A 57671-nucleotide genomic window follows, 5' to 3' on the forward strand; every position below is an offset into this window, starting at 1 on the left:
TTTTATACTGAATTTTATTCACATTTTTGTACCACCTTAAAATGGGTCTTGAAAGCCTTTTTTAAACCCTTTATAATAACAAAAAATTCGCTAAAATTAATGAATGTAACCGCTGACTCTGTTTGGAATGAATGTCTGTCCTTTATAAAAGACAACATAAAACCGCAAGCGTATAAAACTTGGTTCGAACCAATAAAGCCAGTTAAACTTTCAGGAGAAGCGTTAACGATTCAGGTTCCGAGTAAGTTTTTTTATGAATGGTTAGAAGAGCATTACATTAAATTGTTGCGTGTTGCATTGGTAAGACAATTAGGCAATGACGCTAAATTGATTTACGATGTAAAAATGGAAAACAATTATAGCAGTAATAGACCGCAAATTGTTAAAATTCCGAGTTCTAACAGAGATCCATTAAAACCACAAAGAGTTACAGTTCCTTTAGAATCTAATAAAAGAGAATTAAGAAATCCGTTTGTAATTCCAGGATTACAAAAAGTAAAGATAGAGTCTCAATTAAACCCAAATTATAGTTTTGCAAATTTTATAGAAGGAGATTCTAATAGATTGGCACGTTCTGCTGGTATGGCTGTAGCTAATAAACCAGGTGGAACCTCTTTTAACCCATTGTTAATATATGGTGGAGTAGGTTTAGGGAAAACACATTTAGCACATGCTATTGGTGTTGATATTAAAGATAAATATCCAGATAAAACAGTATTATATATTTCTTCAGAAAAGTTTACACAACAATTTATAGACTCTGTAAAATCAAATACAAGAAACGATTTTATTCATTTCTATCAAATGATTGATGTGTTACTTATTGATGATGTACAATTTTTATCAGGAAAAGCAGGAACACAAGATGTTTTTTTCCATATTTTTAACCATTTACATCAAAATGGAAAACAGGTAATTTTAACTTCGGATAAAGCGCCTGTAGATATGCAAGATATAGAACAACGTTTATTATCTCGTTTTAAATGGGGGTTATCTGCAGAGTTACAAGCACCAGATTACGAAACTAGAATTTCTATTTTACAAAATAAATTGTATAGAGATGGTGTAGAAATGCCAGAAGATATTGTAGAATATATAGCAAAAAATATAAAATCTAACGTTAGAGAATTAGAAGGTGTTGTTATTTCTATGATTGCACAAGCTTCTTTTAACAGAAAAGAATTTTCTGTAGAATTAGCAAAACAGATTGTAGATAAGTTTGTAAAAAATACCAAGAAAGAAGTTTCTATAGATTATATTCAGAAAGAAGTTTCTAAATATTTTGATATGGATGTAGCTACTTTGCAATCTAAAACCCGTAAACGTCATATTGTACAAGCACGTCAATTAGCGATGTTTTTTGCAAAAAGATTAACAAAAACTTCATTGGCAAGTATTGGTAATCAAATTGGGCAAAGAGATCATGCAACCGTATTACATGCTTGTAAAACGGTAGACAACTTAACAGAAACGGATAAGCAGTTTAAAAAATACGTAGAAGATTTAACTAAAAAGTTGACTTTCTAAAAAGACAATTTTCTAGTAACTTATTGATATTTAACTTTACGCTCTTAAATTTTTTAAGAGCGTAATTGTTTCTTACTTTTATCAAAAATTATTTTTATGCAAAAAATATTAATGGTTTGCTTAGGTAACATTTGTCGTTCTCCTTTAGCACAAGGAATTTTAGAGTCTAAAGTAAACTCTAAAAAAGTAATGGTAGATTCTGCAGGTACAGCAGCGTATCATGTTGGCAACCTTGCAGATAAACGTTCTATAGAAGTTGCTAAAAAATATGGCATTGACATTACAAATCAAAGAGCCAGAAAATTTGTTGTAAAAGATTTTGATGAATTCGATATTATTTTTGCGATGGATGATAGCAATTATCAAAACATACTTTCTTTAGCCAGAAATAAGGAAGATGAGCAGAGGGTCAGAATGATTTTAAATGAAATAGAACCTAATAAAAACCTGAGTGTACCAGACCCATATTATGGCGGTAATCAAGGTTTTGAAAACGTATATAAAATGCTAGATGAAGCTTGCAATGTAATTGTTAGTAATTTATCTTAAAAACTTTCTGTATTTTTAGCACTAAAGAAGTGAATATTTCATTTTTTTATTTGTAGAAATCCCTTAAAAATCCATTTATAAAATAGAAACAATGATTGGTAAACTTTATTTAATCCCCACAACTTTAGGCGATACTGAACCTTTAGAAGTAATGCCATTATCCGTTAAAAAAGTAGTTGAACAAATTGATTATTATATTGTTGAAAATGAAAAATCAGCAAGAAGGTTTATCAAGAAAATTTCACCAAAAAAATCGCAACCTTCACTTCAGTTAATGTTGTTAGATAAATATGCCGAAGAATTAGAAACCTCTAGATATTTAGATGTCTGTAAAGAAGGAATCAATGTTGGTTTACTCTCTGAAGCAGGAGTGCCTGCAATTGCAGATCCTGGCGCAAGTATTGTAAAATTAGCACACGAAAATAATATACGTGTAATTCCTTTGGTAGGACCATCATCTATTTTAATGGCAATGATGAGTTCTGGAATGAATGGACAAAATTTTGCTTTTAATGGGTATTTGCCTATCGATAAATCGGATAGAAAGAAGGCTTTAAAAGATTTAGAAAAGCTTTCTATAGATAAAAATCAATCACAGATTTTTATAGAAACACCTTATCGAAATGAAAAAATGTTGGCAGATTTAAAAGCAATTTTATCACCAACTACTAGTTTGTGTATTGCAGCAGATATTACATTACCATCAGAATATATTAAAACCATGATGGTAAAAGATTGGAAACACCAACAACCAGATTTACATAAAAAACCTGCTATTTTTATAATTCAAAAGTAGTTACTGTTTTATTTATAATTTCTGTAAAAATAGAAAATAACAAAAGGCTTTATGTATCATACATAAAGCCTTTTGTTATTTTAATTATATTTGGAAACACTATTGCTTATTAAAGAACTCTAAGCTATCGCGTTTTGGTCTGCTTCTATATTAGAAACATCATAACCACCAAATTTTCTTAAGTAAGACTTAATTGTAGCTCCGTAAGCATCAGAAAAACCTTCAACTCCATTACTTCGTAAGAATTTTTTTACATTACCTGCACCGCTTAAATGAGCTGCAGCTAAGATACCAGATTCGGTAATTTTAACACCGTTTATGATTTTACCAACAGAGCGTCTAATATCTTTTCTTAAAATCCATTTATTTACTTTACACAAAGCGATGAATGCTTTTTCTTGTAATTCTGGATTTTTTAAAAAGGCTTGAGTGTTGTAGATTTTTAATCTGTGTAAAGTAGTTCTACCAAATTGATATTTTCCTAAATATCCTAATGTGTTAACTACTGTGTACTTTCCTTGAGACTCTTTAAAAGCCAATGCTTCTTTAAAACCTACAAAATCTTTTTGTAAATAGGGTATGTTATAATCTACAAATTTTGGAAAGGTAATTTTGTTGTTAGTACCTATTTTTTTATCAATAGATGTTGCATTGATAAATCCTAAAAATACGATACTTAAAAATAAAAACTTTTTGATAAATGTATATTTTCTGTTTTGCGGGTGCAAAGGTATAATCAAAAAACAATTATCCTGATAATCAATATGTTAAAGTTTACTAAAAATACAGATAATGAAATTTAATACCTTTTTTGGTGTTAATTTCAATAGTCGGAGCGGGTATTTTTATGAAGTTAACAACAGAAAAGACAGATTTTAAGAATTCCGAATTTGTCTTAATTTTTGTTAAATCTAAGTCTAAACTTAGGTAGAATTGTCTGTAAGGATTGTGTAGTGTTGTGTTTGCAGCATTTGAGTTTCCAAAAAGCATGCCTTCTGCTCCGTAACCAAAAGCAACATTTAACCATTTCGGAAACGTACTTTTCTTGTTAAAAGACCAAATATTGGCAGAAAGCCAATACGTTTGTCCATTATAATCTTTTAAGGCTTGCTGTAAATAGTTTTCACCTAACGTATTTGGTCGTTGTTTTGCAAATTCTGTTTGATGAAAAGAGTATTTTACGGTAATACGTTGCTCTCCCCAAAGTAATTCTTGTCCTACTAATAAACCCGTTCCTGTGGCATTCGCTAAAATATCTCCTGGTGATGCTCCCCATTCTTCAGAAAAACCATCTAAAATTTCTACAGCAGTTAAAAAAGCAAAACCAGAGGTTGCCCCGTAAATTAATTGATTCTTTTTAGAAACTCCGGCCCAATCTAATGCTTCCATACCAATTTTACCAACATAGTAAGAAGTCATCATATGACCAACTTTATCCATTTGCTTCCAATCGTTATTATCGTTTTTTAAATGAAAACCAGAACGCGGATACTCTTTATACCAAAGTTGGTTTAAAGCAATTAAGGCACCACCCGTCATTACACTTTCTGTAATTATAATGGCATTTCTTCTTTTGGTATTTAAGGTGTCAGATTTTTTATAAAATGATGCGTTTTGTGCACACAAAGAAAATGTAGAAAACAATAGTATAAAACGGAAAATTATTTTTTTGCTTTTCAAACCTAATTATTTAAGAACTATCTATTAATTCTTTGTTTGTTCATCCAGCTATGGTATTTAGCGGCATTTCTATTATGTTGCGCCAGTGATTTAGCAAAAGTATGATACCCGATTTTATCTACACTTGCACACATATAAAAGTAATTGTGTTTTTGGGCATTTAAAACGCCATCGATGGCAGATATATCTGGCATTGAAATAAGGGTAGGAGGTAATCCTTTATATTTATAAGTGTTGTAAGGAGAGTTTATTTCTAAATCTGCAGTTAATACTCTTTTTACTACATAATCTTGCCCTTTAACCTCTTTAACACAATATATAATTGTAGGATCTGCTTGTAACGGCCAACCTTCTTTTAATCTATTTAAGTATAACCCTGCAACAATGGGTCTTTCTACTTTTTTAGCGGTTTCTTTTTGAACTATAGATGCCAAAGTAATTACTTCTTCTTTTGTTAAATCTAAAGCTTTTGCTTTTTGCAATCTACTTGTATTCCAAAAACGATTGTATTCTTTAAAAATCTTATCTCTAAAATTTTCGGCAGAAGTAGTCCAATAAATTTGATAACTATTCGGAATAAAAATTTGCAAGACAGATTTCTCCGTTAAGTTATTTTTTGATAAAAAATCGTTGTCTTTAAAAGAAGTTAATAGCGTAATTGAATCTGCTTCTAATTGTTCTGCAATTCTACCAGCTAATTTTTCTAATGTATCTTGGTTGTTAAAAGAGAGTTTTACCGGAGTTTGGTTGCCACTTCTTAATAAATTAACCAAATCATTATTAGACATGCCTTCTTTTAAAACATATCTACCAGGTTTAGGTTTCGAGAAATTTTTCTTAGCAGCTACTAAAAGAAAAGTATTAATGTTATTAGAATAATTAGAGATATTTTCTTTAACATCCATCAAACTATCTGAAGAGTATACAAATAGAACTGCGTCTTTGGTAATTGCTTTTCCAAATATTTTTTGATAGTAATTGTATCCTATCATTCCACCAATAAAAAGAACGGTCGCTATAACTGCGTATATAAATTTTTTACTCAATGTGTTTTTTTGATTTTTTAGAGTTGCGAAATTACTCTTTTATCAGCTGAAATAAAACTTCATCTTTAAATTTTCCTTCGGATATAATCCAATCTTTCTTAACGCCTACTTTTTTAAAATTATGTTTGGCAAAAAGCGACATACTTTTAGAATTCTCAGAAGTGATGTTTGCATATAATTGATGCACATTTAAGTACGTAAAAGTATAAGTAATTAAAATGGATAAAGCTTCGTAAGCAAATCCTTGTTTTTGAAAGTCTGGATGAATTAAAATTCCAATTCCTGCTCTTTTGTGCATTGGGTTATAATCGAATAAATCTATCATTCCAACCTGTTTTCTTGTAGCCGTTTCTTCAATTATTAAACGTAATTGTTTTGCCTCGTAAATATCTAAATGAGCATTTTCTAAATATTGTTTTAGAATAAATTTAGAAAAAGGAGTTTGTGTATGGCTAATTTCCCAAAAAGATTCATTGTTTTCTATTTGATATAGAAACTCTAAATCTTCGGGTTCTAAAGCGCGTAAGTTTATTTTTTTACCGTTTAAAGTCTTCATTTTTTCTAAAATTGGTTTTCTTAAAAGAAAATTTAATAAGCAAATAGATTATAAAATGCAAAATACGGAATTAAAAAATCTTAAACAGCTTAGAGTCGCACAGAAAGACTTTTTAATACTCGTTTAACAATCATGATATTCTTTACCAAATACTACTTTTTTTCTTGTTACTTTTTCTATTTTTAAAGCGTATGTATCAAAGAGATTACAAGCTCCATAAAAAATAGGGGAGTTTTGTTTTTTTGTATTTGTTATTATTTCTAGATACGCACCACCACTTCCTTTTGCTGGTAAAATATTTTGTATACAGAATGAATTTATTTCAGCAATATCAAATATTTGTGCCGTGTTGTTGCTAGAAAAGCCTATTTTTTTATTTTTATCATCAACCCAAATAATGGTGTTGTTTTTAAATTGAATATTTATTTTTTCTGGTCTGTTTTTTATGTTCTTATTTTTCTTGTAATCACCACGCATTGTTATATTTCCTTGTAATAATAAGAAGTTAGAAATAACCATAACTTCTTCGTAACCTTCATTGCGTAATAATTCTGGGTATTCTCTTTTATTTTCTATGGATAAAGAAGTATAACCACCATTAAATAGCCAATCACTGTCATACGTATAACAAATTGACAAGTGCATACCTTTTAAATTGAAATTTATATTTTTTTGATCTGTTCTTTCGTATCCGTTATTCATTTTACTGCTAGCTAAATCTGTGTTTAAAATTCTCTTTAGCTGTATATAACTTTCATCCGTCGCTGTGCTATTAAAACATTGTGTGTAAAAGTGTAGAACTGGAACATCAGTTCTAGCATTATCAAAATAAGCACTAAAATCTTTTAAGATTATATTTCCAATACGCAGAGGAGCATTAAATTTTAGTAATTTTTGTCCGTATGGCGATTTTTCAAATAATGTATTTTTATTTTTTTCTAATTCATCATAAGTAGTATCCCAAGAAATGAATTGTTTGGGAGTAGATTGAATTTCAAAACCAAGGTGGTAGTCGTTATAATTAGACGTTAAGATTCTAAAAGTTGGTTGATAGTGTTTTCTCCAGATTTCTTTTTTTAAAACGGTTGTTTTTGCAATGTTTTCAAAGAAAATAGGGTCATTAAAATGAAACTTAGTAGATAATTCCTTATACATTTTACTGAATCCAGTATAGGGAACAGGTATAAAATTTTGATGGTGATCAAAAAGGAAAAGATAGGCCAATTTATTACTTCTAATAGTAATATAGGCATATTGTAAATCTTTTAAATGTACGGTACAACTATGTATTCCGCTTGTATCTGTGCAAATAATTTGATTGTTTTTTATTTTAACATTTCCCTCATTACTTTCTTTCGGAAATATTATAGAATGCTTTTTTTTGGGATTAAAAAGATTTTTAAAAATACTCATAAACGGTTTTTGTAATGAATGCTAGTATCAAAAAAATACGATCTTTTGATTTTTTTAACAGTAACTTTATCAATAGCTATCATTTTAAAGAAACAATTATTTCTTTTTTTTATCATTTTCACGAACTATAATAAAATAGATAACATAAAGCCATCCAAAAGCACCGTGTAATAATGCATAAAGAATAGATTTATTTCTATCCCAAGAAACAACAATTGCAATTACACTACCTAATCCAATTCCGTTTTTAAAAAAAGTTTGTTTAATTCCAGAAGCACCATTTGCATGACTAAAACATTCGAAAGAAAATAATAACAAGAAAATTAAAGTCAGTTTTACTTTAGTCATTATTATATCATCAATAATTAAAAAGAAATACTCCCTTTAAAAACAAAAGTAGCAGGTCCTTTTAAAAAGACATTTGTATAAACACCATTTTCTTCAGAAAAAGAAACTTCTAGATTTCCACCTTCTACAGGTAAAGAAATTAAATTACTAGTTGTTTTACCTGTTTTATGCATGGCAATGGCAACGGCTGTAACTCCGGTTCCGCAAGCTAACGTTTCATTTTCCACACCTTTTTCATACGTTCTTACTCTAAAAGTAGTATCGTTTATTTGCTGAACAAAATTTACATTACTTCCTGGGGCGTTGTAAGAATATCTAATTTTTTTTCCTTTTTCAAAAACAGGAAATTGATCTAAATCAGCCACTAATTCTACATGATGTTGTGTACCTGTATAAGCAAAAACCGAGTTTTCTTTAACGGTAACTTCATCAACATCTATCATTTTTAAAGAAACAATTCCGTTGTTAATTTCCGCTAAATGAGGTCCATCAACAGCAATAAAACTAGTTTTTAAATTAATAATGTCTAAATACTTAGCAAAAGCAACAGCACATCTACCTCCGTTACCACAGAAAGTCATACTTCCATCAGCATTAAAATAAATCATTTTAAAATCGTAGTCTGCGTCATTTTCAATTAAAATAACACCGTCGGCTCCAACGCCAAAATGTCTATCACAAAGTTTAGATATCATTGCGATATTTTCTTTCGGAAAAGCTTTAGTTCTGTTATCAATCATAACAAAATCGTTTCCGGTTCCCTGGTATTTGTAAAAGTCTAAATTCATTAGAACAAATATAGGTAATTATTGAATAATTTTTGACTGTTAAAAAGCGGTTAAAGTCAGTTAAATTGAAGTTAAACAGATTTTTTGAAAATGTTATAATTGTATATTTGAGGTATTAAATATAAATATTATGAAAAAATTTTTAAGTTTATTAGGAATGGCAATTTTAGGAGGCGCTATCACTTTAGGCGGTTATAAAATGCTTTTTAATGATGATGTGGTTGTAGAAAGAACAATTTCTCAACCCATAAAAACGGTTACTGCAAGCTTTAACCCTGCATTAGACAAGGTAAATTCTATTGCAAATTCTGTAGATTTAACGGTTGCAGCAGAAAATACGGTACATGCTGTAGTACACGTTAAAAATACAGCAATTAGGACTCAGGCAAACCCAATGGATATTTTCTTTGGAAATAGCAACGGAAGTAGAAAGTTTGAGCAAGTTGGTACCGGTAGTGGCGTTATTATTTCTCAGGATGGGTATATTGTTACCAACAATCATGTAATTGATGGCGCATCAGAAATTGAAATTACATTAAATAGCAGACAAAAATATAAAGCAAAGTTAATTGGTACGGATAAGGAAAATGATATTGCATTGTTAAAAATTGATGCAGATATAGACTTACCATATATTCCGTTTTCAAATTCAGACAATATAAAAATAGGAGAATGGGTGTTGGCAGTTGGTAATCCTTATAACTTAACATCTACTGTAACGGCAGGTATTGTAAGTGCAAAGGGTAGAGATTTAGAAGGAAATACTGCCATTGATTCTTTTATACAAACAGATGCAGCTGTAAATCCAGGAAATAGTGGAGGAGCGTTGGTAAATACACGTGGAGAATTGGTTGGTATTAATACTGCCATTACTTCTAAAACAGGTTCTTTTATTGGGTATTCTTTTGCGGTACCTTCTAATATTGCTAAAAAGGTAATAGACGATCTGTTAGAATTTGGTTCTGTACAAGAAGCTATTTTAGGTGTTAATATCGATCAGAATGACGAAGATATTGAAGGTGTAAAAATTGCAGGTGTTAGTGATGATGGTGGTGCACAAAAAGGTGGTTTAAAATCTGGTGATGTTATTAAGAAGGTAAACGATGTTAAAATTTCTAAATTTTCTGAATTAAGAGGTCAGTTAACCGCAAAAAGACCAGGAGACTTTGTAAACATTACCATAGATAGAGACGGAGAGGAGTTGGTTAAAAATGTAAAGCTTAGTAAAAAGGATGCTTATGTTTCTAGAAAGTTAGGTGTTGTTTTAAAAGATGTATCTAAAAAAGACATTAAGAAATATGATATTCCAGGAGGTGCAAGAATTGTAACCAACCAAAATAAAAATCTTATTTATTACGGCGTAAAAGAAGGGTATATTATTACGAAGATTAATAAAAAGCCAATTTTAAATGCAAGTGATGCTGTTAAGGCAATAGATGCAACTTTTGGAAATGGAAGTCCTATTTATGTAGAAGTTATTAATTTAGATGGAGAAAGAGAGCGTTACGCTTTTAGGTAAGCCTTAAAAGACACTATTAATAGATCTTACAATTAGTTATATTATAAGTAAAGATTATAAATAACATAAATATGTAAACACTTCCAAAACTTGTTTTTGGAAGTGTTTTTTACTTGTATACAACAATAAGCTGTTTTGTATTTTGATAAAATTCTATCTAGCTGAGTCAGTTTTACTATTAAAGTGCGTAAAATTTGTATCGAGAATAAGAATTTTAAGCTATTAAAGTCTTATTATCAATACATTCTTTTGTATCTCAAAATCATTCAAATTAACACTTTAAAAGCAAAAGAAATTAAAGTGTGTAGCGGTTTACAAAGTAAAAACGGTAAGCAAGACTCCTAAAAGAATAGCCGTAAATTTTTGTAAGTTAAATTTGTGGTTTTCAGAACCTTCAAAAAGAATAATGGTAGAAATGTGTAAAAATACCCCAATAATCAATGCCGTTATTTCTTTGGTATAGATTGTAAAGAAAGGAATTTTATCACCTAACAATAAACCTAAAGGACTCATTAAAGCAAAGACAATTAAAAAAATATAAGTTATTTTTTTAGAATATTTTGTCTGTATTAAAAAGGTAGTTAATACAATTGCAATCGGAATTTTATGCACAATAATTGCCCATAATAAATTATCGCCCGTATTGTGTATTGGTAAACCTTCAGAAAAAGCGTGCAAACATAAACTTACAAATAACAAGGTCGGAAACTCTTTTCCATCAGAATGAATATGAATATGACCATGTTCTGCTCCTTTAGAAAAAGACTCTAAAACAGACTGAATTATAATTCCGACTAAAATAAAGATTCCTATTTTTTTATACTCTGTAGTTTCTGTATATACCTCTGGTAATAAATGTAAAATAGTAACAGACAATAAATAAGCGCCACTAAAGGCTAATAATAAACGCACAATTTTATTAGTTGGCTTTATTATAAAAACTAAGATAGAACCTATAAAAACAGATGCTATTAAAAGAATGTAACTCATTTTGCAATAATAATTAAGCGATCAGAAGTTTTAGCTTCGTAAGTATTTAAATTATAATTCCCAAAAACATTTGTAATGGTAAAACCAACCTTGTTTAAGTAAGAAGTCATTTTAGCAAGATCTAAATATTTAACACGTTCTGTATAAGAATGGATTTCTCCATCAGCAAAAAAAGAAATATGCTTTAAAATAAAACCCTCTTTAATTTCTCTTTTAATGTTAAAAGTAATGTTATCAACCGTTTTGGTTTCAGAAGTAACTAAATTTAGTTTAACTTTTTCTGCATTTAAAAAATCAAACACAAAAACACCATCCTTATTTAAACCTTGTTTAATGTTATTTAGAATTAAAATATCTTCCTTATCATCTTCAAAATAACCAAAACTTGTAAATAGGTTAAATACAGCGTCATACTTGTGGTTAAAAGGTTTACGCATGTCATGCACCTTAAAATGTAACGTATCGTTTTCAAACTTTTTAGCAGCTATAATACTGTTTTCTGCCAAATCGCCACCGCTAATCGTATAGCCTAAAGAATTTAAAAATACAGAATGACGTCCTTTACCACAAGGTAAATCTAAAATATGCGTTGTTTTGGGCAAGCTTAAAAAAGAAGTAATATTCTTCATAAACAACTGCGCTTCTCCGTCATTTCTTTCTTTATATAAAGTGTGGTAATAAGAAGTATTAAACCAATCTGTAAACCAATCTTTTGTTTTCATTTTTATAAAATTTGCAATAACAATAGAATTACTTTGGTTGCTATTAACTTTAATTTTTGCATGCCCATTATGGACTTTCAGTCTGTAAAAGTAACCAAATCTTACGTTCTGTAAAATGTATTTCTTAATTAGTATAAATCCTATTTATAAATAGTATTTTTGCAGTCAATTTTATGAGTATGAACAAAGATTTTAAAATGACAGCAACAACACTTTTCGGTTTAGAAGGTGTTTTAGCAAAAGAGTTAAGAGACCTAGGAGCACAAGATGTTAAAGAAGGTGTTAGAATGGTTTCTTTTAGGGGAGATACAGGTTTTATGTACAAAGCAAATATTGCTTTAAGAACCGCTGTAAGAATTTTAAAACCAATTAAAGTTTGTAAAATTTACGATGAAGAAGATTTGTATGAAGCGATTCAGAAAATTAAATGGGAAAACTATTTAGAAACCGAAGGTACTTTTGCAATAGGTGCTGTAGTAAACTCTAAGAATTTTACATCTAACTCGCATTATATCTCTTTAAAATCTAAAGATGCAATTGCAGATTATTTTAGACATAAATATAGTAAAAGACCAAATGTAGATTTAGATTATCCAGATTTAAAGATTCACATTCACATACAAAAAGAGTGGTTAACCGTTTCTTTAGATTCATCTGGAGATTCTTTACACAAAAGAGGGTATAGAACAGCTACTAATATTGCGCCAATAAACGAAGTTTTGGCAGCTGGTATGGTTTTATTATCTGGTTATACGGGTGAGGAAAACTTTATAGACCCAATGTGTGGTTCTGGTACCATTTTAATAGAAGCAGCAATGATTGCCAATAATATTCCGGCAAACATCAACAGAAAATTATTTGCTTTCGAAAATTGGAAAGATTATGATGAAGACCTGTATTTTACAATTCAAGAATCATTATTAAAGAAAATTCGTTCTTCTCACTTTAAAATTATGGGCTTCGATAAAGCGCCATCTGCAGTAGAAAAAGCAAATGCAAATATTATAAATGCAAATTTAGACGAATTTATTGGCGTGCATCACGTTAACTTTTTCAACTCTAAAAAAGAAGTTTTTGGTAACACCACTATTTTATTTAATCCGCCTTATGGCGAGCGTTTAAATATAGATGTAGAAGAATTTTATACTAAAATAGGCGATACCTTAAAAAACAACTATCCAGGTTCTACAGCTTGGTTAATTACATCAGATACAGACGCTTTAAAGTGTGTGGGTTTAAGAACTTCTAAAAGAATTGCTCTTAAAAACGGAGATTTAAACTGTAGGTTTGTAAAGTACGAATTGTACGAAGGAACCCGTAAGTTTAAAGAACGTAAAGAAGAAACGGATACAGAAGCAGAAGAAACCAATGATTAAGGCATTGCGAGGAACGAAGCAATTTGTTAATTATTAAAAGATTTTTTTTAAAAAAGATTGATGCATCTTTATTAGAAGCTGTTTCCTGCTTTCCGTTATATCTTTTTGCGAAAAACAAAAAGGATGCCACTTCAATCAGGGCTAGACTTGTTTGTGTGCTTCAATAATAATTAGGCTATTCTTACTTAAATATAAAAACACCTTACACAAACTGACTTATATTCAGTTTGTGTAAGGTGTTTTTTTTGCGTTTAGCTAACGTGTTGATATATGAAAAGTAGCAGATTAAAAATGCGATTACTTTCATTCTAAAAATAAAATAGCAGAAAAGCATTAACTTTGAAGTTAGCACTTAACTGCTGTTTTTTATATACCGTGTTAGCAAAAGTGTTTTCTATTCAATATCAGAATTGTTAATTGTAAATTGAACAGAGTTATCGTTTTCATTTATTGCCCAAGAGTTATAATTAAATGGACTGTTATTATCACCCTTCGAAATTGGTGGGCCGTTCCAAGATTTAATTAATTCATTTTCAACTATAAGTTCAATTATTAATGCATCGGAATCTGTTCCATAAAGTTCATCGATGAATCTTTGAATTGTATTATCATCATTCCAAGTTATTTTAACCCTATCAATGAAACCATTTGGAGGTATAATAAAATTACTTTCTCCTTCAACGGAGCTTTTAAATACTAGTTCTATTTCTTGATTTGAATTATTTATATACCTATCGGCATATTTAACTAAAGCTTCATCACTATTAAATAGTGTACAAGAAAATTGTAATAAAAAAAGACTAAGGCCAATCAGTATAGTTGGCAAACGCATTATCAACTTGTTCATCATTTATAGTTTTTGTTTTAAATTGAGATATTAATTTATCAAAAGTATTAGTGTTTGATACTAGGCTAGAAAATATTTCAGATGTAGTAACATCCGGAATATTATCAACATCTTCCATAAATCCTGGATTAAACCAATCACGGTTTTCATTTAAGTAGAAACCTACTCCTCCTGTTCTAGGTATTTCTTGATTCATACATAGAGCAGCAAAGTAATTTCCCCACATTTCTCCAACGCCAGCATATCCAGAATTAAGACCGTGTCCATCACCATAAGCTCCGTAAGTCATAATATAGTTGATGTATTTTACCCAATAACCACTTCCTACTTTTCTATGATGGCTTGCGTGACCCAATTCGTGAAAAGTAGTTTCGAAAACCCCGTCAGTACCTTGGCTAGCATTAGCTTTAATGATAATGTCAGGAAGCACAAAACGAGTTACTAACCATAATGCGTTTATTGGTACTGAAATTGCAGTTTTACTAAAAAAGGAAATCAAGTCTGAATTTGTTCTAAATCCAATCCAACCCCAAGTATGTCTAAGCATAGGAGCAGCACCTCCTCCAGATTTTCCATTAGCGACAATTCGAAGATTAGAATCTGGCTTACCAATACCAAATTGCGTACAGTAATCTAAATATTTTACAGTAGCATTATTTACTGTTGCCCAACGCCAACCCACAGAATTTGTATTAAAAGTAATACTATGACCATATTTACTATGTTTACCTGCCCTGTATCTTGCAGAAGAAATACTAATTGTAGAAGGCCAAATTTTAAAACCTCTCGTGTTTTTAAATACTACAGTATAATGAACATCACGTCTATAACCTCTATTTACCTCGTATTCGCCATTGGAGTTAGTCCAACCTTTTGCCCATTTAAACCATCGTCTTGTTTTCACTTTTACGCCTACTACTGGGTCAGGTCTACCGTTTGTTGTATTTATTACTTCTATGACACCTTTAGGTTTTCTCTTACTCCTTCTTGCTGCAAGACCGTTTTTTGTGTCAGGCTCGTTTTCTGGTTCTTCCCAATTATTGGTAATTCGAAGAGCCTCGTCTTCTAAGTCATAAAGAAAACTTTTTGAAATGGAGCTTTTCCCAGCAATAGTGGTTGTTGTAGTTTCATCTTCGTCTTGATCTCCTTCTTCCTCTTCGGGTCCAGACTCCTCTATTAAGAATAAGTCTTCAATTTTTTCATAAGAAACTTCTTGATGAAATTGATAATCTTTAACAACGGATGTATAGAGCCATTGTGCTTGTTCAATTTCAGTATTTTCATCTACAAAATAATCGCCTTCTTGTTTTATTTCTACATCCAATGGGATTATGGAAAGGTTTAAAGAATCTGCTAGTAATAAAGTTTTTTGTTCATCATTTTCCACCCAAAATTTCACATAATAATCCGTAGATTGAATGTCTAAATCATCGTTTAATGTTTTTGCTGAATAATTTTTAGATGATTTTTGTTGTTTTTCTTTTAAGCTTTTTAATGCTAATCGCATATTCTTAACAGAATATGGATTCTCTAGCTTTTCTCCTAAAATAATTTCTCCATCGGATTCAGAGGCTAATTCCTCACTCAATGTTAGTTTTGGTTGTTGTGTGGTTTCTATTTCATCTTGACAGGAGTATATTAATATTCCCATAAAAATGAAAGTTAAAAACCGAAAGCTGTGTTTTCTCATCATTAATGTTCGTTTTACATTTTTGCCAACGTTAAGACTGATATGACGTCGTTTTAATGACTTATATCAGTAGTTAGCTAAGTTAGCTTTTTTGAGGCAAAAAGGCAATAGTAGAAGTACTTGTTTTTCATTGTTATAACCCCAAAAAAGTATACGTTGTACCTACTATATTTTTAAAAAATAGAACCACCACAACTTAAGGTATAGTGGTTTTATTATATAGAAAAATATTGTTTTACATGGCTGCTTTATAAATAGCAAAGGTCTCCTCTAAAGTTACTTCTCTAGGGTTTCCACCAGTACAAACATCTAATAAGGCATTTTTAGCCATTTCTTCAAAATCTTCTTCTTTAACACCTAATTCCTTTAATCCTTTAGGGATTCCAACCGATTTTGATAAGGCTTTAATTGCAGCAATTGCAGCATTGGCTCCTTGGGTATCACTCATTTCTAAGACACCAACTCCCATAGCTCTTGCAACTCTTTTTAATTTATGAGCACAAGCAGGAATGTTAAATTGTTCTACATGTGGTAATAAAATAGCATTGGCAACTCCATGAGGTAAATCGTACATACCACCTAATTGATGTGCCATAGAATGTACATAACCTAAACCTGCATTAGAAAACGCCTGACCTGCAATAAATTGTCCCCAAGCCATTTTGCTTCTAGCTTCTAGGTTTTTACCATCTACAACGGCAATTTCTAAACTTTGTGAAATTAACTTAATAGCCTCTAAAGCCAAAGCGTCAGACCAACCAAAAGCCCCTTTTGTAACATAAGTTTCTATAGCGTGTGTTAGTGCATCCATACCCGTAGCAGCAGTTAAAGCAGCTGGTTTTCCTAACATTAATACAGGGTCGTTAACAGCAATAGATACTAAACAGTTTTTATCTACCATAACCATTTTAATATGGCGTTTTTCGTCTGTAATAACGTAATTTATGGTAACCTCACTTGCAGTACCGGCAGTTGTATTTATAGCTATAATTGGTAGTGATTTATGTTTAGATAAATGCACACCATCATAATCTTTAATATCACCTCCGTTGGTTGCTAAAATACCAATGGCTTTTCCACAATCTTGCGGTGATCCTCCTCCTAGAGTAATAATAAAGTCGCAATTTTGATCTTTTAATAACTTTAATCCGTTATTTACGTTTTGGGTTGTTGGGTTGGGTTGTACATTATCAAATACTACAACTTCTATATTAGAAGCCTCCATAACTTCTATTACTTTTTCTGCCACTCCAATTTTCACCAGCATTTTGTCAGTAACAAATAAGGCTTTTTTATAAGGAAGACTTTTTAGCTCTTCTCCAAGATCATTTAAAGCACCAGGACCAATTAAACTTAAAGGGGGTAAATAAATTCTTCTGTTTTGTAACATTTTATAAAATTTAAGGTTTTTTTAATAAGTTAAAAGTATTGGTATTCTTTTTAGTTGTTAATGACTATTATCATCTTTTTGTTTTACTTATTTATGTTGAATTTTTTTGTACTAAAAAGTGTGCTTTTTTTAAATTTAAAAGTGTGTGTATTTTGTCTAATATGTTTATGTACAGGTTTTTGTGTTTTTTTTTTGAGGTGGAATAAAATTAAAATAATTTTAAAAAAAATAAAACGAGTGTCTAGAGCAACAAATAAAACATCTATAAATGATGATTTAAGTTGTAGAATGTATAATGTTGCTTAGTAGTGTCTTTTTTTAATGAATAACACAAGTTTTGCTGTGCTTTAAAGAGAGATGTTAGAAGTTAGTTTTTTACTCCTAAGATTTAAAACAAAAAAAATCCAAAACAATTAAGTTTTGGATTTTTATAATTATCTAGAGGCATTGACTTTTATTTTTTTCCTTTCTTTTGTTGCGTTTGTTGTTCTTGCGCTTGTTTTATGGCAGAATCAATTTTCTGACGGAATTTACTTTTCGCTTTTTCTGGCTTCTTTTTTTTTTCTATTTGAGCATGAATTTTATCTTCATCAATTACATAGTTTTTAATAACTAACATAATAGTAATGGTTAACAAGTTAGATACAAAGTAGTATAAACTTAAACTACTTGCATAATTGTTAAAGAAAAACAACATCAGAATAGGAGAGAAGTAAATCATGTACTTCATCATTTTAGCTATTTCCTGCTTTCCGTTATATCTTTTTGTGAAAAACAAAAAGGATGCCACTTCAATCAGGGCTAGACTAGTTTGTGGGCCTCAATAATAATTAGGCTATTCTTTCCTTAAATATAAAAACACCTTACATAAACTGACTTATATTCAGTTTGTTTAAGGTGTTTTTTTGTGTTTAATTAACGGTTTGTGTATGAAATGTAGCGGAAAAAAAGACGCTCATTTTTCGGATAAATACAGAGCAGAATTTTTATGTTTTGTTTTTAGTTTTTCTCTTTAAAAGCCAAATTTAAAATTTGACGGTCTTTGTAAATAATCACTAACCTTTCGGTTTAACACTTACTAGCTATGTCTTATATATCGTGTTAGAGCCAGTATTTATTTAAGTGCATTGCCATAAATATCCGCTAATTTTATGTTGATTACACCAAAAAGCGTAACAAATTCCGTCATTACCAAACATTATTTCATTGCCATTAACTGGATTCAAATCCGGGAGTCCGCTATCTAGTTGAAATATAAAAGTCATTTTATTCTTACATTTTGGACAGCATATATTTTCAGGTTCTTGAACCCAGATAGGTTTTCCTCCAATTTTATTACAATTCCCTTCCCATTCTTGATTTTCAAAAGAAAGAGGAGTCAGAGCAAGTTTTATATTCGTTTCCTTAAGAGGTTGATTACAATATTCGAATTCTATAGGAATGTTATCATTTAACCTTTCAATTTCTCCATTTTCTGAATGTTTATAGAATAGATAAGGACCATTTATTTGTGCATTGAAAAAATCTTCAAAGTTGAGTCCGAATATTCGACCTTTAAGTTCTATTCCGTTAATAAGGAAATTTTTATCAAAAGAAATCAGATGGTTTATTCCATTTTTCAATACTCCGCCAAATTTCAGATTGGAATTTTCTTGTGGCTCAAAACCCCAAGTAGGATGCTTATTATTTCTTTGTCCGAAATCATTAGTCGGTAAATAATAACTTCTTTCAAAAACTATATGATAGCTGTTATTTTGCATTGTTTTGTCATATTTGCTCTAACGTTAAGATTGATCTGACATCGTTTTAATGACTTACATCAGTAGATAGCTAAGTTACTTTTTTTGTGACAAAAGTCAAGAGTAATACTACCTGTTTTTTAACCAAAAAAAATCCAAAACAATTAAGTTTTGGATTTCTACAATATGCTAGCAAGTATTACTTACTTTTTTTTCCTTTCTTTTGTTGTGCTTGTTGTTCTTGCGCTTGTTTCATAGCAGAATCAATTTTCTGACGGAATTTACTTTTTGCTTTTTCCGGCTTCTTTTTGTTTTCTTCTATTTGCGCATGAATTTTATCTTCATCAATTACATAGTTTTTAATAACTAACATAATTGCAATGGTTAACAAGTTAGATACAAAGTAGTATAAACTTAAACTACTTGCGTAGTTGTTAAAGAAGAACAACATCATAATAGGAGAGAAGTAAATCATATACTTCATCATTTTCCCCATATCTGGCATCCCTTCTTGCGTTGGTGCTTGCATGTTTGCTTGTTGACTTTGGTTCATTTTCATGTAAAAGAAAATAGCAACAGAAGCTAATATTGGAAACAAACTTACGTGATCTCCATAAAAAGGTATTTTAAAAGGTAATTGAAATACCATATCATAAGATGATAAATCTTTAGCCCATAAAAAGCTTTCTTGTCTTAAAGCTAAGTTTGTAGGAAAAAACTTAAACAAAGCAAAGAATACAGGCATTTGTAATAAGGCAGGTATACAACCAGACATCATACTTACTCCGGCTTTTCTTTGTATTGCCATGGTTTCTTGCTGACGCTTCATAGCGTTTTCTTTACCAGGATACTTCTCATTTAAGGCAGTTAATTCTGGTCTAATAACCTTCATTTTTGCACTCGATAAATAAGATTTGTATACTAATGGAGACATGATAATTCTAACAACAATAGTCATTAAAATAATGATTAATCCGTAGTTAGATAAGAATCCTTTTAAGAAGTTAAATACGGGATAAAATACAGTTCTATTTAAGAAACCAAAAATACCCCAACCTAAATCTGCAGTATGGTCTAAATCTGTTCCTTTAAAAGTCTTTAATAAATTATAATCACTTGGTCCGTAGAACCATTTCATTTTATAATCTAACTCACCATTAGTTAATTCTAACGGAGTTTTTAATTCATAACGTTTTGTAAAAACGGTGTCTAATTCTTCATTTTTAACTAGCTCTGTAGAAGTTACAGTAGCATTGTTAAAAGGAGTATCCGACAATAGGTTAGAGGTAAAGAAATGTTGTTTGTAAGCAATCCAGTCTACATCATTTAAAATTTCTGTATTACCAGCGTTTAAATAATCTACATCGTCTTCTGTTTTATAATAAAGATGAGAGTACATGGTATTCTCTGTCTTTAAACTTTTTTCATGTCTATAACCATCTAAAGACCAATCTAAATTAATTGGGTTAGAAGAATTAATTACATCGCTTAAACCTTGAGAACGAATAGTGAAATTAACCATGTAATTATTTGGCTTTATTTCATATCTATATTCAAGAAACTGAGTGTTAGAAACTTTCAGTTTCATAGAAACGATCGTATTTTCTCCGTTTTTAGAAATAGTAGGCGTAAAGAATAAATCTTTGGTGTTTAAAATTCTATTGTCTGTAGTACCAAAATTGATGTTAAAAGATGCGTTTTTGTCTTTTATCATATATAAAGGTAAAGAATCATAGGTTTTATAATTCTTAATTTCTGCCTCTATAATTTGTCCACCTTTATTACTAATAAGTAATTTAACCAATTTGTTTTCTAAAACAGAAGTTCCGTTAGAACCATTGATAGCACTTTGTGCAAATGCGCCTAATTTGGTAGTGTAAGCAATTTGTTTTAAAGAATCGTTTTCAAAAACAGGTGTATTTTCTGTAAAAGTATTTGAAGTATTGCTTGTAGTGTCTACAGTTTGTTCAGTATTCGTAGAAGTATCAATTGTTTCATCTGGTTTATTAGTGTTTACCCAGTATAGTAAAATACCACCTAATAAAATCATTCCTATAAAAGAATTGATATCGAATTTTTTTTGTTCCATGTTTTATTTTAAAATGTCATTTTGTCATTAAATCAAAATAATTTTTTGATAAGAAGGCGACAAATGTAGTTAAAAAGCAGTTTTATATTGTTTTTTCTACTTTACGGTTTGTATTAAATAAGTAGTTCAAATAGTGTTCCCTTTTTTAATTGTTTCCTTGAGCGCAGCCGAAAGGTTTTAGGTTTCAATTGGGCTCAACAAGACAAAACTATTTTTTAGACTGTTTTAAGGCTGCTTTAATAAAATCTACAAATAAAGGATGTGGTTTTAATACCGTACTTTTATATTCTGGATGATATTGTACACCAACAAACCAAGGATGTGCAGGTACTTCTACCACTTCTACCAATCCTGTTTTTGGGTTAAAACCAGTTGCTTTCATCCCAGCAGCTTCAATCTGCTCTAAATAAGCATTATTAAACTCAAAACGGTGTCTGTGTCGTTCACTAATCAACTCAGATTTATAGGCTTTAAATACTTTAGAATCTTTACTTAATTCACAATCCCAAGCACCTAAACGCATGGTTCCCCCTTTTTCTGTAACATCTTTTTGGCTTTCCATTAAGTTAATTACAGGGTCTTTTGTGCTTTTATTCATTTCTGTAGAACTTGCGTTTTCTAAACCTAAAACGTTTCTAGCAAATTCTATAACAGCCATTTGCATTCCCAAACAAATTCCGAAGAAAGGAATGTTGTTTTCTCTTGCATATCTTACGGCTCTAATTTTACCTTCAATACCTCTATCACCAAAACCAGGAGCTACTAAAATACCGTTAACACCTGCTAATTTTTTTTCTGCATTTTTAGGTGTTAAACTTTCTGAATGTACCCAACGTACTTTTACTTTTGTTTCATGCGTAGAACCTGCATGAATAAAAGCTTCTGTAATAGATTTATAAGAATCTTGCAATTCTATATACTTACCAATTAAGGCAATTTCTACTTCGTGTTTAGGGTTTTTATGTTTTTGTAAAAAGTTGTTCCAAACTTTTAATTCTGGTTCTCCTTTAGATGATAGTTTTAATTTATTTAAAACAACGGTATCTAAACCTTGTTCTAACATTAAATTAGGCACATCATAAATAGTTTCTGCATCTATAGATTGTATAACGTCTGCTTGTTTTACGTTACAGAACAATGCTAATTTACGTTTAATGTCGTCAGAAATTTCATGCTCTGTTCTACACACTAAAATATCTGGACTCACACCACTTTGCATTAACATTTTTACAGAGTGCTGTGTAGGTTTTGTTTTTAACTCACCTGCAGCGGCTAAAAATGGCACTAATGTTAAATGTATAACAATGGCATTTTCTTCTCCTTTTTCCCATAATAGTTGTCTTACAGACTCTACGTAAGGTAAAGATTCAATATCACCAACAGTTCCACCGATTTCTGTAATTACAATATCGTAATCTCCGGTTTCACCTAAAATTTGAATTCTACGTTTAATTTCGTCTGTAATATGAGGAATTACTTGTACCGTTTTTCCTAAAAACTCTCCTTTACGCTCTTTGTTTATTACAGATTGGTATATTCTACCAGTTGTAACATTGTTTGCTTGAGAAGTTGGTATGTTTAAATAACGTTCATAATGACCAAGATCTAAATCGGTTTCTGCACCATCATCTGTAACATAACATTCGCCATGTTCATAAGGGTTTAGGGTTCCTGGATCTATATTAATGTACGGATCTAATTTTTGTATGGTTACAGAAAAGCCTCTTTCTTGTAATAGTTTGGCTAAAGAAGCAGCTATTATTCCTTTTCCAAGTGATGAAGTTACGCCTCCTGTGACAAAAACGTATTTAGTGTTACTCATGGTATTCTTAGGTTTGCGCAAAAATACTAACTCTAAGATTTATGGCAAATAAAAAGAGGTATTTATTTTTATTATTTCTTCTATTTAAAATAGATGTAAATGGAATAGTTTTTGATTTGTTAAAATAAAAATCTGAATTTTGAAAAAATACCTACTCTTATTAAGTGTTTTATTGCTTTCTAGTTGTGCAATTCTTTTCCCAAAAGTATTTCAGCGTAAATCTGCAAATTTTAGTTTAGAAAATTTATGGTTTAATACGCAATTAGACTATCATAAAAATGCAAGCTATTTATTAAGTACAACCCAACTAAACTATAATTCGTTTAGTGGTGATGCTTATAATGAGCAATTATTAGAATTTTTCTCAAAGAAAGTAGGAGGTAACACTTTTACTAGAGAAAATTATAGAACTTCAGATAATAAAATAATTATTCCTTTTGCTATAGAATATAACCTTACAAAAGAAAATATTGCACTTTTACAACAAACAACAGATTTAGATTATATTGTGCTATCTAAAATATTAAGTCCAGATTTAATTAATAAATCTAAGGACCCACAATACGATTCTTTAAAATACAGATCTGGTGTTCTTGGTGGAGCCGTTGTATTTGTTAAGATTTTTGATATTAAAAACAACAATGTTTTTATAGAAATGAGTTGTAAAGGTGCTATTTATGACGATGACAACTTTAATTTTGATACCAATAGTTATGAAAACGACACCAGAATAGCAACTTATAAGAGTGAGGAACAGCTAGTAAAAAAGTGTTTTAAAAGGATTTTTAGAAGAATTAAATAAATTTTCATTTTTTTTTAAAATAGTGTTTGCCATAAATAAAAACAGTTGTATATTTGCCAACGCTTTAAAAGAGTAGAATTTAAAGCAGTAAAATAATAATAGAAGACATTTAAAAATACAGATAATGCCAAAAAGAACTTACCAACCGTCAAAGAGAAAGAGAAGAAATAAACATGGTTTCATGGAAAGAATGGCTTCTGCTAATGGTAGAAAGGTGTTGGCTCGTAGAAGAGCAAAAGGAAGAAAGAAAATTTCTGTTTCTACTGAAACTAGACATAAAAAATAAATGATTGACATTTGTTAATATATAAGGTGTTACTTTTTTAAGTAATGCCTTTTTTTATACCCAAGCACTAACTATTTTTGTAAAACTAAACAACACAACAACTTACAATGCCAAAAAGAAAAGACCTCAAATCAGTTTTAATTATTGGATCTGGACCAATTGTAATTGGACAAGCGTGTGAATTTGATTATTCTGGTTCACAATCTTTACGTTCTTTAAGGGAAGATGGAATTGAAACTATTTTAATTAACTCGAACCCTGCAACAATTATGACAGACCCTTCTATGGCTGATCATATTTACTTGTTGCCTTTAACAACAAAATCAATCATTCAAATTTTAAAAGAGCATCCTCAAATTGATGCTGTTTTACCTACAATGGGTGGTCAAACTGCATTAAACTTATGTATAGAGGCAGATGACAAAGGAATTTGGGAAGATTTTAATGTAAAATTAATTGGTGTAGACATTGATGCCATTAATATTACTGAAGACAGAGAACAATTTAGAGAGTTAATGCTAAAGATTGATGTGCCAATGGCACCGCAAGCAACAGCAACTTCATTTTTAAAAGGAAAAGAAATTGCACAAGAATTTGGTTTTCCTTTAGTAATTCGTTCTTCTTACACTTTAGGTGGGGCAGGAGCTTCTATTGTTTACAAAGCAGAAGATTTTGACCAACTTTTAAGTTTCGGTTTAGAAGCATCACCAATACATGAGGTGATGATTGACAAAGCGATGATGGGATGGAAAGAATACGAATTAGAATTACTACGTGATAAAAACGATAATGTTGTTATTATCTGTTCTATCGAAAATATGGATCCTATGGGAATTCATACTGGAGATTCTATTACCGTAGCACCTGCAATGACACTTTCTGATAAAACATATCAGAAAATGCGAGACATGTCTATTAAAATGATGCGTTCTATTGGAGATTTTGAAGGTGGATGTAACGTGCAGTTTGCCGTTTCACCAGATGAAAAAGAAGATATTATTGCTATCGAGATTAATCCTCGTGTATCTCGTTCATCCGCTTTAGCGTCTAAAGCAACAGGATATCCTATTGCAAAAGTTGCTACAAAATTAGCAATTGGGTATACATTAGACGAATTAGAAAATGGAATTACAAAATCTACATCCGCTTTATTTGAGCCAACGTTAGATTATGTAATTGTAAAAATACCTCGTTGGAATTTTGATAAATTTGAAGGGTCAGACAGAACTTTAGGTTTACAAATGAAATCTGTTGGTGAGGTAATGGGAATTGGACGATCTTTTCAAGAAGCATTACACAAAGCAACGCAATCTTTAGAGATTAAAAGAAATGGTTTAGGTGCAGACGGAAAAGGCTACACAGACTACAACCAAATTATAGAAAAATTAACCTACGCAAGTTGGGACCGTGTTTTTGCTATTTATGATGCAATTGCAATGGGAATTCCTTTAACTCAGATTCATGATATCACAAGAATAGACATGTGGTATTTAAAACAATATGAAGAGTTATTTCAACTTCAAAAAGAAATTTCTACCTATACAATAGAAACTCTTGGTAGAGAATTATTATTAGAAGCAAAACAAAAAGGATACGGAGACAGACAAATAGCACACATGTTGGGTTGTTTAGAAAGTCAAGTATATACCAAGAGAGAAGAGCTAAAAGTACAACGTGTTTTTAAATTAGTTGATACTTGTGCAGCAGAATTTAAAGCAAAGACTCCTTATTACTATTCAACTTTCGAAAACGAGATTGAAACAGCAGACGGAGAAATTATCATTGCAAACGAAAGTATTGTAACTGATAAAAAGAAAATAATTGTTTTAGGTTCTGGACCAAATAGAATTGGACAAGGAATTGAGTTTGATTACTGTTGTGTACATGGTGTTTTAGCGGCTGCAGAATGTGGTTACGAAACCATTATGATTAACTGTAACCCAGAAACGGTTTCTACCGATTTTGATACCGCAGATAAATTATACTTTGAGCCTGTTTTTTGGGAACATATTTATGACATTATTCGTCATGAAAAACCAGAAGGAGTTATTGTGCAATTAGGTGGACAAACCGCATTAAAATTAGCTGAAAAGTTAACCAAATACGGAATAAAAATTATAGGTACCTCTTTTGAAGCTTTAGATATAGCAGAAGATAGAGGGAGATTTTCTGCAATGTTAAAGGATAATAAAATTCCTTTTCCAGAATATGGTATTGCAGAAACAGCTGATGAAGCTTTGGTTTTAGCAGATGAATTAAATTTTCCAATTTTGGTAAGACCTTCTTATGTTTTAGGAGGGCAAGGAATGAAAATTGTGATTAACAAAGATGATTTAGTAAAACATGTAGTAGATTTATTAGGTAGAATGCCTGGTAATAAATTATTGTTAGATCATTATTTAGATGGCGCAATAGAAGCAGAAGCAGATGCAATTTGTGATGCAGATGGTAATGTATATATTATTGGTATTATGGAGCATATAGAACCTTGTGGAATTCACTCTGGAGATTCTAATGCAACTTTACCAGCTTTTAATTTAGGTGAATTTGTTTTGCAACAAATTAAAGATCATACACGTACCATTGCAACAGAATTAAAAACAGTTGGTTTAATAAATGTTCAGTTTGCTGTTAAAGATGATATTGTGTATATTATTGAAGCAAACCCAAGAGCCTCTAGAACGGTACCTTTTATTGCAAAAGCATACAAAGAACCGTATGTAAATTATGCCACTAAAGTAATGTTAGGCCACAATAAAGTTACAGACTTTAATTTTAACCCTCAATTAGAAGGTTTTGCAATTAAACAACCTGTATTTTCTTTTAACAAGTTTCCTAATGTAGATAAGAAACTAGGACCAGAAATGAAATCGACAGGAGAAAGCATCTTGTTTATTGATAGTTTAAAAGACGATCAATTTTATGATTTATATGCGAGGCGTAAAATGTATTTGAATAAGTAAATACATCTATTAGATATTTAAAAGCACTCATTTTTACTGATATATTTCAGTAAAATGAGTGCTTTTTTTTGTGCTTATATTTTATGATTATATCAATTTTCCGTTTGTAGATGTTCCTTTTTTAATATTAATGCCTGTATGACTCGTTATAATAAAAATAAAAAATAATAGATAAATAATAAATGAATGAACATTTATTCATAAATTTGTATGCTCAAAAAAAGAGATACTATGGCACGTAAAATTGATGAAGATAAAATAGCGAGAATTAAAGAAGCTATTATGCATACCATCGTAGAAAATGGAATTGAAGCAACTACTATTGCTATGATTGCTAAAAAAGCAAACGTAAGTGGTGGGTATTTATATAGAACTTATGCTGGTAAACAAGATTTAATAAATGAATTGTATCATGATAAAGTAAATTCTTTATATAAAGAATTAGAATTTTTATTAACCTTAAATCCCAATAGTATTAGGCCATTATTAGAAGAGTTTATTAGAAATAGAGTAACTTACTTTCTGAATGAGCCAAATACATCAAAATTTTTTTACCTATTACTGCATAATGAAAACTTTTTTGCATCAGAAATTATTAAGGAACAAAGTGCAGCATTAATGCAGGGTATAAAAAAAATTGGTATCAAATCTGGAGAGATTTCAAAAGATATAACGGTTTATCAATTGCATTATCACATTTTAGTCTATGCGGTAGACTACATCAATTTTACTCGAAAAAATATTTTTGGAGAACAAGAAGTAACCATACATGATGTAGAGAAATTAACGGATAATATTATGAAAATTTTAAAATAAATGAATGTCAATTTAAAATTTAAACCAATGAAATTGAATAAAAGAGGAGTGTTATTCTCCTGTATTTTGTGTTTTCTATCAACGTTTACAAATGCACAAGATATTACATTAAGGCAAGCATACGATTTAATGTTGTCTAAAAATGGAGATGTAAAAGCATCTAGCTTTGAAGTAAAAGCCATGGAAGAAGAGCATAAAGCTACAAAAGGGTTGCGTTTGCCAACGGTAGGTGTTTCTGGTACTTATATGCATTTAGATAAAGATATTTCGGCAGATTTAAATGAGCAAAGAAATAAGGTAGGTGGTTTATTAGGTATTACAGATCCTGCTGCGGTTTTAGGTAGTTGGGATTTTACGTTGCAAGAACAAAACTTGGGTTTTGCAACTGCAGATATATCGATGCCTATTTATGCTGGAGGAAAAATAAATGCAGCCAATAAAGCATCAGAAATAAAATTAGCATTGTCTGAAACAAAGCATAAAATAAAGGAAGATCAATTAACGGTACAACTAATAAATTACTTTTTTAAGTTAAAATTAGCCAAAGAAGCTGTGCAGTTAAGGGAAGAAGTTTACAATGTTATTTTGTTACATAACAACCAAGCAATGAAGTTTTTCGAAAACGGTATCATTCCGGAAGTAGAAACATTAAATGCTAAAGTAGCGCTGTCTAATGCAAATAGGGAATTGCTAGGTGCTAAAAAAGATGTTGATTTAGCTACAACAGCTGTTCAAAACCTAATAGGAGTAAATACCATTTCTGATTTTAGCAGTGATTTTAAAGAACCAACCATTGTAAAACCTTTGCAAGAGTTTACTAATGATATGCTGAGTGCAAATGAACAGTTAAAAATTATTGAAAAAAATTATGAGTTAGCAAAAGTAGGAGTACAGGTAGAAAATAGTGATTATTTTCCGAAGGTTGGTGTTTCTGGAAAATACATTCTTTGGAAAGATAATTTACCTTTAGTAGATACAAAATGGTTTGTTGGTGTTGGTGTAGAATGGGAATTGTTTAACGGTTTTCAAAGAGAACATAAAGTAAAAGCATCTAAATATAAAATTTCTCAAGTAGAAGAAATAGACAGGCAAGCACGATTAAATTTAACAACGTATACAGAAAAATTGTACAATACCATGCAAAAGGAATTGGAGCAGTATGAAAGTTTAAATACCGATGAAGCCTTGGCAAATAGGTTAAAGTTTATGAGAACTCGTGCTTTTGAAGAAGGAACGGGAACTTCTTTAGAGGTTGTGGATGCAACTTTAAAATTATCAGAAATTAAATTACATAAAATAAAAGCCTTATACGAGTACAATGTAGCTTACGGAGAGTTAATGGTGCTTACAGGAAAAACAGCTTCTTTCTTAAATCAAAATTAATATTAAAATGAGAAATCCAAAATTTATAAAGTCATTAATAGGTGTGGTAATTATTTCAATTATCGTACTTACAGGTGTGTGGTTCTTAACAAAACCTAAATCCGTTATTTTACAAGGTAGAATAGAAGCTAAAGAAATTTATTTATCGTCTAAAATACCTACACGAATTAATTCTTTTGAAGTTAAAGAAGGACAAAGTGTTAAAAAAGGGCAATTATTAGCAACGCTTTTAAGTCCAGAAATTATGGCAAAAGAGCAACAAGCTTTGGCGTTAAGAGATGCTGCAAATGCTCAAAAAAATAAAGCACAAAATGGCGCAAGACTAGAAGAAATTAGAGCTGCCAAAAGTGTTTATGAAAAAGCGACTGCAGCTGCCAATGTAATGAATAAAACATATACTCGTATGGCAAACTTATTTAAAGACGGCGTAATTTCTGAACAAAAACGAGATGAAATATTTGCCAAAAAAGAAGTTGCTTTAAAGGATCAGGAAGCAGCATTAAGCATGTATCAGATGGCAATGAAAGGCGCTAGAAATGAAGATATAGATGCTGCAAAAGCTATGGTAAAACAAGCAGATGGCGCTTTAACGGAATTAGAAGGTTATAAAAATGAACGTAATATTATTGCACCAATAGATGCAGAAGTTCTTAATTTTTTACCAGAAGAAGGAGAGTTAATAGGAGCAGGTTATCCGGTGGTTCATTTGGTAGATTTAACAAATAGTTACGCCATTTTAAATATTAAAGAAACCAGTCTTTTCAACTTTAAAAAAGAAGGCATTTTTGAAGCAACGATTCCTGCTTTAAAGAATAAAAAAGTACAATTTAAAATTTACTATGTGGCTGCTTTAGGAGATTATGCTACTTGGAGTGCAACAAAGGCTACCGGAGATTTTGATATTAGAACTTTTGAAATTAAAGCGATGCCAGTTACAAAAGAGGTAGATTTAAGACCTGGAATGAGTATTTTAATTGATTATTCTCAATTTAATGAGTAAAATGAAACCCTCTTTACGGATTGCAAAAAGAGAGATAGCACTGTTGTTTAACAGTAAGTCGTCTTTTATTCTTGCAATAATACTACCATTTGTGTCCATTTTGTTTTTCAATACGCTTTTAAGTGAAGGTGTTGCGAGAGATTTACCTGTTGCTGTGGTAGATTTAGATCATACGGCAACATCTAGAAATGTAATTGCTCAGTTAGATGCTGCGCCAGAGATTAAAATTGGTTTTTTTCCTTTAGATCAGCATAAAGGAGAAGCATTAATTAGTTTAGGAAAAGCGTATGGTGTCATTACAATTCCTAATAACTTTGAAGCAGATTTAAAAAGTGGAAAACAAGTACATATCATCAATCAATACAATAGTAATTTATTATTGGCAGGAGGATTAGAGTATAAAGCATTTAGAAAAGTAATTGGTACAATTTCGGCAGGTATAAATATCGAAAAACAACGTAAAAAAGGAGTTTCCATGCAACAAGCATTGGTGAATTATCAGCCTATTTTGGCGAGTAATCATGTGTTGTCAAACCCATTTACAAACTATTCGTATTATTTGAATACAGGTTTTTTAACGATGTTATTTCAGTTATTTGTCATGCTAACTACAATTTACCGTTTTGGAGCAGATTTAAAATATAGCAAAGGAAATAAGTTATTGAACATTACAAATGGACGTTTATCAGCAATTATTTTAGGAAAAGTTTTACCTTATACTGTATGGTTTTTGTTGGTAGGTATTATTACGTTATTAAGTATGTACGTATGGCAAGATTTTCCGTTTTTGGGAAGTAAAATGACAGTTTTGGTTGGTTTGCTTTTATTGATTTTAGCAAATCAATCATTCGCTTTATTCTTTATTGCTATCAGTGGTAGTTTTAGGGAAGCATTAACAATTGGTTCTGGATTTGGTGCTGTAAGTCTTTCTTTTTCAGGAATTACATTCCCTATTTTTGGAATGCCAGAAGTATTGCAATGGTTGAGTCAGGTTTTTCCATTTACGCATTTCTTTGAATTATTATTAGATCAATCACAACGAGGATTTCCTGTATTTTATTCTTTAAAATCAATCATTATTTTAGTTGTTTTATGTATTGTACCAATTGCAATAAGTTGGCTTAAATTAAAAAGATTGTTTTTAAAAGGAAGCTTTAATCACAGTATTTAAAAATGAAAAATTTATATAAATTTATTTACAAAGGAATCATCTCATTTAAACATACGTTTGCTACCGAATGGAATGGAATTAAATCGGACAAAGCAGTGGTAAGCACTTTTTTATCTGTAACCCTTATTATCTTGGTGGTGTATACATATATATATTCTAACCAAATAATTAAAGAAGTTCCGGTAGCAATTGTAAACCAAGATGGTACTAGAATGAGTAGAGATTATATTGCCATGTTAGCTGCTACAGAAGGTACAAAAACAATAACCACATTTACAGATTTAGAAGCTGCTAAAGTAGCCTATTACTCAAGAAATGTACAGGGAATTGTTATTGTACCAAAGAATTTTGAAAATAATATTAGAAGCGGTAGACAAACAACAATTACTACCTTTTCTGATGCTGCTAATATGTTGTTTTATAAACGTGTTTTAGGAGATGTTACTAAGGTTAACGGATATTTTAGCGCAGGAATTTCAATTAAAAAAGAAATGGCAAAAGGTGTTTCTTTTGATGAAGCTCAAAAAAATTATACGCCTATAAAAGCAATATCTACCAGTTTGTTTAATACAAATTCTGGGTATGCAACTTATTTAATACCAATGTTAACGGCCTTAATTATTCAATTAGTTTTATTAATGGGAATTGGTCTTTTAAGTGGTTCTAGAAGAGAAGCAAAATCTACACATAAAGAGTTTCCAAGAATATTACATAAAGGCGGCGTAGTCTCTGTTTTATTAGCAAAAGCGTGTTTATATACTTTAATTTATATTGTTATTATTCCTGTTCAAGTTGGCGTTGTGTACACGCTGTTTGGCATTCCGGTACGTTCTTCATTGCTATCTATTTATGTATTTATAATTCCGTATATATTTTCTGTGGTATTTTTAGGCATATCAATCAGTTCTTTTTTTAAAAGAAGAGAAGATTCAATTGTGTTTTTAGTATTGATTTCTATTCCGTCATTAATGTTAAGTGGGTTGTCTTTTCCTGCTGAAGGATTTTCTAATTTTTATAAATTTATTTCAGAAATCATTCCGTCTACAGCCGGTATGAATGGTTTTGTTAAATTAACACAAATGGAAGCTTCGTTTGTAGATGTCTTAAACGAATGGAATCATTTATGGTTGTTAACAATTATTTATTTTGTGATTGCCGCTATTTCTTTAAAAGTAAGAGCTGAAAAGGAATTGGCTTTAAACAAAGCATCCTAAAACATAGATTGCTTTTTAGACTATTTTATAAGCTGTATTGTGGTTAGGAAATTAGTATTAATACGGTTCAATTTTCTTTAGTGATGTAATTTGGAGTTCTTTTTTATAAAAAATCTTATAAAGAGTACGCTAAGAATCTAAACCACTTATTCTTTCTATAAATTTTAGGCTTTATAATGATGAATTTCTATTGCGTAAATTAAATTTCATCAACATAAAGAAGCGGTTAAATTAAGTCTCTTTTCTTAGTTTTTCTCAAAATTCTATTATCTTCGTTTTTTTTAAAAGAGATATAAAATGAGTAGAAATATAAAAGACTATTTAGTTATAGGTTTAAAAGGAATGGCAATGGGAGCCGCAGATGTAGTACCTGGAGTTTCTGGAGGTACCATTGCTTTTATTTCTGGTATATATGAAGAATTACTAGGTTCTATAAGTAACGTAAATATTGGTTTATTTAAAACATTAAAACAAGATGGTTTTAAAGCAGCGTGGACACAATTAAACGGAAACTTTTTAGCATCCTTATTTTTAGGTATTTTTATAAGTATTATTTCTTTGGCAAAAGCGATAAAATATTTATTAGAAAATGAGCCTGTTTTACTATGGTCTTTCTTTTTTGGTTTGGTATTAGCTAGTATTATTTACATTGCCAAACAAATTACAAAATGGAACATTCTTGCATTTGTATTTTTAATTACAGGTGCTTTTTTGGCTTATTATATTACCACTTTAAACCCTTTAGTTTCAGAAAATTCTTCTCCAGTTTTTATATTTATAGCGGGTGCAATAGCAATATGTGCTATGATTCTACCCGGAATTTCAGGATCATTTATTTTGGTTTTGTTAGGAGCTTATAAGCCTGTATTAGATGCTTTAAATAATAAAGATTTTAAAACGATTTTAATTTTTATGGCAGGAGCAATTATTGGTTTGTTAACCTTTTCTAGAGTATTAAAATGGTTGTTTAAACATTACAAAAATTTAACTTTAGCTGCTTTAACCGGTTTTATAATTGGTTCTTTAAATAAAATTTGGCCTTGGAAAGAAACATTAACATGGCGTACAAATTCTCATGGAGTAGAAGTACCATTTAACCAACAAAGTGTAAGTCCTTTTTCTTTTAATGGAGATGCAGAATTAACCATGGCAATTGTATTGGCAGTTGTTGGTTTTGTAATTATTCTAGGAATGGAAAAATTAGCAGTTCAGAATAAAGGAAAAGAATTGCTAGAAAAAGAAAATAAAAAAGCTGAAAAAGATGATTACGATTATGATAATGTATTTGATTCTATTTCTATTGAAAAAGCTTATAGTGCATTAGGTGTAAATAAAAGTACATCAAAAGCTGATGTAAAAAAGGCATATCGTTTACTTGTAAAAAAATATAATTCAGATCAACGAGAAAGTTATGAAGAACACGTTAAAGACATACTTGATGACAAAATGAAAGAAATTAATTTAGCAAAAGAAATTTTAGCAAAGAACGGATTAATTTAATGATTGTTGAAAGAACTTTTTTACAGAAATTAAGCCTTTTTTTTAAAGGCTTAGCAATGGGCGCTGCAAATAAAGTGCCTGGAGTTTCTGGTGGAACTGTTTCTTTCGTTTTTGGTTTTTATGAAGAATTAATTTACTCATTTAGAAAGATAAATTTAAAAGCGTTTAAGTTGCTTCTAAATGGTCGGTTTAAAAGTTTTTATCAATATGTAAATGGTTCTTTTCTGCTCTTAATAATGGGCGGAAGCATCTTTAGTTACTTTAGTGTTTCTTTAGTGTTAGATTATTTCTTAGTAAACTTTGAACTCTATGTTTGGAGTTGGTTTTTTGGGATGATTTTGGGCTCTATTTACTATATAGGAAAAGACTTTGGCGATTGGAATTTTAAAAATATCCTGTCTTTAATTATTGGTGCTTCCATAGGTATAGGAATCAGTTTTTTAACACCTGCAACCGAAAATGACAACCTTTGGTTTGTATTTATTTGTGGAATTATAGGGGTTTCTGGTATGACACTTCCCGGACTTTCGGGGTCTTTTATTTTAATTCTATTAGGTAATTATGTGTTGTTATTGGTAGATTCTGTAAACGTTTTATTTAATGTAATTACGAGTCTTTTGTCTGGCGATTTTAAAGTGTTGTCTGATCCGGTTAAAGTAAGGTATTTAAAAATAATTGGCGTTTTTACAGCAGGTTCTGCATTTGGTTTGGTTTCTATAAGTCATGTTTTAGGCTATGTTTTAAAACGCTGGCATCAAATAGTAAATGCAGTGATTATAGGTTTTATAACAGGTTCTTTAGGGATTGTTTGGCCTTGGAAAAAAGCAATTTATTTGCAAGAAAAAGGAACGTACTTAATTGATAAAAAAGGAAATCAAATTGTTGAAAATTATGAACGTTTTGTTCCTGATTTTTCAATTTCGCAAACTTGGTTTGCTCTATTTTTTATAGTAGTAGGTGTTTTGGTAATTTTAGTAATAGATTTTTATGGACAAAAGAAAAAATAAAGTTTTTGGGTTATTAGGAAAAGATATTGAATATTCTTTTTCTCGTGGTTATTTTACAGAAAAGTTTGAAAAATTAGGCTTAAAAAAACACAGCTATGTTAATTTTGATCTTCAGAAAATAGAAGAATTTCCTGGTGTTATTGAACAAGGTGGCGAAAAATTAGGTGGTATAAATGTAACCATTCCTTATAAAGAGGCCGTAATGAAGTATTTAGATAAGCTAGATAAAACGGCAAAAGAAATTGGTGCCGTAAATACCATAAAATTTACCAAAAGAGGAAATTTAAAAGGGTATAATTCTGATGTTGTAGGTTTTGAAAAATCAATATTTCCGTTGATAACAAAAAAACATAAAAGAGCTTTAATATTAGGTACAGGTGGTGCTTCTAAAGCAATTGCTTACGCGTTAAAAAAGAATGATATTAAATTTAAATTTGTTTCTAGAAATCCGAAGGGTAAAAAAGAAATTTCTTACCAAGATGTAACGGAAGAGGTTATGGAAAAGTATCAAATAATTATCAACTCTACGCCAGTTGGTACTTCACCAAATACAGATAAATGTCCTGATATTCCGTATCAATTTATTACAGAAAATCACCTTTTATATGATTTAATTTACAATCCAGAAGTGACTACTTTTTTATCCAAAGGAAAAGAAAAAGGAGCGGTTATAAAAAATGGGTATGAAATGTTGCAATTGCAAGCAGAAGAATCTTGGAGAATTTGGAATAAAGCTTAATAAATAAGGTAAAAAATTACTTGTTTTTAGTTATTGATAGCAAGTTAGTGCGTTAGGGATTGCATTGAAAATCCTTTTTATGAAGAATGAATAAAAAGATTGTAAAGTAAAGCCCGACCTGCAAGGGAACGCCAAAAAGTAAATTATCTATATTATTTTAGTGGTTAGATAGTTTGTAGATTTAGTTAGATGTCAGTATCTTTATAGATATATAATAGTAGTATTATATTAAGACCTTAAACATTGTAGATATGTTAGAAAAGAATGAAGAAAACGTTGATAAAACGGAAAAGAAAGTAGTAGAAGTTGTGAGTGAAACTTTAAAAGTTGAAGCAGAAGAAGTTGTAGAGAAGTCTGATGATACTGTTGATGCTGTTGAAGAAATAGAGAATTCTATTGCTGTTGATGCAGAAAAAGATACAGCTAAAGATGACGAATCTACCGTGGTAGATTACTCAAAATTATCTTTAGAGGATTTAGTTGCAGAACTTAAAAATACGCTTTCAGATAATCCTGTTCAAAAAATTAAAAATCAAGTTGAGGGTATTAAAAGTGCTTTTAACCAAAAATTTGGAGCTTTATTAGCAGAAAAGAAAGCAGCCTTTTTAGAAGAAGGAGGTAATTCTATTGATTTTCAATTTTCTAGTCCTATAAAAACTGATTATAACAACTTATTATCAGAATATAAAAAACAGCGTGATGCACATTATAATGATTTAGATAAGCAGTTATCTTCTAATTTAGATAAGAGACTTTCTGTTATAGAGCAATTAAAAGATTTAATTGAAAATGCAGATACGGCAACGATGTACAAAAGTTTTAGAGAGTTGCAAGATACTTGGAGGACTATTGGACCTGTTTCTAAAAGCCATTACAATGATACTTGGAAAACATTTCATCATCATGTAGAACGTTTTTATGATTTATTACACTTAAGTAATGATTTTAGAGATTTAGATTTTAAACATAATTTAGAAGAAAAATTAAAAATTATAGAAAAAGCAAATGCATTAGCAGAAGTTGCTGATATAAATATTGCTTTTAAAGAATTACAAGACTTACACAAAATTTGGAAAGAAGATATTGGACCTGTTTCGCAAGAAATGAGAGAAGATATTTGGCAAAAATTTAGTGTTGCTACTAAAAAGATTCATGATAGAAGACATGATCATTTTAGAGAAATGCGCTCTAAATACCAAGAAATTATAGAAAAGAAATTAGTAGTTGTAGAAAAGTTGAATGCTTTTGATACTGCTAATAATAAAACACATAACGATTGGCAGAAAAGTATTAAAGATATAGAAGAATTAAGGCAAGAATATTTTAATGCAGGGAAACTTCCGTATTCTAAAAGTGAAGAAGTTTGGCAAAAATTTAAAGCAGCTACAAAGAAATTTAATAGCGCTAAGAATGTTTTTTACAAACACGAAAAAAATGATCAACAAGAGAATTTAAAGAAAAAGATGGAGTTGATAGAACTCGCAGAATCTTTAAAAGAAAGTGATGATTGGGAATCTTCTACAAACACTTTAAAGAAAATACAAGCAGATTGGAAAAAAATTGGTCATGTACCTCGTAAATTTTCTGATGATATTTGGAAACGTTTTAAAGCCGCTTGTAACCATTATTTTGATAGATATCACGATCAAAAAAACTCTTTAAACAAAGAACAACAAGAGGTTGTAGACGCTAAAAAAGCATTTTTAGAAACTGTAAAAGAATTAACAGCGCCAACCAAGGATGAAATCTTCGAAATTATAAATAATTGGAGAAATTTAGGTGTTTTGCCAAGAAATGCAAGACATATAGATGGTAAATTTAATAAATTAATAGACAGAGCTCTTGGAGGTTTAGATTTAGATAAGAACGAAGTTGCTATGTTAAAATTTACACATGTTGTAGATAGTTTAGCAGCAGATAATGATGTTAGAAAATTAGATTCTGAACAAATGTTTGTTAGAAAGAAAATAGATGAAGTTGTAAAAGAGATTCAGCAATTAGAAAACAATTTAGGCTTCTTTTCTAACGCAAAAGCAGACAATCCTTTGGTGCTAAACGTAAGAAACAGAGTAGACGAATTTAAAGTAGATTTAGCGCTTTGGAAAGAGAAGTTAAGCTATATTAAGAGTTTAGATTACTAATTGTTTAGACCTCTTTAAAAATATAAAACTCGAAGCTTTGGCTTCGAGTTTTTTTATGAGAACATTTTATTTATTATCACCAAATTATGTTTCTAAACAAGAATGGTTTTTTGCCTAGGTAGAAATAATAAAGGTTTAAATGAGGTCTTTTAATAATTAGCTATAAAACAAAAAACTCGAAGCAATTAAGCTTCGAGTTTTTTAAAGATTTTATATGTAAAAGAAAAGATTAAGAAAAGAATTTTTCCATTTTTAATTTTTCTTCTTCAGCTAAAGCAGCATCAACTAAAATACGACCACTATGTTCGTCTATAGTTATTTTCTTTCTGTTAGCTATTTCTAATTGTACCTGAGGTGGAATTGTAAAGTAAGAACCTCCAGAAGCACCACGTTCTATAGCAACAACAGCTAAACCATTTTTAACTTTAGTTCTAATTCTAGTATATGCAGAAAATAAGTGAGTGTCTAAAGTTTGAGAAAATTCATTAGATTTTTTTGCTAATAATTCTTCTTCTTTTTCAGTTTCTTTTAAGATAGCATCTAATTCCGCTTTTTTATGGCTTAAATGTTTTTCTTGTTTTGCTAATTTTTCTTTAGTAGCATCAATTACTGTATTTTTCTGAGCTATTTTTGCTTTGTATTCTATAATTCTTTTTTCAGCTAATTGAATTTCTAAATCTTGGTATTCAATTTCTTTAGATAAAGAGTCAAATTCTCTGTTGTTTCTAACTTTCTTTTGCTGCTCATCATACTTTTTCATTAACCCATTAGACTCTTCAATAGCTAATTTTTTGTTGTTAATGTCAGTTTCTAAGTTTGCTGCATCTTGATTTAAGTTCGCAATACGCGTGTTTAATCCGGCAACTTCATCTTCTAAATCTTCAACTTCTAAAGGTAGTTCACCTCTAACGTTTCTAATTTCGTCAATTCTAGAGTCGATTAATTGTAAATCGTATAAAGCTCTTAATTTTTCTTCAACCGAAATTTCTTTCTTCTTTGCCATGGTTATATATAATATATAGGATTTGTACTTTTTTCTGATAAAATGACTGCAAAATTACTAAATTTTTTCGTAAGATAGTCTACCAAAAGGTTTTTTGTAAACTGTTCACTCTCATAATGCCCAATATCTGCTAAAAGAATACTATTTTCAGCTTTAAAAAACTCATGATATTTAAAATCTGCACTAACATATGCATCTGCACCAGCTCTTTTTGCATTAGAAATGGCAAAACTACCAGATCCGCCTAAAACAGCTACTTTTTTTATTTTTTTATTGATCATGTTAGAATGACGCACACAATCGGTTTGCATTGTTTTCTTTAGATATAAGAGAAACGCTTTTTCATCCATTTCTTCGGGCAACTCACCAATCATTCCCATACCAATATCCTGATAAACATTTTCTGTTGTAAGTAACTCGTAAGCAACTTCTTCATACTCATGATTCCTTTTTAAAACTTTTAAAATTGCAGCCTCATATTTGCTTTCAAAAACTACAGAAATTTGAGTTTCTTTTTCGGTATGATCTATGCCTCTTTCTCCTAAAGTCGGATTTGAGTTTTCGTTACCTTTATAGGTCGATGCTCCCAAAGTACTAAAAGAACAATTATCATAATTACCAAGACTTCCGGCACCTGCAGCAAAAAGAAGCTTTCTTAATTCTTCGGCATTTTTAGAAGGAACATAAGTAGTCAGTTTTTTTATGATCCCTTTTTTAGGAATTAAAATTTCTGTATTTTCTAAACCTAAAACTTCACACATTTTTGCAGAAACTCCGTTTTTAGAATTATCTAAAGCAGTATGTGTTGCATAAATGGCAATGTCATTTTTTATCGCCTTTAAAACCACACGTTCTACATACGAGTTACCGTTTAGTTTTTTTAAACCACCAAAAATAATAGGATGAAAGCTTACAATTAAATTACAATTTTTAGCAATTGCTTCATCTACCGTTTCCTCTAAAGTATCTAGAGTTACTAGAACTCCAGAAACCGTAGTATTGTAGTTGCCAACTAATAAACCAACATTATCAAAATCTTCAGCATAATTTAAAGGAGCTAATTCTTCTAAATAATTGGTGATATCTTTTATAATCATAAATTAAAATTGTATCGAAAACCAAAGTTAACATTTTCCGTTCATCAATCCATAAAAATGCGTTGCTTTTTAGATACTAATTATACTTATTTTTAGATATAACTAAGTATAATGAAATTTATGTTATTCAGTTTTGCTTCAAAAAAATACTAACTCGTAAAAAATCAACAACCTCGACCCAAGGGTACGAGGTATGCTTCCGAAACATGTTTTTTCATTTCGAGGCAAGCCTCGGGGGAATTAAACCCTTGGCTATCGCCCTGCGATTAAAGATTAATAAAAAAGGTGAATCATTTAAATTTGTATCTTTTTCTTTTTTAACACGTATAACCTGACTATTTTCGTATCAATGAAATTTCTACGTTTTTTATTATTTCCATTTACCATCATTTATGATGTGGTAACGAGTGTTCGTAATTTCTTTTTCGAAATTGGCATTTTTAAGCAAACCTCGTTTAAGATACCTGTAATTGTTGTTGGTAACCTAAGTGTTGGCGGAACAGGTAAGACTCCACAAATAGAATACTTAATTCGCTTACTTAAAGACCATTTTAAGACAGCTGTTTTAAGCAGAGGGTACAAACGTAAGACGGAAGGTTATGTGTTGTTAAATGACTCGCATTCTGCGGAAGATGTTGGTGATGAACCTTTACAGTACTTTAAAAAGTTTTCTAAGATTGATGTTGCTGTAGATGCAAATAGAGTTGCAGGAATTTCTAAATTAATTAAAGAGAATTCACCGGAAGTAATTTTATTAGATGATGCCTATCAACATAGAAAAGTAAAAGGCAGTTTTTATATTTTATTGACAAAATATGATGATTTATTTACCGATGATTTTTTATTACCTACAGGAAATCTAAGAGAAAGTAGGCGAGGAGCAAAAAGAGCAGATATAATTTTGGTAACTAAATGTCCAATAAGTTTAGATAAAATTTCTAAAAATAAAATTGAAAATAAATTAAAAAAGTATCATAAAAAGGTCTTTTTCACCACTATTTCTTATGATGATAAAATTTCAGGAAACTCAGACGTTTTAATGGATGACTTAAAAGACTATGAAGTTTTATTAATTACAGGAATTGCAAACCCAACACCACTTTTATCTTTTTTAGATGAAAATAATGTAAAATTTAAACATTTAAAATTTCCAGATCATCATCATTTTACAGATAAAGAAATAGCAATAATTAAAGGTAAATATGTTGATTTAGAGTCTTCTAATAAGTTAATCTTAACAACAGAAAAAGATTATGTTCGTTTAGAAAGTAGACTAGAAGAACTCTCTTTTTTAGGAATTCAAACCTCTTTTTTAGAGGAACAAGAAACGTTTAATGCTATTATTAAAAAGCATATAAAATAAAACCAGCGCTGTTAGGGCGCTGGCTTCTTTTTTTGATTTTTGTTAGAAGTATCTGTTAAGACCCCTTCATTATATAAGACCCTTCTTTTTATTAAAAGTCACTTTATAATTATCTAACACTAATCTTATCTTTTACATTACCATAGAATGAAATACATTCTGTACATCATCATCTTCTTCTAACTTTTCTAGAAGTTTTTCTACATCTGCCTGTTGCTCTTCATTTAATTTAGTTGTAGTTGTTGGAATTCTTTCGAACCCAGAAGATAAAATTTCTGTACTATTTTCTTCAAAGTAAGTTTGTATTGCTCCAAATTGCTCAAAAGGAGCATAAATGATAATTCCTTCTTCGTCATCAAAAACTTCTTCAACTTCAAAATCGATAAGTTCTAATTCTAAATCTTCTAAATCGATGTCAATATCTTCCTTTTTAAGGGTAAAAGTACAAACATGATCAAACATAAAAATAACGGAACCAGAAGTACCTAAATTTCCATCACACTTATTAAAAGCAGATCTTACATTGGCTACTGTTCTGTTGTTATTATCTGTTGCAGTTTCTATAACAAGCGCTATTCCGTGAGGTGCATACCCTTCAAAAAGAACTTCTTTATAATTTGCAGTATCTTTATCTGTTGCCTTTTTTATAGCTCTTTCTACATTGTCTTTAGGCATGTTTGCAGCTTTTGCATTTTGCATAACTGCCCTTAACCTAGAATTAGAATCAGGATTTGGACCACCATCTTTAATAGCCATTACAATGTCTTTACCAATTCTGGTGAAAGTTTTTGCCATTGCTGACCATCGTTTCATTTTACGCCCTTTTCTAAGTTCGAATGCTCTACCCATTTCTAATGATTGTTTTTAAAATATGTATAAATACAAATGTAAAAATTAGCAAGTTGTTTCACAATTTTTTAGCCAAGGAATTTAAAAAATATACCTATTACTAGGTATATTTTTTTAAACTAGTTTTTTTAATTTTGATGTTAAACCTTAAAAACACTACAATATGAAAAAAACTACTTTTTTAATTTTTACATTTTTAACTATTTCTTTGTTTGCGCAAACGAAATTAACCTCATCACTATCAGAGTCGATGATTGATAATAGTTGGATTAACAGTTCAAAGCAGGTTTATAGTTATGATACAAGTGGCAATCTAGTAACTGAATTATATGATTACTGGGATCAGTTAAATTCAGTTTGGTTAAAGCAAGATAGATATAGTTATGTATACAGTTCAGGTAATAAGCTATCAATAGAGATTGAAGAAAATTGGGATTCAGATACCAATAGTTATAAAAACGATGATAAGACTGAGTATTCTTACAATAGTAATGGTAAGATTGTCGAAAGTATTTCTTATGAATGGAATAATGCGGCATGGGAAAAATCATATAAATTTTCCCTTGCCTACAATGCTAACAATAATATAGATGAAGGTTATGGTTACAATTGGGATGGAACTACTTGGGTTTTAGAAGATAAATCTTTAATAACTTACAATGCTAATAATAAAATTTCTCAAGTTACATTCGAAGATTGGAACGGAACAGCTTATGTGAAATCGGATATTAGAAATTTTAACTATGATGCAAATAATAGATTATTAATAGATTTAACCAAAATATGGAATGGTACCACGTATGTTGACGAGGAAAAAACTGAATATACATATGATGTAAACGGAAACGTTATAAATGAGAAAAACTCCTATATAGATGGAGGTTCTTGGGTTGTTGGAAGTAATGAGACTGTTACTTTTGACACTTCTAAATTAATGTCTTCTTTTACACATCCTTTTATAGATAGAACTGGTTTAGATTATTTGTTTACTGGGAATCCTTATATAAATAAAATCTTAACATCTAGCTATACAAACAGTGATAGAACTACTTACTATTATGGGGGTGCTACTGCGGGCATAAGTGATTTTGCTACTTTAAGTTTTGAAGCATATCCAAATCCTACAAATGGTATTGTTACAATTGATACTGCAAGTTCAGATATAGAAAAGGTAGAAGTGTATAATGTTTTAGGAAAAAAATTACTTTCTTCTAATAAACGAGAACTGAATGTAACTAATTTAGCAAAAGGAATTTATTTGTTAAAAGTACATACTAAAGATGGTAAAATTGCTAGTAAAAGAATTATTAAAAACTAAATTTATTTTAACTTTTTAAAAGCATTTTTGAGTTATTTACTCAAAAATGCTTTTTTATTTATTTTATAAGTTGATAAGTCTGTTTTGCAATCTCTAATTCTTCGTTAGTAGGTATTACTAAAATTTTAACTTTAGATGTTTTTGATTGAATTTCTCTTATTTCTTTAGAACGAATTTCGTTTTTAGAATTGTTTAATTCGATGCCTAAAAAGTCTAAACTACAACAAGATAGATGTCTCATTAAACTAGAGTTTTCTCCAATTCCGGCAGTAAAAACAATAGCATCTAAACCATTTAAAACGGCAGCATAAGCACCAATAAATTTCTTAATTCTATGGCTAGCTAATTTTAAAGCGTTTATACAGTCTTCGTTACCATTACCTGCATTTTCTTCAATTTCTCGTAAATCAGAAAAACCAGTTAAACCTTTCATACCAGATTCTTTTTGTAATAAATTATTTACTTCATCTGCCGTTTTATTGAGTTTTTTCATTAAAAAGAAAATAACAGAATGGTCAATATCTCCAGATCTAGTTCCCATAACTAATCCATTTGTAGGAGAAAACCCCATTGAGGTATCTATACATTTACCATCTTTAACAGCTGCCATGCTACAACCATTACCTAAGTGAATGGTAATAATTTTAGAAGCATCTTTATTTAAAAATTCGATGGCTTTTTCTGAAACGTATTTATGGCTTGTGCCATGAAAACCATAAGCTCTAATATTATAATCGTTTAAATAAGTATTAGGTATTGCATATTGATATGCTTCTTTGGGCATTGTTTGATGAAATGCGGTATCAAAAATAGCAAAATGTTTTGCAGATGTAAAAATAGTTTCGGCAACTTCTATACCTGTTAAGTGTGCAGGATTGTGTAAAGGAGCTAAATCAAATATATCTCTAATGTTTTTTTTAACTTCTTTTGTAATTATTGCTGTGCTACTATACTTACTTCCTCCATGAACAACTCTATGTCCAATCGCTTTAATTTCATCAACAGAGTTGATAACACCAATTTTTTGGTCTAATAAAGTTTTAGCAATTTTTTGTAAACCAATTTCGTGATTTATAATTGGAGTAACTTCTGATTGTTTTTCAGTATCTTTTTCGTGTGTAAAAATGGCATCTTCCATACCAATTCTTTCAATTAAACCGACACATTTTACTCTTTGAGAGGGCATTTCTATCAATTGATACTTTAAAGAAGAAGAGCCTGCATTTAAAACTAAAATATTCATATTATCCTTGGTGTGCTTGTATTGCTGTTAATAAAACAGTATTAAATATATCTTCTACGGTACAACCTCTACTTAAATCGTTTACGGGTTTGTTTAATCCTTGTAGCATTGGGCCAATAGCCAAAGCTCCTGTTTCTCTTTGTATGGCTTTGTAAGTGTTGTTTCCTGTATTTAAATCTGGAAATATTAAAACAGATGCTTGTCCTGCTACTTCAGAATCTGGCATTTTTGTTTTTGCAACAGACATGTCTACTGCTGCATCATATTGAATAGGACCTTCAATTTTTAATTCTGGATGTAGGCTTCTAACAATTGCTGTAGCTTTTCTTACTTTTTCTACCTCTTCACCTTTTCCAGAGCTTCCAGAAGAATAAGATAACATGGCAATTTTAGCTTCTATACCAAAAGCTTCTGCAGATTGTGCCGAAGAAATGGCAATTTCTGCTAGCTGTTCTGCATTAGGGTTCGGGTTTACAGCACAATCTCCCATTACAGAAACTCGGTCTGATAAACACATAAAAAATACAGAAGATACCACTGAAACTCCGGGTTTTGTTTTAATTAATTGTAAAGAAGGTTTTATGGTGTGCATTGTTGTATGTACTGCACCAGATACCATTCCGTCTGCCAATCCGTTCATAATCATTAGAGTTCCGTAATAAGAAACATCAGTTACTAAATCTTTAGCAGCTGTTTCTGTCATTCCTTTATGCTTACGAGCTTCATATAATGTTTTTTCAAAAGCATCATTATGAATAGAATCTTCTGGGTTTAAAATATTTATTTTATCCAAATCTATCTGTAATCCTATTTGATCACATTTTAACTGAATGGTGTTTCTATCTCCTAATAAAGTTAAATCAACAATATTTAATAATTGTAAACGTGCTGCAGCAGTAATAATTCTTTCATCATCACCTTCAGGTAAAACAATATGTTTTTTATAAGCCCTTGCCTTTTGCAATAGGTTGTATTGAAACATACTTGGTGTTAACTTATCTGAATTGTAAGAGGTAAGGGTGGTTGTTAATCCTTCTGCATTAACATAAGTATCAAAAGTATCTAATGATAATACTATTTTTTTATCATGAGAAGCATAAATTTTAGATTTTACAGCTCCAATTTTATTTGTAATTCCAAAAGTGCCTCCTTCTACAGAAATAATAGGTACTGTAGATTGTACACCTTCAATAAGTTTTGTAATAGATTCTTCTGGTATTAAGGAACCGGTTAAAACAATACCTGCAATTTTAGGGTAGTTTGTAGAAGCATTTGCCTGTAAGGCACCCAAAATAATATCTGCTCTATCTCCAGGAGTAACTACTAAAGCATTTTCTCTAATTCTTGTTAAATAGTTACGTAATTGCATAGCACCAGTACTATAACTTCCAATAGCATTGTCTAAAAACTGTTCTCCAAATAAAACCTTTCCATTTAAAGCTTGCAACACCTCTCTTACTGTTGGAAACGCTAAAAAATCTATTTTAGGGATGATATCTATTTGTAAGTTTTCTGGAAAACTTTTTTGTAGTTCTTTTTTTATATAATCTATTTCTTCTGCTTCAATTTTGTTGGCAATAATACCAATAACATCTACTTCTTTTCTTATAAAAGCTTTATAAGTAAGTTGCATGGTGTTTACAAAATCTTTCTTTTTCTTACCATTTCCAGACCCTACGATTAATGCAGGAATGCCCAAGTTTTTGGCAATCATTAAGTTTACATCTAATTCTGTAAAACCACCATCACCAGAGTAATCTGTACCTTCTACCAAAACATAATCGTATTTGGCTTCTAGTTTTTTATATTTTTTAATGACATTATGTATTACTTCTTCTGCTTTTCCTTCGCTTAAAAGTTCTACAACTTCGTTTTGCTTGTAGGCATAACATTCATCGTATTCGATATCTAGATTAAAAAAATTAATGGCAGTATTGGTATGATCATCAATAGTACTGTTTTCAACTTCGTTGATAATAGGTCTAAAATAACCTACTTTAGAAGATTTGGTTAACATCATTCTTAAAAGACCTAATGATACCAAAGATTTACCACTGTTAGATTCTACTGCGACAACATAAATAGCTTTGCTCATCTTTATAAATTATATTGCAAAAATATAAGATAAGAAGATGTCTAATTATGATAATAATCATCAATTGGAACTAAACTTTATTGTTTTAGATTTTATGATGTAAGCCTCTTTTTTCAATTTGTAAGAGACATTTACAGCGTGACAAATCGAATAAAGAAGTCTATTTTAAACCTGTAAAATTCCCATATTAAATTGTTTTGTAATAGGAGCGTGGTTTGCAGCTTCAATTCCCATAGAAATCCAATCTCTAGTTTTTAAGGGATTAATAACTGCATCTGTCCATATTCTTGCAGCTGCATAATATGGAGAAATTTGTTTGTCGTAACGCGATTTTATTTTGTCGAATAACTCCGCTTCTTTTTCTGGGGTTATTTCTTCTCCTTTTTTTAATAAAGAAGCTTTTTCTATTTGTAACAATACTTTAGCGGCAGAATTTCCGCTCATAACGGCTAATTCTGCACTTGGCCACGCAACAATTAATCTTGGGTCGTAAGCTTTACCACACATGGCATAATTACCTGCTCCGTAAGAATTTCCAATAATAACTGTAAATTTAGGAACCACAGAATTACTAACAGCGTTTACCATTTTAGCACCATCTTTTATTATGCCTCCGTGTTCTGATTTTGAGCCTACCATAAACCCAGTAACGTCTTGTAAAAAAACCAACGGAATTTTTTTCTGATTACAATTGGCAATAAAACGGGTAGCTTTATCTGCAGAATCATTATAGATTACGCCACCAAATTGCATTTCTCCTTTTTGCGTTTTTACCAACTTACGTTGATTGGCAACAATACCAACTGCCCAACCATCAATTCTGGCATAACCAGTTAAAATAGTTTTTCCGTAGCCTTCTTTATATTGTTCAAATTCAGAATTGTCTACCAAACGTTTTATGATTTCTAACATATCATATTGAGCGTTTCTTTCTCTAGGTAGAATTCCGAAAATATCATCTTCATTTTCTTTTGGCGGAAAAGCTTCGGTTTTACTATAACCTGCTTTGTCATAATCGCCAATTTTATCAACAATAAATTTTATTTTATCTAATGCGTCTTTATCGTCTTTAGCTTTGTAATCTGTAACTCCAGAAATTTCGCAATGTGTTGTTGCTCCGCCTAAAGTTTCATTGTCTATAGATTCTCCAATAGCCGCTTTTACAAGGTAACTTCCGGCAAGAAATATACTAGCAGTTTTATCAACAATTAAAGCCTCGTCGCTCATTATTGGCAAGTAAGCACCACCCGCAACACAGCTTCCCATAACTGCAGAAATTTGTGTAATGCCCATGCTACTCATAATGGCGTTGTTTCTAAAAATACGTCCGAAATGTTCTTTGTCTGGAAAAATTTCATCCTGCAAAGGCAAATAAACGCCAGCAGAATCTACTAAATAAATAATTGGTAATTTGTTTTCTATGGATATTTCTTGTGCTCGTAAATTTTTTTTTCCTGTAATTGGGAACCAAGCACCTGCTTTTACAGTAGCATCATTAGCAACAACGATACATTGTTTTCCTTTTATATAACCCATTTTTACAACAACACCTCCAGAAGGGCAACCGCCATGTTCTGCATACATATCTTCACCAGCAAAAGCACCAATTTCTATAGATTTAGAATTACTATCTAAAAGATAATCAACGCGTTCTCTTGCACTCATTTTGCCTTTTTTGTGCAGTTTGTCAATTCTTTTTTGACCTCCACCCAATTTTACTTTTGCAAATCTTTTTCTTAAGTCTGATGATAGCAATTTATTGTAATCTTCGTTTTTATTGAAGTTTAAATCCATAGAAGCTTATTTCTTAGTTTAATGCTAAAATAAGAAATATTCTTTTGATTAAATGCCTAAAAAAAGCATCCGTAACTATTTTATAATTCGGATGCTTTTACTTTTTAAAGATGATGTTTTATTGCCTTAATAGCGAAAAATGTCCTTTTTTAAGAATAGGCATTTTATTAGGGTCTATTGGTATGAGTTGTACTGTAAACCAATAATCGTCTGAAGGCAATGTTTTACCACTGTAGGTTCCGTCCCAACCTTCACCGTCTACAGATGTTTGGGCTACTAATTTACCATATCGGTTAAAAATGTTAATGGTACTGTTTGGTTGATAAAAAGAACTGTTGGTACCTTTTATTGTCCATGTTTTGTTTTGTTGTCCGTTTGGGGTAAAGAATTTTGGGAATTGAATTACAGAAACGATTAATGAAGAAGTACCACAACCATCTTTGTTTTCAACAATAATTTTATAAACTCCGCCTTCTACATTATTAAAAATGTTATCGTCTTGAAAAGGACGAACTATATTTCCGTTTTCATTCTCTAAAGCATATTGAAATTCTTCATTAATTAAAGGATTTGTAGGGATGTCTATTCGAATACTTAAATTAGCACTGAAACCAGAAATATCGTCTGTTACGGTAACAAAACTATTTTCTAAGTTTTCAAAATTAGATTTTAAAACAACAATAGTTCTTGTTCTAGAACAAATAGTGGTTTCTCTACTAGAAGCTGTTACGGTATATTCTCCTTGATCACTTACTGATAGAGTTGGGCTATTTCCACCAACGGTATTTCCAACTTTGTCTGTCCACTTGTAGTCGTAATCATCTTTAAAAAGACTTTGAATCTCTAATGTATATGGAACATTTTTAGCACAAATAATGATTGGAGCATCAGGAGTTTCTCCTTTAACTGAAAACTCCGGAATTTTATTTACTTCTAAGTTAAACTCACCAATACCTTGGCAGTTGTTATTTGTTTTATCTATAATTTTGTAGTAAATAGCTATAGCACTTCCAAGATATGGATGGTTTGTGTTTCTATAATTAGATAAACTTTGTGTTTCTGTAATTTGGTTTATCGATTTTGTTCTATCTTCATCAGTTTCATAAAATTCAACTCTTTTGTTAGTGTCTGTTGTAATTTTATCAGGAACACTACTTAAATCAAAAAAGGTAATTCCGTCAGTATCAGAATTGTTAACGGTGTTGTTTCCTTCTGCATCTAAAAAATCATCACATTGATAAAAAGTGTCTTCAAAAGTTTGATTAGGTGTATAACTAACCGTTAAATTAATTTTAGAAATGGTATGGCAGGTTGTAGCGGTAGAGGTTGTTCTTACCCAAGCTTCTCCGTTTACAGCTACAAAATAACTTGTTTTATCGTTAACTTCTTGGACACCATTTTCTGCATCCATTTTTGTTTTATAATACTTAAAAGTATGATCTGCATCTGTAGAAATGCTTATTTCTGCTTCTGTAAGGTTAAAGGTTGTTTGAAGATCTGAATTAGTATCACATTGAAACAATGCTGCGGGATTGTTTAAAATAATTGGTTTAGGATTTACGGTTAACGTAATTGGGGCAGAAGTAAGGCCACAGCTATTACCTGTTCTAGTTAAAGCAACTCTATATTGATAATTATTATAAGAATATGGAGTATTTGTAATTTGCAAGGAATTTGTATTGCTTCCTAGATAAACTGCATTGTCTGTAATCGTATTCCAAGTAGCACCATCATCTGTAGAAAGTTCCCATTGAAAACCATTTGCTGTAGCATCTATAGTTATAGTATCTGTAGCACTTTCACAAAAAGTAACATCAGTAAATGGCGTAATTAATTCAATTGGAGCACTTGTAATGTAATCTGAATTAGGGTTTGTATATCCGTCATCAGGGTTTTTTACTTTTCCGTTTTTATCAACAGAAAAGGAATTTGCAAAAAGAATTCCATCATTATTATACTCAGTAAAACCTGCTTCAATAACATCATTACAACCATCGTTATCAGCATCTAATTCTAAGAAATTAAAGACGTTATCTCCATCAGTATCTGCAATTGTATATTTTAAAGAAAGGGTTTGTACTGTGGTGTCATTTTCTAGTGAATCTGCCAATCCGTTTTTGTTGATGTCTATAAAAGTATCTACAGTTCCATTAAAATTCACATCTAAACCGTGGTTAGCTTCTGTTGAGTCAAAAATACCATCGTTGTCCGTATCGTAGTCTAAATAGTTTTTAACTCCGTCATTATCAGTGTCAATATTTGTAATCAGACCATTAAAAGCATCATCTAAACCATCTAAATTTGCATCCGTTTTTAGAAGTGTAATTTGTGGTGATGAAACTTCTGAAATATCAGGAATCCCATCATTATCACTGTCTAAATCAAACATGTTTTCTATACCATCTCCATCAGAATCTAACGTAAAACAGGTTAAACCGATGGTTCCGTTAAAAGTAGAAATGTCACTACTAATATTGTTATTATGCTCAAAAGAAATGTTTTTAATTTGATTAGCTACAAATTGAAATGTACTTGTACCGCCTACAAGATCTGTTTTAAACTTAAATTTAATTACTGAAGCAGAAAATTGAGTGAAATCATCTTCAAATTCATCATCAAAATTAGAGTCTACTAAAATTTGATTATCAGGATCTAGTAGGGTAATATTTTTGTCTGCTTGTGATAACCTCAGGATAAAATACTCGTTATCAGAAATGGTATGGTCTTTAGTACTGTTTTGGGTTAGTTTAAAGTTGATGTTGTCGTTAAAATCTAATGAGTAAGTCGAGTTTGATGTACCACTAGCATTTGCAACAGAGGTAAAGCTACCAGTTGCATCTCCAGTAAAAGTTGTGTTTTCTGTAATTAAATTTGCATTAATTGTTGTTAGGTCATCTGTAACTGTTGGAGTATTAATATCTGATAAATCAATGATTTTATCACCTAAAGACTCATCACAATTTAAAATTCCGTCGTTGTCAATATCAACATCTACATTGTCTATAATCCCATCTTTGTCATAATCATCAGGACAAATACTAATTGGTATTTCTACGGAAATAAATTCTGTACCTGTACATATAACCTTACCAACTAATCTGTATCTACCGGGTTCTGTTGGCAAAGGAGTATAAGCATTTTCGGTACTTTTTGTTACCCAATTTAAGGTAGTTTCATTATACAGTTGCCATTGTATACCACCATCAAATAACTCGGTATTTGCAGCTTCTAATTTTAAATTATTACCAAGACAGTTGCCTAAAGTTTCTATGTTAACGTTAAAATTAATTTCTGGTTTAGAAGGGAAACCTGAGTAAAAGCCACCAGAAGTTGCCGCTCCGTTTTGATTGAAGTAAGAGCAGTAGAGTTCTGTTGCAGCATCACCAATTAAACTTTTTACGGTAACGTTTCCAGAAAGATTTGTTACTTTATATGTTACGTAATTACTATTACCAAGAATGTCTTTTGGACCATCGATTGTGTGGTTTGTATTTGTAGAATTTTCTTCAATAATTAGTGTTGCTCCTTTTTTTGTAACAATAGAAACTCCTCCTTCAAAAGTATTAAAACCTATTTTATCTATATTAGGAATGTTATCTACAAAGCCTGTGCTTTCGCAATTTAAAGGAGGAACAAAAAAGAGCCCTTGGTTTGCAGCTCTATCATTTGCACCAACACCTTGATATGCAAATACAGGTTGTGAAGTTTTTACATACATATTTCCATTGGTAGAATATTCATTACCTTCTATTACATACCATTCTCCTGCTTTTGCGATGGTAGTTTCTGCTGTTAAATTATCATTTATAAATACTTCTGTATTGTCATGATGTGCAACAATTAGTATGTTTTCCCAAGCGTTTTCTCCATCACCTTTTACAAAAATATATTCGTCTCCAATTTTTTTAGCATCAACAATTTGGTCTATCCCATAATCTCTAAGGTTGGTAGGAGTATCAAAAGTACCGGTTGCAGAACCAGAATTTACAACAATAGGTTTGTTTTCATCGTCAGATTTTATAAGCGTACCTAATAAATCACTAGGAGTTCCACCTCTATCAAAAGAAACCGATACAATAAAACTTTCTCCTTCATTTAAAGTTTTTGTAAAAGGAATAGGTCCTTCATAGTTGTTAATGTTAATACCAGGCGTAAAATCATCAAAAGTTACATTGGTGTTATCTTCAGTGGCCATTACAGATACAAAATTTAAATGCCCATTAGCAGGGTTTGTACTAGGAAAACCTCCCATTCTAAATTCTGTACCTAAGGCAGAAAGCCCTTTACTTACAATGGCAGATGCTTGATTTGCTCTACCTGCAGAGATCATTCTTACAGAAACATAAATAACATCATTGGCTTCTATAATGTATCCTTTATCGTTTATTATAGTAGCTGTTTGACCTGGTTCTTGAAACAATTGTGTACCAACTATGGTAGATGTTGTAAAAAAAGGGGTAGCGTTAGAAACTGTACCAGTAATTTCTTCGGAAGCAGGTTTTCCTATTGGTTTTATCGTAAAAGAAACATTACTACTTTTTGGGGTAGAGATATAAATGTATTGATTGTCAATAGCTTCATCACTTGTAATTGGCGGTAAATAATGTTTTTTGCTTAATTGAGCATTTATATTCTGAAAAGCAATACAACTGATAAAAATGAATAAACCGAATAAAAAACTTTTGCGCATTGTAATATTAAATTAAGTATTAATATTATTTCTGGTTAATCAATTTTAACAACAGAATAATCTAAAGGCAAAATACAAAAGTTTATTGAATGTTTGAGTTTTTTAAAATTAGAAAAAAAGACAACTTAATACAATTTATAAATCTCTCTTTTGTAGTAGTTTAAAAGAACTGTAAATAAATATAAATGTCCAAGCACAAACAATTAGAATGGTAGAGAAGTCTACATCATAACTTTTAGTAATGTTTTCACCAACTTGGTTTGCTATAGATCTAACAGCACCTAATCTAGAAAATGGTTCTTTTATTAAGTTAGATAATGCTTCTAAAGGTAGAAATTGCATAATATTATTTACAGATTCTGAGGTGTTACCTGCACCCCTAAAAGCCCAAAAAAGATACCCTTTAAACATGCTTTCTCCAATTAACCAAACTACCATGGCACCCACTGCAAAAGCAGAACGTTTTACTAAAATACCAAAAAATAACCCCATAGAAAAGAAGCCAACTAGTTTGATAAAAAAGGCTATTAAGTACTCTAGGTTTGTGGTAATTATAGACAGTTCATTATAGTCTGAATACATTAAACCTAAAACTAAGGATACTACAAAAACAAATAATGTTGAAATTAATGAAAATACAACTACGGTGTAAAACTTAGAAAGAATAAATTCTTTTTTACTTAAACCATCAATTAAATTCTGTTTTAAAGTTTTGTAACTATACTCATTCGCCATCATAGAAACAATAACCAATAATAAGAAAAATTTTAAAATGGAAGCCATATACGTGTTAAAATGCCAGATATATGGAAAATTAAAAATGCCCATATCGGCTAAATGGAATTTAATTGGACCAATATCAAATTTTATGGTAGCAATTAAGGCAATAGAAGTAAGTAACCCAAAGTATATAAGTGATAATACCTTACTGGCGCTGTTGTGTTTAAGTTTATGAAATTCTATAGTAAGTAGTCTTAACATGACTTTGTAGTTTAAATAGTTGATTAGTTGTTGTTGGTTAAATCTAAGAATTGTTGTTCTAAACTTGGTTTACGTTTTATCAAGTGAGATAAAATAATTCCTTTTTTAAAAAGGAATTCATTTAGTTCTGTAGCAGAAATGGGATTGCTTAACATAGCAATAATGGTTTCGTGGTCTTTGTTGATTTTACCAATTGCAGGATGTTCTTCTAAAATTGATAGCAATTTTACTTCATCGGTTTCCACCTTTAATTCAAACAAACCGTTAGAGGCTGTCATTTCATCTACACGACCTGCATATAATTTTACACCTTTTCTAATAACAACAACGTGAGAACACACTTTTTCTACTTCATCTAAAAGATGAGATGCTAATAAAATAGTGGTTCCGTTTGCGGCAATGGTTTGTATTATTTGACGAATTTCATGAATTCCTTGTGGATCTAAACCGTTTGTTGGTTCATCTAAAATTAATATTTCAGGATCATTTAATAGGGCAGAAGCAATGGCTAAACGTTGTTTCATTCCTAAAGAAAAGGTACTAAACTTGCTGTTTTTTCTATCAAAAAGGTTAACAATAGTCAGTTTTTCGTTAATTTTTTCTGTTGATATTTCTTTGATCTTACAAATTAAAGCTAAGTTTTGAGTAGCCGTCATGTACGGATAAAAATTAGGACGCTCTATAATTGCGCCTACTTTTTTTAAGGCTTGATGTGTGGATAGTTTTCCGTTAAACCAAGAAAATTCACCAGAAGTTCTATTAACAACATTTAAGATTATACCTAAAGTGGTAGATTTTCCACTTCCGTTTGGGCCTAAAATTCCGTAAACATTTCCTTTTTCTATATCAAAAGAAAGATTATTTACTGCGTGAACTTTTCCGTATTTTTTATCGAGATTTTTAAGTGATAAGATAGTTTCCAAAGAAATTGATTTAGTCGATTATGAATGTAAGACGACTAAAATACAATTTTGTTACTTCTAAAATGTGCAATTGTTAAAAAGTGTAATTGTTTAACTGTAGAAAACGATTAACAGTAAACCAATTAAACAGTTACACGCTTAAACTTTTCTAGTATTCGTTATAATCGAAATCATCATCAAAATGACCAAATTCATCATCAAGATCTTCTTCGTCTTCAAAACCATCGTCTAATTTTTCTGCAACAAATTCTTTTTCAGGAGCTTCACTTGGTATTTCTCCAACCGTTAAGATAATTTGTGGTAAATCTTCTTTTTTCTCATCAGAAACCTCAATTACTTCAACATAGAAAGTCCACATTTTTAAGAAATCGTACACATAAATTAATTTGTTACTTTCTTCTGGTAACGTATCCTGTAAAATACAATTTTGCATAGAAATTCCTTCGCCAACTTCTTCCATATTAAATAACGGAATTTCTTCACCTTGCGTCCAGTCATCATCGGTTCTGTAAAAAGAAGCCATCTCTTGACCTCCAAACCCAAAAGATTTAGCAATTGTGGCATGTAAATCTTCTAAATTTAAGTTGTTGTCAACTAAAATAGTTCTAATTACATCTTCTTTGGTGTCTAAAATTACGCGTATTTTGTACATGAAATGGATAAGTTTTTCTTTTGCAAAAATACAAAATTTTATATGTACTTTTACCATATAATCTAAATGATATGGATACAACTGCAATTTTAAAAGCGTTTAATGAGAGTTCTAAAAACACGTTAATGGAAACGCTTGATATTGAATATGTTGCTCTGGGGGATGATTTTTTAACAGCAAAAATGCCTGTAAATTCTAGGGTTCATCAACCTTATGGGCAATTACATGGTGGTGCAACTGCGGCTTTGGCAGAGAGTGTTGGTAGTGCTGCTTCTAACTTTTTTATAGATAGTAAAAATCAGTATGTAAACGGAATTCAGTTATCTATAAATCATATAAAAAGTAAACGAGAAGGTACGGTTTATGCAACTGCAAGGAATATTCATAAAGGTAGAACAACGCATTTATGGGAGGTTAAAATTGTTGATGAAAATGACGATTTAATTTCTGTTGCTAAAATGACCAATATTGTTTTAACTAAAAAATAACTTGAATTACATTGAATATTATTTTTAATAAAATTGAAGAAAATTTTAAGAAGGAAATCCCTTTTGTAGTTTATAGAAAACCAAATTTGGAAACTGTTTCTGGTTTTTTTATGAAGGATGATTCCTTGGAATTTACATCAGAATTTACAGAAACTGGATTTGTTTTTGCTCCTTTTAATTCTGATGAAAAAGCTGTTTTATTTCCTTTAGAAAAATCAGAATTTATTCATGAAAATATTTTAATTGAAGAAAATGTATCTCTAAATGACAATACATCAGATGAGGTAATTTCTGATAAAGAAAAACATCTTCATTTGGTAGAAAAAGCACTCGATGAAATAAATAAAAACGAGCTTGTAAAAGTAGTCCTTTCTAGAAAAGAAGAAATTCAATTAGATAAATTTGACGTGCTACTAACGTTTAAAAAACTACTAAATTCTTATGCAAATGCATTTGTTTATGTTTGGTTTCACCCTAAAGTAGGTTTGTGGTTTGGTGCCACTCCAGAAACACTTTTAAATATTAAAGGAAACAGTTTTAAAACCATGTCTTTAGCGGGTACACAAGTGTATGTTGATTCTGAAGAGGTTGTTTGGCAAAATAAAGAATTAGAAGAACAGCAATTGGTTACAGATTTTATAGAGAGTCAATTAAAGCCCATTTCTACCAATCTTAAAGTTGATAAAAAAGAAACGATTAGAGCAGGTAATTTGTTGCATTTAAGAAGTAAGATAGAAGGTAAGTTAAATAATAATTCTAATTTAAAAGCTTTAATTAGAGGTTTGCACCCAACACCTGCAGTATGTGGTTTGCCTAGAGAAAAAGCCGAAGAATTTATCTGCCAAAATGAAAACTATAAACGAACATTTTATAGTGGTTTTTTAGGAGAACTTAATATTAAAAATAATAGCTCTTCTCTTTTTGTAAATTTAAGATGTATGAGTATAGAAGATAAAATAGCTTCTATATATGTTGGTGGTGGAATTACAAAAGAAAGTTCTGCAAAAAACGAATGGGAGGAAACCATTGCTAAAACAAAAACAATTAAGAAAGTACTTTAAAATTAAAAACCATAAATATAAAACTTATGGTTTTTAATGTGTAAAATAATTTGAATTTAAATCGTTTATTTTGCTTAGAGTTCAACGAATTCTTAGTATTCATTAACAAACCAAAGCAAAAACAGTCTGAGACTGTTATATATCATCAAAAGAAACATCAGTAAAACTCTCTGTAGACTTTACATTGTCTGTAGTTTCTGTTTCT

General features: G+C 30.4%; 47 protein-coding genes and 2 pseudogenes (1 of these 49 running past the window's edge). 22 read left to right on the forward strand and 27 right to left on the reverse strand.

All coding sequences use genetic code 11. From position 1 onward, the window contains the following. Positions 1-99: 99 nt before the first annotated feature. The 3 genes from dnaA (at position 100) to GQR92_RS00015 (ending at position 2872) form a co-directional block, all read left to right on the forward strand. Positions 100-1527 (forward strand): chromosomal replication initiator protein DnaA, encoded by a 1428-nt coding sequence (gene dnaA / locus GQR92_RS00005; RefSeq protein ID WP_105048170.1) that lies wholly within the window; start codon positions 100-102, stop codon positions 1525-1527. 96 nt (positions 1528-1623) lie between these two features. Continuing rightward, positions 1624-2076, forward strand: a complete 453-nt coding sequence (locus GQR92_RS00010) for a low molecular weight protein-tyrosine-phosphatase (protein ID WP_158837196.1) — start codon at positions 1624-1626, stop codon at positions 2074-2076. 91 nt (positions 2077-2167) lie between these two features. Next, positions 2168-2872: an SAM-dependent methyltransferase gene (locus tag GQR92_RS00015; RefSeq protein WP_158837197.1), complete on the forward strand. Its 705-nt coding sequence runs from the start codon at positions 2168-2170 to the stop codon at positions 2870-2872. A gap of 119 nt (positions 2873-2991) precedes the next feature. Here GQR92_RS00015 and GQR92_RS00020 read toward each other — a convergent pair whose 3' ends face one another. The 7 genes from GQR92_RS00020 to dapF all read right to left on the reverse strand — a co-directional run bounded on the left by GQR92_RS00020 (position 2992) and on the right by dapF (position 8703). Continuing rightward, a complete protein-coding gene (locus GQR92_RS00020) occupies positions 2992-3612 on the reverse strand; it encodes a peptidoglycan-binding protein LysM (RefSeq protein ID WP_233269912.1) in 621 nt (206 codons plus the stop codon). Between the two features lie 37 nt (positions 3613-3649). Further along, entirely contained in the window at positions 3650-4552 is a 903-nt protein-coding gene (locus GQR92_RS00025; RefSeq protein ID WP_158837199.1) for a DUF2279 domain-containing protein, read from the reverse strand. Positions 4553-4569: 17 nt separating this feature from the next. After that, entirely contained in the window at positions 4570-5598 is a 1029-nt protein-coding gene (mltG, locus tag GQR92_RS00030) for an endolytic transglycosylase MltG (RefSeq protein ID WP_233269913.1), read from the reverse strand. 31 nt (positions 5599-5629) lie between these two features. After that, complete coding sequence (locus GQR92_RS00035) at positions 5630-6154, reverse strand: GNAT family N-acetyltransferase (RefSeq protein WP_158837200.1); 525 nt, start codon at positions 6152-6154, stop codon at positions 5630-5632. Between the two features lie 123 nt (positions 6155-6277). Beyond that, positions 6278-7567: a hypothetical protein gene (locus tag GQR92_RS00040; RefSeq protein WP_158837201.1), complete on the reverse strand. Its 1290-nt coding sequence runs from the start codon at positions 7565-7567 to the stop codon at positions 6278-6280. A 96-nt stretch (positions 7568-7663) separates the two neighbouring features. Next, positions 7664-7915 (reverse strand): hypothetical protein, encoded by a 252-nt coding sequence (locus tag GQR92_RS00045; RefSeq protein ID WP_158837202.1) that lies wholly within the window; start codon positions 7913-7915, stop codon positions 7664-7666. A 17-nt stretch (positions 7916-7932) separates the two neighbouring features. After that, positions 7933-8703, reverse strand: a complete 771-nt coding sequence (gene dapF / locus GQR92_RS00050) for a diaminopimelate epimerase (RefSeq protein ID WP_158837203.1) — start codon at positions 8701-8703, stop codon at positions 7933-7935. 130 nt (positions 8704-8833) lie between these two features. Between dapF and GQR92_RS00055 the strand changes: the two genes are divergently transcribed. Then, positions 8834-10222: a trypsin-like peptidase domain-containing protein gene (locus GQR92_RS00055; protein ID WP_158837204.1), complete on the forward strand. Its 1389-nt coding sequence runs from the start codon at positions 8834-8836 to the stop codon at positions 10220-10222. A 312-nt stretch (positions 10223-10534) separates the two neighbouring features. Here GQR92_RS00055 and GQR92_RS00060 read toward each other — a convergent pair whose 3' ends face one another. Together GQR92_RS00060 and GQR92_RS00065 are read right to left on the reverse strand one after the other, a co-directional pair. Beyond that, the gene (locus GQR92_RS00060) at positions 10535-11212 is read right to left on the reverse strand and encodes a ZIP family metal transporter (RefSeq protein WP_158837205.1); all 678 of its coding nucleotides are present in this window, start codon (positions 11210-11212) and stop codon (positions 10535-10537) included. Next, positions 11209-11934 (reverse strand): class I SAM-dependent DNA methyltransferase, encoded by a 726-nt coding sequence (locus GQR92_RS00065; RefSeq protein ID WP_158837206.1) that lies wholly within the window; start codon positions 11932-11934, stop codon positions 11209-11211. The genes GQR92_RS00060 and GQR92_RS00065 overlap by 4 nt, the downstream gene beginning before the upstream one ends. 179 nt (positions 11935-12113) lie before the next feature. Between GQR92_RS00065 and GQR92_RS00070 the strand changes: the two genes are divergently transcribed. After that, a complete protein-coding gene (locus GQR92_RS00070; protein ID WP_158837207.1) occupies positions 12114-13310 on the forward strand; it encodes a THUMP domain-containing class I SAM-dependent RNA methyltransferase in 1197 nt (398 codons plus the stop codon). A gap of 394 nt (positions 13311-13704) precedes the next feature. Here the strand turns inward: GQR92_RS00070 and GQR92_RS00075 are convergent, their stop codons facing one another. From GQR92_RS00075 to GQR92_RS00105, 7 genes and pseudogenes are all read right to left on the reverse strand, one after another. Further along, positions 13705-14160, reverse strand: coding sequence for a hypothetical protein (locus tag GQR92_RS00075; RefSeq protein ID WP_158837208.1), 456 nt, complete (start codon positions 14158-14160; stop codon positions 13705-13707). Then, the gene (locus GQR92_RS00080) at positions 14111-15808 is read right to left on the reverse strand and encodes a hypothetical protein (protein WP_158837209.1); all 1698 of its coding nucleotides are present in this window, start codon (positions 15806-15808) and stop codon (positions 14111-14113) included. The genes GQR92_RS00075 and GQR92_RS00080 overlap by 50 nt, the downstream gene beginning before the upstream one ends. A gap of 274 nt (positions 15809-16082) precedes the next feature. Further along, the gene (locus tag GQR92_RS00085; RefSeq protein ID WP_158837210.1) at positions 16083-17237 is read right to left on the reverse strand and encodes an iron-containing alcohol dehydrogenase; all 1155 of its coding nucleotides are present in this window, start codon (positions 17235-17237) and stop codon (positions 16083-16085) included. A 454-nt stretch (positions 17238-17691) separates the two neighbouring features. Next, a pseudogene (locus tag GQR92_RS00090) lies at positions 17692-17976 on the reverse strand (membrane protein insertase YidC); the annotation flags it as partial. 379 nt (positions 17977-18355) lie between these two features. Then, positions 18356-18997: a DUF1963 domain-containing protein gene (locus GQR92_RS00095; RefSeq protein WP_158837211.1), complete on the reverse strand. Its 642-nt coding sequence runs from the start codon at positions 18995-18997 to the stop codon at positions 18356-18358. Positions 18998-19175: 178 nt separating this feature from the next. Further along, the gene (gene yidC / locus GQR92_RS00100; protein ID WP_158837212.1) at positions 19176-21065 is read right to left on the reverse strand and encodes a membrane protein insertase YidC; all 1890 of its coding nucleotides are present in this window, start codon (positions 21063-21065) and stop codon (positions 19176-19178) included. A 208-nt stretch (positions 21066-21273) separates the two neighbouring features. After that, positions 21274-22887: a CTP synthase gene (locus GQR92_RS00105; protein ID WP_158837213.1), complete on the reverse strand. Its 1614-nt coding sequence runs from the start codon at positions 22885-22887 to the stop codon at positions 21274-21276. Positions 22888-23026: 139 nt separating this feature from the next. On the opposite strand from GQR92_RS00105, the gene GQR92_RS00110 reads away from it, so the two are divergent. The 13 genes and pseudogenes from GQR92_RS00110 to GQR92_RS00165 all read left to right on the forward strand — a co-directional run bounded on the left by GQR92_RS00110 (position 23027) and on the right by GQR92_RS00165 (position 37909). Further along, positions 23027-23689: a hypothetical protein gene (locus tag GQR92_RS00110; protein WP_158837214.1), complete on the forward strand. Its 663-nt coding sequence runs from the start codon at positions 23027-23029 to the stop codon at positions 23687-23689. Between the two features lie 124 nt (positions 23690-23813). Continuing rightward, positions 23814-23975 (forward strand): 50S ribosomal protein L34, encoded by a 162-nt coding sequence (rpmH, locus tag GQR92_RS00115; RefSeq protein WP_036820926.1) that lies wholly within the window; start codon positions 23814-23816, stop codon positions 23973-23975. Between the two features lie 107 nt (positions 23976-24082). After that, positions 24083-26938, forward strand: a complete 2856-nt coding sequence (gene carB / locus GQR92_RS00120; RefSeq protein WP_158837215.1) for a carbamoyl-phosphate synthase large subunit — start codon at positions 24083-24085, stop codon at positions 26936-26938. 231 nt (positions 26939-27169) lie between these two features. Beyond that, on the forward strand, positions 27170-27754 hold the full coding sequence (locus GQR92_RS00125) for a TetR/AcrR family transcriptional regulator (RefSeq protein WP_158837216.1): 585 nt from the start codon (positions 27170-27172) through the stop codon (positions 27752-27754). A 27-nt stretch (positions 27755-27781) separates the two neighbouring features. After that, positions 27782-29137 (forward strand): TolC family protein, encoded by a 1356-nt coding sequence (locus tag GQR92_RS00130; protein ID WP_158837217.1) that lies wholly within the window; start codon positions 27782-27784, stop codon positions 29135-29137. A gap of 7 nt (positions 29138-29144) precedes the next feature. Further along, positions 29145-30137: an HlyD family secretion protein gene (locus GQR92_RS00135; RefSeq protein WP_158837218.1), complete on the forward strand. Its 993-nt coding sequence runs from the start codon at positions 29145-29147 to the stop codon at positions 30135-30137. A 1-nt stretch (position 30138) separates the two neighbouring features. Beyond that, the gene (locus GQR92_RS00140; protein WP_233269914.1) at positions 30139-31308 is read left to right on the forward strand and encodes an ABC transporter permease; all 1170 of its coding nucleotides are present in this window, start codon (positions 30139-30141) and stop codon (positions 31306-31308) included. 2 nt (positions 31309-31310) lie between these two features. Further along, positions 31311-32522 carry an ABC transporter permease gene (locus tag GQR92_RS00145; protein WP_158837220.1) on the forward strand — a complete coding sequence of 404 codons (1212 nt, stop codon included), beginning with the start codon at positions 31311-31313 and terminating at the stop codon, positions 32520-32522. 297 nt (positions 32523-32819) lie between these two features. Then, positions 32820-33734: pseudogene (locus GQR92_RS00150) on the forward strand (DUF368 domain-containing protein); the annotation flags it as partial. Then, on the forward strand, positions 33714-34022 hold the full coding sequence (locus tag GQR92_RS17865; protein WP_233270128.1) for a DnaJ domain-containing protein: 309 nt from the start codon (positions 33714-33716) through the stop codon (positions 34020-34022). The pseudogene GQR92_RS00150 and the gene GQR92_RS17865, both read left to right, overlap by 21 nt. Further along, positions 34022-35029, forward strand: a complete 1008-nt coding sequence (locus GQR92_RS00155; protein WP_158837222.1) for a DUF368 domain-containing protein — start codon at positions 34022-34024, stop codon at positions 35027-35029. Before GQR92_RS17865 ends, GQR92_RS00155 begins: the two co-directional genes overlap by 1 nt. Next, entirely contained in the window at positions 35010-35768 is a 759-nt protein-coding gene (locus GQR92_RS00160) for a shikimate dehydrogenase family protein (RefSeq protein ID WP_158837223.1), read from the forward strand. The genes GQR92_RS00155 and GQR92_RS00160 overlap by 20 nt, the downstream gene beginning before the upstream one ends. 251 nt (positions 35769-36019) lie before the next feature. Beyond that, positions 36020-37909, forward strand: a complete 1890-nt coding sequence (locus GQR92_RS00165; protein WP_158837224.1) for a DUF349 domain-containing protein — start codon at positions 36020-36022, stop codon at positions 37907-37909. Positions 37910-38138: 229 nt separating this feature from the next. Here GQR92_RS00165 and GQR92_RS00170 read toward each other — a convergent pair whose 3' ends face one another. After that, positions 38139-38912, reverse strand: coding sequence for a zinc ribbon domain-containing protein (locus GQR92_RS00170; protein WP_158837225.1), 774 nt, complete (start codon positions 38910-38912; stop codon positions 38139-38141). 2 nt (positions 38913-38914) lie between these two features. Next, on the reverse strand, positions 38915-40009 hold the full coding sequence (locus GQR92_RS00175) for a Nif3-like dinuclear metal center hexameric protein (protein ID WP_158837226.1): 1095 nt from the start codon (positions 40007-40009) through the stop codon (positions 38915-38917). 349 nt (positions 40010-40358) lie between these two features. On the opposite strand from GQR92_RS00175, the gene lpxK reads away from it, so the two are divergent. Next, on the forward strand, positions 40359-41372 hold the full coding sequence (gene lpxK, locus GQR92_RS00180; RefSeq protein WP_158837227.1) for a tetraacyldisaccharide 4'-kinase: 1014 nt from the start codon (positions 40359-40361) through the stop codon (positions 41370-41372). A gap of 132 nt (positions 41373-41504) precedes the next feature. Here lpxK and GQR92_RS00185 read toward each other — a convergent pair whose 3' ends face one another. Beyond that, entirely contained in the window at positions 41505-42221 is a 717-nt protein-coding gene (locus tag GQR92_RS00185; RefSeq protein ID WP_158837228.1) for a YebC/PmpR family DNA-binding transcriptional regulator, read from the reverse strand. Positions 42222-42384: 163 nt separating this feature from the next. On the opposite strand from GQR92_RS00185, the gene GQR92_RS00190 reads away from it, so the two are divergent. Next, complete coding sequence (locus GQR92_RS00190; RefSeq protein WP_158837229.1) at positions 42385-43539, forward strand: T9SS type A sorting domain-containing protein; 1155 nt, start codon at positions 42385-42387, stop codon at positions 43537-43539. 58 nt (positions 43540-43597) lie between these two features. Here the strand turns inward: GQR92_RS00190 and GQR92_RS00195 are convergent, their stop codons facing one another. From GQR92_RS00195 to GQR92_RS00225, 7 genes are all read right to left on the reverse strand, one after another. Further along, positions 43598-44782, reverse strand: a complete 1185-nt coding sequence (locus GQR92_RS00195) for an acetate/propionate family kinase (protein WP_158837230.1) — start codon at positions 44780-44782, stop codon at positions 43598-43600. Between the two features lies 1 nt (position 44783). Then, positions 44784-46877, reverse strand: a complete 2094-nt coding sequence (pta, locus tag GQR92_RS00200) for a phosphate acetyltransferase (protein ID WP_158837231.1) — start codon at positions 46875-46877, stop codon at positions 44784-44786. A 165-nt stretch (positions 46878-47042) separates the two neighbouring features. Continuing rightward, positions 47043-48671, reverse strand: a complete 1629-nt coding sequence (locus GQR92_RS00205) for an acyl-CoA carboxylase subunit beta (protein ID WP_158837232.1) — start codon at positions 48669-48671, stop codon at positions 47043-47045. 118 nt (positions 48672-48789) lie between these two features. Then, positions 48790-53361: a T9SS type B sorting domain-containing protein gene (locus tag GQR92_RS00210; RefSeq protein WP_158837233.1), complete on the reverse strand. Its 4572-nt coding sequence runs from the start codon at positions 53359-53361 to the stop codon at positions 48790-48792. A 135-nt stretch (positions 53362-53496) separates the two neighbouring features. Beyond that, positions 53497-54342 carry an ABC transporter permease gene (locus GQR92_RS00215; protein ID WP_158837234.1) on the reverse strand — a complete coding sequence of 282 codons (846 nt, stop codon included), beginning with the start codon at positions 54340-54342 and terminating at the stop codon, positions 53497-53499. Between the two features lie 23 nt (positions 54343-54365). Next, positions 54366-55265 carry an ABC transporter ATP-binding protein gene (locus GQR92_RS00220; RefSeq protein WP_158837235.1) on the reverse strand — a complete coding sequence of 300 codons (900 nt, stop codon included), beginning with the start codon at positions 55263-55265 and terminating at the stop codon, positions 54366-54368. A gap of 148 nt (positions 55266-55413) precedes the next feature. Further along, positions 55414-55917: an IS1096 element passenger TnpR family protein gene (locus GQR92_RS00225; RefSeq protein WP_158837236.1), complete on the reverse strand. Its 504-nt coding sequence runs from the start codon at positions 55915-55917 to the stop codon at positions 55414-55416. Positions 55918-55988: 71 nt separating this feature from the next. On the opposite strand from GQR92_RS00225, the gene GQR92_RS00230 reads away from it, so the two are divergent. Together GQR92_RS00230 and GQR92_RS00235 are read left to right on the forward strand one after the other, a co-directional pair. Continuing rightward, on the forward strand, positions 55989-56405 hold the full coding sequence (locus GQR92_RS00230; RefSeq protein WP_158837237.1) for a PaaI family thioesterase: 417 nt from the start codon (positions 55989-55991) through the stop codon (positions 56403-56405). An 11-nt stretch (positions 56406-56416) separates the two neighbouring features. Then, on the forward strand, positions 56417-57466 hold the full coding sequence (locus GQR92_RS00235; protein WP_233269915.1) for a chorismate-binding protein: 1050 nt from the start codon (positions 56417-56419) through the stop codon (positions 57464-57466). 135 nt (positions 57467-57601) lie between these two features. Here the strand turns inward: GQR92_RS00235 and GQR92_RS00240 are convergent, their stop codons facing one another. Next, positions 57602-57671, reverse strand: the 3' end of a protein-coding gene (locus GQR92_RS00240) for a PUR family DNA/RNA-binding protein (protein ID WP_158837238.1). The gene runs 308 nt beyond the window's last position; the window shows 70 of its 378 coding nt (coding positions 309-378); its start codon lies off the right edge, out of view — the gene reads right to left on this strand; it ends in the stop codon at positions 57602-57604.

It is taken from the genome of Polaribacter sp. L3A8, assembly GCF_009796785.1.
Taxonomy (GTDB): domain Bacteria; phylum Bacteroidota; class Bacteroidia; order Flavobacteriales; family Flavobacteriaceae; genus Polaribacter.

Excerpts from the sequence above, each read along its gene's own strand:
- GQR92_RS00125 (WP_158837216.1), top strand. The coding sequence starts at position 27,170 with ATGGCACGTAAAATTGATGAAGATAAAATAGCGAGAATTAAAGAAGCT.
- GQR92_RS00035 (WP_158837200.1), bottom strand. The coding sequence starts at position 6,154 with ATGAAGACTTTAAACGGTAAAAAAATAAACTTACGCGCTTTAGAACCC.
- GQR92_RS00145 (WP_158837220.1), top strand. The coding sequence starts at position 31,311 with ATGAAAAATTTATATAAATTTATTTACAAAGGAATCATCTCATTTAAA.
- GQR92_RS00105 (WP_158837213.1), bottom strand. The coding sequence starts at position 22,887 with ATGAGTAACACTAAATACGTTTTTGTCACAGGAGGCGTAACTTCATCA.
- GQR92_RS00175 (WP_158837226.1), bottom strand. The coding sequence starts at position 40,009 with ATGATTATAAAAGATATCACCAATTATTTAGAAGAATTAGCTCCTTTA.
- GQR92_RS00185 (WP_158837228.1), bottom strand. The coding sequence starts at position 42,221 with ATGGGTAGAGCATTCGAACTTAGAAAAGGGCGTAAAATGAAACGATGG.
- GQR92_RS00155 (WP_158837222.1), top strand. The coding sequence starts at position 34,022 with ATGATTGTTGAAAGAACTTTTTTACAGAAATTAAGCCTTTTTTTTAAA.
- lpxK (WP_158837227.1), top strand. The coding sequence starts at position 40,359 with ATGAAATTTCTACGTTTTTTATTATTTCCATTTACCATCATTTATGAT.
- GQR92_RS00080 (WP_158837209.1), bottom strand. The coding sequence starts at position 15,808 with ATGGGAATATTAATATACTCCTGTCAAGATGAAATAGAAACCACACAA.
- pta (WP_158837231.1), bottom strand. The coding sequence starts at position 46,877 with ATGAGCAAAGCTATTTATGTTGTCGCAGTAGAATCTAACAGTGGTAAA.
- GQR92_RS00195 (WP_158837230.1), bottom strand. The coding sequence starts at position 44,782 with ATGAATATTTTAGTTTTAAATGCAGGCTCTTCTTCTTTAAAGTATCAA.
- GQR92_RS00010 (WP_158837196.1), top strand. The coding sequence starts at position 1,624 with ATGCAAAAAATATTAATGGTTTGCTTAGGTAACATTTGTCGTTCTCCT.
- GQR92_RS00065 (WP_158837206.1), bottom strand. The coding sequence starts at position 11,934 with ATGAAAACAAAAGATTGGTTTACAGATTGGTTTAATACTTCTTATTAC.
- GQR92_RS00095 (WP_158837211.1), bottom strand. The coding sequence starts at position 18,997 with ATGCAAAATAACAGCTATCATATAGTTTTTGAAAGAAGTTATTATTTA.
- GQR92_RS17865 (WP_233270128.1), top strand. The coding sequence starts at position 33,714 with ATGGAAAAATTAGCAGTTCAGAATAAAGGAAAAGAATTGCTAGAAAAA.
- GQR92_RS00040 (WP_158837201.1), bottom strand. The coding sequence starts at position 7,567 with ATGAGTATTTTTAAAAATCTTTTTAATCCCAAAAAAAAGCATTCTATA.
- GQR92_RS00170 (WP_158837225.1), bottom strand. The coding sequence starts at position 38,912 with ATGGCAAAGAAGAAAGAAATTTCGGTTGAAGAAAAATTAAGAGCTTTA.
- GQR92_RS00055 (WP_158837204.1), top strand. The coding sequence starts at position 8,834 with ATGAAAAAATTTTTAAGTTTATTAGGAATGGCAATTTTAGGAGGCGCT.
- GQR92_RS00160 (WP_158837223.1), top strand. The coding sequence starts at position 35,010 with ATGGACAAAAGAAAAAATAAAGTTTTTGGGTTATTAGGAAAAGATATT.
- GQR92_RS00135 (WP_158837218.1), top strand. The coding sequence starts at position 29,145 with ATGAGAAATCCAAAATTTATAAAGTCATTAATAGGTGTGGTAATTATT.
- yidC (WP_158837212.1), bottom strand. The coding sequence starts at position 21,065 with ATGGAACAAAAAAAATTCGATATCAATTCTTTTATAGGAATGATTTTA.
- GQR92_RS00045 (WP_158837202.1), bottom strand. The coding sequence starts at position 7,915 with ATGACTAAAGTAAAACTGACTTTAATTTTCTTGTTATTATTTTCTTTC.
- GQR92_RS00130 (WP_158837217.1), top strand. The coding sequence starts at position 27,782 with ATGAAATTGAATAAAAGAGGAGTGTTATTCTCCTGTATTTTGTGTTTT.
- GQR92_RS00230 (WP_158837237.1), top strand. The coding sequence starts at position 55,989 with ATGGATACAACTGCAATTTTAAAAGCGTTTAATGAGAGTTCTAAAAAC.
- GQR92_RS00205 (WP_158837232.1), bottom strand. The coding sequence starts at position 48,671 with ATGGATTTAAACTTCAATAAAAACGAAGATTACAATAAATTGCTATCA.
- GQR92_RS00140 (WP_233269914.1), top strand. The coding sequence starts at position 30,139 with ATGAAACCCTCTTTACGGATTGCAAAAAGAGAGATAGCACTGTTGTTT.
- carB (WP_158837215.1), top strand. The coding sequence starts at position 24,083 with ATGCCAAAAAGAAAAGACCTCAAATCAGTTTTAATTATTGGATCTGGA.
- GQR92_RS00165 (WP_158837224.1), top strand. The coding sequence starts at position 36,020 with ATGTTAGAAAAGAATGAAGAAAACGTTGATAAAACGGAAAAGAAAGTA.
- dapF (WP_158837203.1), bottom strand. The coding sequence starts at position 8,703 with ATGAATTTAGACTTTTACAAATACCAGGGAACCGGAAACGATTTTGTT.
- GQR92_RS00085 (WP_158837210.1), bottom strand. The coding sequence starts at position 17,237 with ATGTTACAAAACAGAAGAATTTATTTACCCCCTTTAAGTTTAATTGGT.
- GQR92_RS00060 (WP_158837205.1), bottom strand. The coding sequence starts at position 11,212 with ATGAGTTACATTCTTTTAATAGCATCTGTTTTTATAGGTTCTATCTTA.
- rpmH (WP_036820926.1), top strand. The coding sequence starts at position 23,814 with ATGCCAAAAAGAACTTACCAACCGTCAAAGAGAAAGAGAAGAAATAAA.
- GQR92_RS00215 (WP_158837234.1), bottom strand. The coding sequence starts at position 54,342 with ATGTTAAGACTACTTACTATAGAATTTCATAAACTTAAACACAACAGC.
- GQR92_RS00210 (WP_158837233.1), bottom strand. The coding sequence starts at position 53,361 with ATGCGCAAAAGTTTTTTATTCGGTTTATTCATTTTTATCAGTTGTATT.
- GQR92_RS00075 (WP_158837208.1), bottom strand. The coding sequence starts at position 14,160 with ATGATGAACAAGTTGATAATGCGTTTGCCAACTATACTGATTGGCCTT.
- GQR92_RS00190 (WP_158837229.1), top strand. The coding sequence starts at position 42,385 with ATGAAAAAAACTACTTTTTTAATTTTTACATTTTTAACTATTTCTTTG.
- GQR92_RS00225 (WP_158837236.1), bottom strand. The coding sequence starts at position 55,917 with ATGTACAAAATACGCGTAATTTTAGACACCAAAGAAGATGTAATTAGA.
- dnaA (WP_105048170.1), top strand. The coding sequence starts at position 100 with ATGAATGTAACCGCTGACTCTGTTTGGAATGAATGTCTGTCCTTTATA.
- GQR92_RS00070 (WP_158837207.1), top strand. The coding sequence starts at position 12,114 with ATGAACAAAGATTTTAAAATGACAGCAACAACACTTTTCGGTTTAGAA.
- GQR92_RS00015 (WP_158837197.1), top strand. The coding sequence starts at position 2,168 with ATGATTGGTAAACTTTATTTAATCCCCACAACTTTAGGCGATACTGAA.